Source organism: Bradyrhizobium niftali (assembly GCF_004571025.1).
Taxonomy (GTDB): domain Bacteria; phylum Pseudomonadota; class Alphaproteobacteria; order Rhizobiales; family Xanthobacteraceae; genus Bradyrhizobium; species Bradyrhizobium niftali.
In genome coordinates this window covers 1-42,173 of record NZ_SPQT01000045.1, presented here as the reverse complement: position 1 = coordinate 42,173, position 42,173 = coordinate 1, and the positions used below count along the sequence as shown (strand labels likewise).

The window sequence follows — 42,173 nt, the reverse complement described above, 5'->3', positions numbered from 1 at the left end:
TGTTTCGCCCTCCACCAGGTGAATTCCAAGGTAAATGGCCGGTGGCAGCAAGGCCCACCATAAGCTTTCGAAGCTCAGCAATCCGACCAACACGAAGATGCAGACCCCGAATAGCGGCCCTATAATTGGAATGTAGTTGAGCAGGAAGGCTGTGGTGCCCCACAACAAGGGATCTCCCAGGCCGCAAAGATACATCGCGGCCGCCGTCGCGGCGCCCACCGCGGCATTCATGGCCGTGATCGTCACCAGATAGCCCGATATGTCCTCCTGGATCTGCTGAGAGATATCGACGGCTTGCCGCTTGTTGCTGAACGTCGGCAGGATTTCGACGACGCGTCGAAGGAATATGTTGCCGGCCACCAAAAGAAAATAGAGCACCAAGACGGTCGTAAACAGGCCATCGAGGACGGAGCGCGTCCCTGCGAAAAGTGCGCCCGTTATGCCAAGGTCGCGGCGAACCGAAACGATCGAACCCCGGCCAGGGGGAGCGTCTGCCGCCTGCTCGGCCTGTTGGATTATCTTTTGCAAAGCCTGGATTGGCCCTTTTATAACCTCCAAGTGTGCCTCCAGGCGCGGTATGCCCTCGGGCAGCCGCTCCGCCCAGGTCGCGGCCGGTACCGATAAGGCCGCCACGAGCCCTACAAGTGCTCCAATGACCAGGAAGACGGTCAAGAGCGCTCCGACCGCGCGAGGCACATGCACATGCCCCAACAGACGGACAGCGGGTTGAAGAAGGAGATTCAATACGAGGGCGAGCACGACGGGAAGGATGATCGAGCTCGCCACGTAGAGCGCCGCCAAGGCAGCCAGCGCGAATAAACCACCTAGAAAGAACGTGCGCGGATCGGATGGCAGCGGCATCTCCGTCTCGTCGACGACCTCCGTCACCGCGGCATTTGGCTCTGACGGGTTATCGTCCGGTACGGGCGTCAATGAGGAACGCTCTGGAGGTCGTTTGGCGGCAACCATTGGGGTTATCCTTCCGAACAAGCAACGACCTCGGCGCGCTTCGGGTGCGGCGTGCCCGCATAAATTACGTGGCCGCAAACTTGGCGTGCGTAACCGAAACTTTCGTTCCCAAAGCTCCGCTCAATGTCACCACTTGAGCATCAAGTTGTTTTTGCCAGCGCTTTTACCACTCCAGTACCAAGCCCCGTTTTCGGTTGAGCGAACACGCCATCCGATGTAATCAGAATTATAGATCGGGCCTGAGTGCTGCACCCATATTCATTTTTCCTGAGCGACCGTTCCTTAGTGCAGTTTCAACGCAACTAGAGAACGCCCTTTTTCTGCGGAGGCTGTTTCGCTTGCTCATCCGCCAGCAACTTCAAGAGCACTCCCCGCTCCGCTTCACTGTGCGGTTCAGCAAGACGTTTCTTGAACAGGGCCAGGTTCTCTCGGTGAATGAACTCCTCCATAGCTGACCTCCCTCATTCGCGAAGAACTTGAGTCGGCAGACGCCCGCAATCCATGCGTGCCACACGTCCGACTTCATAGGGTCTTCCGAACTTTCTAAAGTCCGGAGGATGTGCGCCTGCAGACATCCCTTGGGACCGGGGAAATTAAACACGCAGAACTCATGGCTTTAAGGCGAGTCTGCCGCGCTCGTTTGGAAGCAGCACCTCAACTTGACAGGCTGAAGTTGGCTGGGCTGAATTTCGGGCATGATGCCCGCCCCCAAGATCAGGCGTGAGCACAACACTCTCAGTCACCGAAAGATGCCGAGAACCACTAAACTACTATGTCACAGCGCAAGGCGAGCTTATGGTCAAAATTGCTCACGCACGAAACTTTAACGAAACAGGAATTCTGCAAGATCATTCACGACTTATTTCGAACAGAGCGGGAATTAGACCGAGCCGAGCTTAGTTCAAAACGCGATGCGCAACCTCTATGTGTGGAAGACCTCTCTTAACTGTGGATGCGACGAATGACCGACGAGCAAAGCCACAAAGTGCATTTAAGCTAGGAAGACCAAGAGCGATTGCGAGACCTTCGGTCGCAAAAGCCAGCCCGCAATGTCCCCAAGCTCGCACTGACGCCGGGCGCGATGCTTGCCGACCGGGTCGCTGAAACAGTTGGTTCCTGGCGCTTCATCATCATCCAAAGCGTCTTACTCGGCATTTGGATCATTCTGAACATGATTGCATTCATCAACCACTGGGACCCTTATCCCTTTATCTTGCTCAACCTGGTGCTTTCTTTCCAAGCAGCCTACGCAGCACCCATCATCATGATGAGCCAGAACCGGCAATCGGAGATTGACCGCAGGCACGCCGAACACGATTACCGGATAAACGTGAAGGCTGAACTAGAGATCGAATTGCTACACAACAAGATTGACGCCCTGCGTGAGCAAGAAATCCTGCAGTTGCTCAACATCATTCAGCGTTTGTCCGCGCACCTCGCGCCCGAGCTTGTCGCTGCTATCGAGGCCGGACGGGTGCCAGGTAAGACCTAGCTGAGCTTGTTAGTCGCTGACCGGCCAGTTGAGCCACGTTGATGCTTGTCGTCCGGCCAATCGGTGCCTCCGATGCGAACTGTCGCAAAAAACGAAGCCGCCAGACTGGCGGCTTCCACGAGAATCATCATCATTCGCCAGTGATGCTTCACCAACGACGATGGTGGGCCCACCCGTAGTGATGGCCTCGACCCCATCCGTAGTGATGACCTCGGCCTCCGTGATGGCCCCAGCCGTGCACCTGGATGATCGAGGTGTCGGTGCCGACAAGTGCATTCGGATTTGCGCTCGGCATTGCCGATGCAGACAGAATTGGAACGAGCGCAAAACTGCAAGCTGCAACTCCGATTAATAGAAACCGTTTCATGATGGGTTATCCCTCAGATCGCGTTTATCGCGATGATTGATAATGCGGCGGGGCGCGCGTCGTTCCCTTGGCAGGAACCAATATCGTGCAGAGTGACGCCCGCATGGCGGGCGTTTAATTCTTTGGGCTCAGGTATTGGACTCAGGTAGGAAGGCCTTCGCCCGCGATCACTCTCGGCGGGCGCTTTGTCTCGTGTTGGATGTTGCGGACGGCCTCGGCCAGCATCTCTCGCGGCACTCTCGTGCCGCAAATTTCAGGTCATCCTATGAAATGCCGGCGGCAACTCCTCTCGCACGAGTTCACTTAAATTTAACGTCTCGCCGCTTTCCGAAACGTCAGAGAATAGAACCTCGACAAAGGGATGCTGGCGATTGAATGCAGCGCCTCGCTCGTATTTCGCACTCACAATCCGCTGAAGTGCGGCAAGGTTCAGTCTGCCAAGGGCATTGTATTGATCGCGAAACAGACTTTATTGTATTGATCGCGAAACAGACTTTGTCGTCGTCCGCGACGCTCGACAGACTCCGCCCAAACGTCCATCACCTTCCGGCCCATGAACGCCTCGATCTGTTCATTTCCATCCCGAGCAAGAAGCCGTAGCCCGTCCATGGTGTGTTGTCCGTCATCGACTCGAAACTGTGTAAGTGACATGGGAGTTCTCCTGTTATCGGCGTTTATTTACATCGGCAGACCATCGCGGACTGCGCCTCCCTCGTTGTCCCACCGTGACAGAGCCAAAGTGCGCGATCTCGCATCGGTAGGCATGTCTTCTGTTAACGGCAATTTGCCGCGACCGGCATCATCCTTGTGGTTGTGAAGAAATCGGGCGATTTGGCCGCGGAGCGCCGCTGTCTCCAGTAACTTGCCAATCGACCCGGCGGTGTCGAAGATCTCCCGTTGCAGCGTCGTCGGCAGAGCATTCCATTGCATGATGATGGCTGCGCCAAGACACCGCAGAATAAGCTCTTCAAGGGCTACGCCGTGCGATCGGTCCTGTTCCGCCACCTGCACAGCATTGTCATACTCGTCCGCCAGTCCCTGCTCGTTATCGGCGAGCGAGGCAAATCGGTGCTGCAGCTTTTGAAATCTATGGACCTCATCCGGGTCGGTCGAACGCTTAATCAGTTCGTCGTACTCGGCTGCTTTTGCACGATACTGCTGAGATTTAAACATGCCGGGCCCTTTCGTTTGAAAGTCTCGGCCCATCTCCGACCATCCTCGATGGTCGAACTTGCCTAAATATGGGGATCAAAGGTTCGAATAACGAGGCCCCGGCGTACAAATAAGATGGCACAAGAGTGAGCAATATTGACCAGGGGGCTGGGCTGCCGAACCAGCATACTGCCGCATCACCCCACGATCATCGGCATCCGTGAACACCGGAGAGTTCGATCGTGCTTCCGTCTCATCCCGATTCACGACGCAGCGGCTTGAGACCCAAAGTAACAAGGATGACATGACAGAATCACCGCCCAATCATCTCGATCGTAACGATTGGGCTGCCCGGGCATCTGAGGCTTTGGCACAGGCAGAGAAGTTGCCGCCCGGCTTGATGCGATGCAAAGCCATCAGAAGCGCGCCGCAACTTCGCTTCGCCGCAGACATGAAGAAATGGCTGATACCGAAACAGCCAACGGTGCGCCGAAGGCGACAGGCTGACGGCGAGCCACTCCCATAAGACGCGCATTGCCTCGCTCCGCCGATCTGAGGCGAGCATTCTGTCGCCGGCGGCCAGCGAACTGACGCGCTCAAAGAAGTCGGGCTTTTTTCCGTAGAACTGCTGATAATCAGCAGGTAATGTCTGAGAACGGAGCAAGCCCCGCAAGTGATTAGCTGGCTAAAACAGCTCGTGCCCGGGCGCTTGGCAGTTAACCGAGATCGGGCAGGTTTGCGAGTCAAAGGAGGCTTCCGTGGCAAAGCCAATCAAGGACGTCTTTGACCCCCAAAAATTCCTCGCCAAAGTGGGCGCAGGGAAAACGTTTCTCGAGCTTCCGAAAAACCGGCACGTGTTCGAGCAAGGCGACGTCGCAGACTCGGTGTTTTACATTCAAAAAGGCAGGGTCAAGCTAACGGTCGTGTCTGAGCAGGGCAAGGAAGCGGTCGTCGCAATTCTGGAGCCCGGCCAATTCTTTGGCGAAGGATGCATGAATGGTCATCCATTACGCATCGCGACAACAACAGCCATGGAAGATTGCGTTATCACGTCAATCACCAAAGACGCGATGATGGCGGCTATTCGCGACGAACCGAAATTTTCACAGCTCTTCATGTCCTATCTTCTGACCCGGAACGGTCGGATTGAGGAGGACCTGATCGACCAGCTCTTCAATTCGAGCGAGCGGCGGCTTGCTCGACTGTTGTTGCTGCTCGCGAATTTTGGCAAGGAGGGCAGTCCGCAGCCGATCAGCGCGAATATCAGTCAGGAGACATTGGCCGAGATGATCGGGACGACGCGATCCCGCGTGAGCTATTTCATGAACAAGTTTCGCAGGCTGGGCCTCATCAGCTATAATGGGCACATCGAGGTCCACAATTCGCTGTTGAGCGCGGTTTTGCATGAGAAGCCCCTGCTGAGAGAGCGCGATTAGCAGGGCGGTCCCAAGGAACGACCCCAGGGCGTGGGGGCGTGCTGAGGCCGTCATTTCATCGGATGCTTGGGGGGCATATGCATCCGGTCGCCCCTCACCAAGTCGCGCCGACGGTGCTCGTTCCGCCAGGGATGCGAGGTCGAGATCCGGCGCACCAAAAAGGTGCGTGAAATCGTTGGCCGACGTCACTATTCCCCTTCGAGGAAATGCCCCAGCGCCTTTAGTGGGCGCAACCTGTCACAGATGATCTTCAGAATAGCCAGCATCGGCACAGCCAAGATCGCACCAAGCACGCCCCACATCCAGAACCAGAACACCAGCGACAGGATAATCAGCACCGGGTTCAACGTGAAGCGCCGCGCAAGCAACATGGGCGTTAGTGTTTCGCCCTCAACGAGATGAATGCCGAGGTAGAGCACCGGCGGCAGCAAGGACCACCACAAGCTCTCGAAGCTCAGCATTCCGACCAGCACGAAGATGCAGACCCCGAAAAGCGGCCCCAAAATCGGAATATAGTTGAGCAGGAAGGCGGTGGCGCCCCACAACAAAGGGTCTCCCAGGCCGCAAAGATACATCGCAGCCGCCGTCGCGATACCCACAGCCGCGTTCATGGCCGTGATGGTCAGGAGATATCCTGATATGTCCTCTTGGATCTGCTGAGAGATATCGACGGCTTGTCGCTTGTTGCTGAAGGTCGGCAGGATTTCAACGACGCGTCGGAGGAATATGTTGCCCGCGACCAAAAGAAAATAGAGCACCAAGACCGTCGTAAACAGGCCATCGAGTACGGAGCGCGTGCCTGCGAAAAGGACACCCGTTATGCCCAGATCGCGGCGAACCGACACAATTGACCCCCTGCCAGGCGGAGCATCTGCAGCCTGCTCGGCCTGTTGGATGACCTTTTGCAACGCTTGGATCGGCCCGCTGACAAGCCGTAGGTGTGCCTCCAGGCGCGGGATGCCCTCGGGCAGCCGCTCAGCCCAGGTCGTGGCCGGTACCGATAACGCCGCCACCAGTCCTACAAGCGCTCCAATGACCAGAAAGACGGTGAAGAGCGCTCCGACAGCCCGGGGGAGATGCTAACGCCCCAAGAGGCGGACAGCGGGTTGAAGCAGGAGATTCAGCACGAGTGCAAGCATGACTGGAAGGATGATCGAGCTTGCCACGTAGAGCGCCGCAAGGACACCTAATCCGAACAGGCCACCGAGAAAGAACGTCCGCGGATCAGATGGAAGCGGCATCTCCGTCTCATTGGCAGCCTCGATTGCCGCAGCGTGTGGCTCTGGCGGATCGACATCCAGCGGGATGGGAGGACCCTGCGGCGGCGGTACGACGGCAACCATGGTTTTCCCTCTGGAGATGAGCGGATCATCTCCTCGGTGCCAATCACCCCCCTTTCAGCGTCAGGCTTCGCAAGAGCACAGGCGTGAAGCTTTTGCTCCGCTCCTCAGGCAGGCAAACAAGCGGCTTACGAAGCCCGCCTAAATTGCAGCGAGGAGGACTTCGTCGTGACCGCACCTTGCGCATTTAAAGGTGCGCAGATCAAAACCGGACTTGTCCGGTTCGATGCAGACCAACGTCATCGGAGTGCGGCATCGCGAGCAGCTATGAATTCTGAAGTCTGCGGCACTAAGCCTCGGATTGGATTGACTAGACAGCATGATACTCCCCTTGAGAACCAGGCGGGAGCGCGACACTCTCAGTCACCGACTGTTGCCTATGGTAGGGCGGTGATCCAAACAACCTAGCTTTTTGGGTTCCCTCTGCGCTGGTCAATATTGCTCGCTTTCGCAAGAAGACACGCGAGAAAACAGCACCACGCGCAGCGCCCGGTTCAGATGTTGAGGGCGGCTCTTGAGCCGCCCTCTCGCGTTTTGTAGCTGCTTGTCGTGTGGTTGCCGAGCTCGCCTAACCCTCAATGATGTAAACGATCTCATGCGTGCGCGGGCGAAGGATGATGTACTTGCCGTGCACGAGGATGAAGTCGTATCCACGCCATTCCGGATAGATTTCCACGATACGTGACGGCATCGGGTAATACCGGACACCGGCTGGGACAGCCGTTCCGATCGAGAGATTGAAATTCACGTTCGTTACTTCCTCGACCTTCTCTTGCTTGATCGCCGAGGTTATCTGGGTGCGCTTCTCGGCGGGAGGCGATGCCGTCGCCGAGGTTGCCGCATTTCCCGTCGTCCTACTGTCGGAAGTCGAGGGCTTGGTCTCGGCAGTCGGCGTTTTCAAGTCCTTTGAGGTGGCGGTCGAATCAACGGCCTTTGCCTTGCTGTCGGCTTTCTGCTCGCTTGCCGTCTTGCTGTCAGAAAGTGACTTCGATTCAGCGGTCGGATTCTTCATGTCCTTCGAAGTGGCGGTCGGAGCAGTCGAGTCCGATGCCTTCGACTGGCCCTCGGCTTTCATGTCGCCGGTCGTTTTTGCGTCCGGCTTGACCTGCACATGTTGAGGCTTACCCTCTTTTGACGCAGCGCCTGCCGCTGGTGCGTTCATCGGCACCGCAGTATCGCCTTTAGGCGAGGCGGCAGCCGGGGCTTCCTTCGCTGCTCCTTGAGCGGCGCCTTGCGCTGTCGCAAGCCCGGTCGTGGCCAATAGGGCGGCAACGGCCGCAGACGCCATTAAGGACTTCTTCATCTGATATTTTCCAATTCAAATCGAGTCTATGCCGACGAGCGTCGGCCATAGGGTGGAACGGTCTCAACAGACTGTAGTTCCGCTGATGTCTTCGGTTGGAAGATAGGCGCCGTCAATTGACGACGATTACATTCAGCCTTTCGTTCGGGCTCCCGGACGCGCTCTCGCGTCTAGCTGAATTACTGGCGTAAATAACTGCGCTGTGCCATCTAAACCCAAAACGGCTATTGGCTCTCGAACAGGCACTAAGCGCGCTCGCAAAAAACGCCTCTTTTGCTTCTGCGCGGTCGTAAATTCGAGGACGTAGTTTTGAATAGCGTGCTTGGCAAGCACACTTAAGCGGCGCGTGAGTTGCCATGCCTGCAGAGTGGCGACCCAATCCTGGGCTTGACAGAACTTGTCGTAGCACCAAGCGAGAGCAGGAATTGATATAAGTTTCTCGCGGCTAAGTTTGAAAAGCCGCTCAACAAGCAAGAATTTGAGGAGCTCGCCAAAGATGAGGACCATAAGTCCCTCAACGAAGTGGCCTGTCGCCATCAGGTAAGCTGCGATTGGCTTGACAGGCTCCAGCAAAATAACCGGCACAATGAACAATGCCAAGGTCGGATACGGCCGAAGCGACACAATCCACGCCCGCACGCTCTCAAACACCCAGCAATCCGCCAGCCAGCGAAGTGCAGGCTTGGCGAGAGCGAAAAGCACGACATCCACCAAGAAGTAGACGGCGGCCATCAGAAATACAGAGGATCTGAATATGCGGCGCAAGCTGGTTCTCCGACGAACCAAAGCGCGAACCCATCATAAGTTCACCGGCCAAAGCGACGGATTACAAAACCACCACGGAACCTTTGTTCGGCCCGCTGTCGGAGCTTCGCTGCCGCCCGGTGGATCGTTCGGGCCTTTAGGTGCTATGCTGCCGATAGTCGAGCGCGGTCAGTCCATGGATGGCACGCTCGCACAGCTTGTCGGCATCGCGCTCGCCGTCGCCTGCTGCCTGTACAATTCTCCTGGCAATGATTTCCCGATCTACCTCCAGCTGGCCGATGTGTTGAAGCGTTCGACATGCCAGGTCGTACGCCGCGTTCACGGCGGTTACCTGCTCTGGGTCAACGGATGAGCTTTCGAAAATCGGATTGACACTGGCCATAATGCTCCTCACGGCGGCTCGTTTGCCAAGCTTAGTTACGCCTCGCGATGAACCAGAGCCACTTTGCTCCGGCACCGCGGGACAGACATGTTACCGATTTGTCGGGGTCATCCTTGCAACAAGCTCTGCGAATGGCTTGTACGACTGCTTGGCAAGATCGCCGTAAAGCGCGCCGATCTTCTGCGACTCCGCAACGAACGTGTCATAAGTTGCCTTGGCGAAGTCGGCCTGAATTTCAATCGCCTTGTCGAGCGACTTTACGCCCGAGAGCATCTCAACAAACAGTTTCGCGTCCTCAAGCGACTTCTTCGTGTAGTCCCCGTAAGCACTGGCAATCGCAACGAAGCCCCCAGGCAAGGCGCTGGACGAAGCTCCTGTATTGAGTTGATCATTGCCATTCGGTTGGTGCGGCAACTTCTGGTCTGTCCGGATCTGATCTGACATTTATGTTTCCTTGTTCGTTTGGTGGTGGATCAACGTCGCGCGCCACCAATGGTTGCTTCAAGCACCCTCAGTTCTCGCTGGTCTGTTCCGCGGCGTGTGTTCGTACGACGAACGGGCCGCTGCTCGCGCGCAGCGAATTTCTCATCGGCCGGTCGGCTAGCCATCTGCCGGCGGCGCGTCGGCGCAGACAGGCCAGCCAGGGCCGGTAGGACGCCTATCCATGGGAACGATCTGACAGTTGCGTATTCGAAAAATGAGTCGAATCGTGAAAGCGCGTGTATGGGATAACCGACGCTAGTTCGGGAGGTGATCAATATTGGTCAGCGGCGGCAGCATCCATAGTTACACGATGGTGCATCACCGCTCGCAGTGGCATCCACCGGTGACTGGGAGTTTCGCGCTCCCGCCCTGATCAAGGCTAGCTCCATGACCATCCAGCGACCGATGTGTCCCAAATGCCAGATAAGCATGATGCTGGCGCGCATTACGCCCGGTCACGCCGGCTTTTGCATTCATACCTTCGAATGTCCCGCTTGTGATGTCATCCACCAGCTCCTCGACCAGGCAGTCGACCCGATGAAATGCGCAAATACTTTAGCTTGGTTTCGGGGCGAACTGCGGGCGCCGACATAGCACGCGCGCAACCGAAGCGATCAAGCCCTGAAAGCATCGATGTGGGCATTGCGGCGACGAAGCCGAGTGCGACGCTTGGCTTCGCAACGGCCGTGACCTGCACAGCTCCAACGAACATCTGGCTCAGCGCATCGATCCGCGAACTCAGCGCCGCCCTTCGACATATCGAAGGATGGTCTCCGAAAGGCGCACGACCAGCTCTTTCAGCTCTATATCCTCCTTTTCGAGAGAGCCGAAGGGCGCCAATCATTTGCATGTCGTCGTCCGGATTCTGGGGCCAAAAGGTGGGCGGCTTTCCCTCGGCGATTATTCCTTCCTCCCAACAGCCCTACCCCGAGGATACATACACTTAGTGATACCGATTCGCTGGTCGATATTGCTCAGTTTCAACGGCGAGCGCTTAGTTATTATGGCCCTGATCTGCCGCGACGCTCTCCGTTGCGGCTTGCTCTTGCCGCCACCAGCATGACATCATGCTGGGAGAGCCATGCTACCCAACCCGCTCCGCATAGCCGCCCGAGCAGCGGCGAAGCGTTGAGCCAACGATATCGCCGGCAGACGTAGTCACCCGAACATCCGCATCATGATTGCTTTGCCTAGGGGGGCGGCGCGTATTCCGGTGAATGCGGTGACGTAGTCACCGGAATAGAAAGCTCGAATGAGATCAACGCGCGTGTTGAGGGTCGCATCGAACCGGATCCCCAGTGCGCCGCACGACCAGAGCGGCGACAGTTCTCTCCCGAAGAGTGCAATGAACGGCAGCGCCAACAGGTGGGGGATTGTTGCTCACGAAGCGGGCACCCGTGATCGACATGTCTGCCAAGCGGTAGATGCCGGACCGCCCACCGATATTGAAAAGAACCGGCTCAGTTCGCTCGAACCGCTCGGCCTTTCGCCGCCGCGGCTGCTCGATGGACACCAAGCAGACGATCGTCAGGATGACCGCATTGTATAAACTCCAGGCCAGCGCGAGGCCGCCATAGGCGATCATGTCGCCTTGCGCATGAAGCACGAAGGCATAGGCAATTCCGGCGAGCGTGATCGCCAGTGCGGTGCCGTATACTCTGAGCAGTGGCCATTCGATGAAGCGTTGATTGCGATCCCCGCCCTTTGAGGTGACCTCGAATTTGTGCCCCTGCGTCTTGAGCAGCCCCGCCGCCACGGCTTTGAGAACCGCCGGCAGTGCAATGTATTGAGCGACGTCCGACATCACCGCCATGGAGCGTCCGCGGGAAATCCAGGCAATGGTGAGCGAATACCAGACATAAAAAGGCAGGAAATATTCGAGGAGTACGGAAAGATCCGTCTGGACGGCTTTGATGCCGAAGAGAAGATAAAGGCTCGGAACGACAAGACCGAATACCTTGATGACATAGGTCGAGGTCCAGCTCATGAATGCTTCGACGAGGGACAGCCTGTCGACAACATCCAGCTGCGATCTTCGGGAAAAGGGGCCGCTGCGCCCCCGAATGATCTGCATGAAGCCAAGACACCATCGGCTGCGCTGAGTGATGTACTCCTTGAGTCCCTCCGGGGCTAACCCCAAGGTCAGACGTTCGTTCAGGTACACCGTGCGCGCGCCAATTTCCTTCAGCCGCAGCGTCAGCAAGTAATCCTCCGTCACGGAATCGGTCGGAAAGCCGCCGATCTTCACGAGGGATGAGAACCTGATGACCGACGACGTACCGCAGCAAAAAGCCACGCCCCAGGCGTCCTTCGATGGCATCAGAATATCGAAGAAGAAGCGCTGCTCGTCCGGCCAGACCTTGGTCGCGGCCAGATTGGTTTGGATCGGATCCGCATTGATGAAATGCTGAGGCGTTTGCACCACGCCTACGCCAGGATCGCGGAGCAGGCATATCGCGCGAGCGAGAAATTCGGGCATGGGAACAAAATCGGCGTCGAGGATCGAAATGAAGTCGGGGGGATCGGCGAGCCCTGTCACGTGCCGCAGAGCGTGGTTGATGTTGCCGGCCTTGGCGTCCTTGTTGTCGGGCCGTGCCAGATAGCGGCAGCCGAGCTCGCCGGCAAGCTTTTCGAGCCAGTCGCGCCGCCCGTCGTCCAGAACCCAGACACGGTAGTTGGGATAATTCATTCCCGTGGCGCAGATAATTGTGCGCTCCAGGATCGACGTTTCCTCGTTGTAGGTGCAAATGAATACGTCGATCAGCGGAGCTTGCCGTCCGGCAAGCCACCGCCTGTTGGCTTCGACTTGCGGCGTTCGATCGGTCGTGCGGCTTAGAAACAGCAGCGACAGTGCACTCGCCGCGAGTGACGCAGCCTCGACGATGAGGAACAGCGCTCCCACGACGAAATCGGCGGTCCAGCCGACCGGCGGGACCGTGGACGTGATGCGCCATCCCAGATAGCGGATCATAAGCAGCAATAGGATTGCGATCATCAGGGAACGCGCCGCAGAGTTCCCAGGCCGGAGCCAGGGCAGGATGGCAAGGCAGGACCCGAGCGCAATAAGGCCCGGCGTCAGCGCGGGGATCATGGCTTTCTCGCAGTCTCTCCCGAGAAGATGACGCGTCCGGTTCGCCCGACCGGACAATCGTTGGAGCCATCGTTGAGGTCGGGGACCGAAATCGTCGCACGATACGGTTCCTTGCTCAGCGCATCGGGATTGATGGCAAGGTTCGCTGCGACCCCTGCGGAGCCGGTGAGATTGACGACGGTTCCAGCCAATTGGGGGCCGCCGGCGCTCGGCCGGAAATGCGCGAGAGATCCCAGTTGCAGCCCGTTATACACGCTCTCAGTGACGTTCGCCGTTACCACGGCGCCGGAACAATCGAGTAGACGAATGAGCGGTTGTCCGGCCCGGACGTCCTCTCCAGGCGCCGTCATGACCTCCCATATTCGGCCGGCGATGGGGAACTTGATGTCCGCCTCGGAGCGGCTGATGTAACGAGATCGCTCTGATTCAATCTCGCCGATGAGCCACGAGATTTGCGCATCAGCGTGCGCTACGTCCGCGGTGAGCCCTTCAGCCCGCTGCCGCATTTCCTCCTCACGCTGCACCGAGCTCGGACGATCGTTGTAGCTGTCGCCGAGGAAAGTGCCCTCGCGCGCCGCGGTGAGCTCAACCTGGGTTGCATCCAGGCGGCGTCGCGCGCCGATTTCGGTCTGCTGAGCAATGGTTTGATCTCGCGTCAAGCGCCCAAGCTCGACAGACGAAACGCTGCCCGATTTGATAAGCGATGAAGCTCTTTCCACCGCGGCCGCCGCCTCTTCGCGACGCGCTGCGGCCGCTTCGATTGATGTTTGGATTTCTGCGATGCGCGCCTCGAGCTGACGGATGCGCCCCGCCGTGAACAGGGCCGCCTGACGCGCCAGATCCTTCTGCGCTGCGTGGGCCGAAGCTATCTTCGAAATGAGGCTTGGCCTCTCGTTTTCCAGGCGGGACATTTGGCTGCGCAAATCATCGAGCCGCACGCGGTCACCGCGCGGGTTGACGACCTGAAGGATGAAAGTGCCCGCGGCAACGATGCCTGGATCGCCCGACAGAGAGGAGCCGGCTGAAATCTTGCCGTCGATCGGCGACCTCAATGTCACCAGTCTCGAGTTGACGACGGCTTCGACGCTTGACGTCTGGAAAAGCGCTCTCAGCGGGAGCCAGCCGAATACTGCGACGATGGCGATGCCCGCAGCTGCCTTCACAACTCGCAGTGGTATCCGGCTCGGCTTGGATTGCGCCACATTCGCGGTTGGAGCGTCAATCTCCGAGGCCTCCGTCTTGCCGGGATTAAGATGCGCATCCAACTCCAGCTGCAGATCGTACGCTCCTTTTGATACGCCAACCGATCCCGTGGGAGATTCGACGGTGTGTGGACCGCCGCCTTCGGATGCCGAGTCGCAACGCGGTTGATTCTTCATGGTAGACATGATCACCAACGCGCAACCTAGGCGAGAGATGCAGGCCGCGGAAGAAAAATGCGATGTTGGTGAGACAAATGCTACTGAAAGGCGAGAATGCTCTACAGTAGCGGATGGCCGGAACCGCATCGCCCCACTGAGGCGCAGGTTCGTGCTACCGTTCAGCCGTGGCGTTGTCGACGTGCAGCTTGGTCATAGGCGAAGCCGGCGGCATTGCCCTCGCGAAGCCCGCCAGAATGCTGGCGCCAAGCTCCGAGGTCGGGACCGGCCGGCCGAAGAAAACCCCCTGGACCTGATGACCGTCGGCCGTATCGAGAAACGCCGCCTGGCTGGCGGTCTCGACGCCTTCGACCGTTACGCGCATGTGCAGCCTGCGTCCGAGCGCGATGATCGCCTTGACCACCGCTCCGACCTGGCAACCGGCGGCATCTTGCGAGCTCCATCCAGGGCGTTTGCCGCCCTGATGTTCAGTTCAGAAGCTAACAACGATTTGGCTCCCTTAATCGGCCCTAATGAGCCATTGGCTGGAGCTGACGGCGCTAGCCTGCCGGGTGGAACTACCACTGAATAAGCACCACAGCAGCGATCAGCAGCACGAACAAGATCGGCAGCAGTACGGGAGGTACCATCCACTCGCTCAACTTGGAGATATTCGACATTTGACCGCCTCTTGGTCGTGGCGGGAGCACAAGCTCTCAGTCACCGATAACAGCCGACGGGCGCGCGGGGATGACTAGGATATAGTGCCTATTCGCAGAATAACGAGGCCAAGCGCAACTTTCTTGCCGTCGTCAGCATCGAGCGGCATTGTAAGACGCTTCCGGTATAACCACTTGAGTTGGCGCAACTGGATCGCTTCAGCATCCCCCTTCGCGCCAAGCTTCGGCCACGTCCGATGTTGTCAGCCTACCGCCTGCACGCAATGTCGACGTGAGCGTCGCGGGACAGGATAAGCTATGAGCATCCGAAATCTTTCGATGCAAATCGTGCCGGGCACCGGTCTCCTGTACCGGCAACTGATCGGCCTCAACCGTGATTGAGTTCCAAATCACAGTCGTTCTTATGATCGCACGCGGCGCGCCGTGCGATTTTGGGGACACGACAGCGCTATTGAGGCAGCGTTCTGACTCGCGGAACGGTTGCGTGGGAAGCACGCCCCTCACCTGGGAAAGTGGAGATACGCGAGAAGGAAAAGTCCTCCACACGACAGGAAGGTAATCGCGTGCAGTCTCGGTTGGCTCTTCCGGCACACGGGTGTCAGCCCAGCCGCTACTATTCAGGAGGGCGGATCAAAGGGGCGACGTTTATCTATTCGTCGCGCAATTTCGCCCAGCTTGCAAGATCAGCTTGCAAGATCAGCTTGCAAGAGTAGGATCGTCTCAACAATTTCCGCCGCGCGAGTTGCTTGACTATCCGCGCAGCTCCACAGCTTTCTTGCTACCAAGCGATTCGGCACAAGCTTTTGCAACGGCCGAGTTTGGCTCGGTGCTTCCCGGCATCGTGGCCCAACCGCCCTTTTCAACGAACTTGCTCTGGTCCCATGCATAGGTCGCTTTCTTCATTTCAACCAGGTTCGTCGATGCATCCGCGGCTTGTCGAAACTTCTCAACGCAGATGGGTGCGAGAGCTGCGACGACAGCCGTCGCCGCACTATTCCTTGCGAGCGTCTCGGCGGTCCCACCCGTCACCCAGCCGCCCCAGCTGAAACCCACGATTGCCAGAGCAATTGCTCCGGCCACGGCTCCCCACAGTGCCGGCCGCACGGCAGCTTTTGTCTCCCTGGAGATTTCCATCGTTTTCACCTTGACCTAGAGGTAAGTCGACTTCACCCGTTAAGAAGGCTAGACACGTCGAGCGATCGGCGTCTGTACCAAATTGCTCACGCAATCGCGTACGGACAGTCGCGGGATGGCCCGATGCGCCCGTTCGCCGCTGTGCCTACGGCGAGTATCCGCCCCGCGGGGCCCGGAGCGGGGCTCCCGGAAATGCAGCGCCTTTGTGAAATCTCTACCTTTCGTAGTTGAGCGCTGGTGGCGCCAGAATCGGTTCGAGTGTTCCTTTTTGAACAGACGGCGACATCTTTCCCCGATCTCTTCCGTGCATTGCCTGACTTGGAATGTATTACCGATCAGCCCGGCCATCGTGGCCGGGCTTTTCGCTTGAGGACTTCGCGGTCGATGCCGATAGAACAGCAAGTCTCACCTCGGCGTCTCGGCAAGCGAAAAGTAGCTTCCCTGGAAGAGTTTGCCGGACTGCGGTGTGCGCAGGCGATCTCAACTCACGTGCGCTCTCTTTAAGCAGATAGTCGTTCTACCTCTCGGAATCGGTTCATCCGTTTCCTTCTCTGCCATTCTGCGTCATGAGCCGGCTCGCTTAGAAATCCATACCTCCCATGCCCCCCATGCCCCCGCCACCCGCAGGCGCGCCGCTGCCTGCGTTCCTCTTCGGCACTTCGGCGACCATGGCTTCGGTGGTGATCAAGAGAGCCGCAACCGAGGCCGCGTTCTGGATCGCCACCCGAACCACCTTGGTCGGGTCGATGATGCCTTTGGTGACCAGGTTAGCGTATTCGCCGGACTGGGAGTCAAAGCCGTAGCCGTACTGACCCTTCTCCAGGATCTTCCCGACGATCACCGAGCCATCCTCGCCAGCATTGATCGCGATCTGGCGGGCCGGATACGATAGTGCCTTGCGCACGATCTCGACACCCGTCTTCTGGTCATCGTTCTTGGTGCGCAGCCCCTTGAGATGCTCGGAAGCGCGCAGCAGGGCGACGCCGCCGCCCGGGACGATGCCTTCCTCGACGGCCGCGCGGGTGGCATGCATCGCGTCATCAACGCGGTCCTTGCGCTCCTTGACCTCAACCTCGGTCGCGCCGCCGACGCGGATGACCGCGACGCCGCCGGCGAGCTTGGCCAGACGCTCCTGCAGCTTCTCACGGTCGTAGTCCGAGGTGGTCTCCTCGATCTGCGCCTTGATCTGATTGACGCGCGCCTCGATGTCGGCCTTCTTGCCGGCGCCGCTGACGATGGTGGTGTTCTCCTTATCGATCATCACCTTCTTGGCGCGACCGAGCATGTTCAAGGTAACGTTCTCGAGCTTGATGCCAAGATCTTCCGAGATCGCCTGGCCGCCGGTCAGGATCGCGATGTCCTGCAGCATGGCCTTGCGACGATCGCCGAAGCCCGGAGCCTTGACGGCCGCGACCTTCAGACCGCCACGCAGACGGTTCACGACGAGAGTCGCGAGCGCTTCGCCTTCTACGTCTTCCGCGATAATCACAAGCGGCTTGCCGCTCTGCACCACGGCTTCGAGCAGCGGAAGCAATTCATTCAGGTGAGACAGCTTCTTCTCATTGATGAGGACGTAGGCGTCGTCCATCTCAACGCGCATCTTGTCTGCGTTGGTAACAAAGTAAGGCGAGATATAGCCACGGTCGAACTGCATGCCTTCGACGACCTCGAGTTCAGTCTCGAGCGACTTCGCTTCTTCAACCGTGATAACGCCCTCGTTGCCCACCTTCTTCATGGCGTCGGAGAGGAACTTACCAATTTCCGCGTCGCCGTTCGCCGAGATGGTGCCGACCTGGGCGATTTCCTCGTTCGAAGTGACCTTCTTGGAGTTCTTGACGAGGTCCGCGACGACGGCTTCCACGGCGAGGTCGATACCGCGCTTCAGGTCCATCGGGTTCATGCCGGCGGCAACCGCCTTGGCGCCTTCACGGACGATCGCAGCCGCGAGCACGGTGGCGGTAGTGGTGCCGTCGCCGGCGGCATCAGCGGACTTGGAGGCGACTTCGCGCACCATCTGGGCGCCCATGTTCTCGAACTTGTCCTCGAGCTCGATCTCCTTGGCGACGGTGACGCCGTCCTTGGTGATGCGGGGAGCGCCGAACGACTTGTCGAGCACGACGTTGCGGCCCTTCGGACCGAGCGTGACCTTGACCGCGTTGTTGAGAATTTCGACACCGCGCAACATCTTGTCGCGGGCATCTACGCCGAATTTGACTTCTTTGGCCGACATCATGATCTCCGTTTTCGACTGGTCAGATCCCAATGATCGCGCCTGGGCGAGCTCTTAAGGAGCGGGATTTGAACTTGCGGGCCTCATCCTGCGAGACGCCGGCTGCGCCGACGGCTCAGGACGAGGAAAACTGACTGGTGCTTAGGCAACCTTCTTCTTCGCGGCAGGCAGATCGACGAGAACGCCCATAATGTCGCTTTCCTTCATGATCAGCAGTTCCTGACCATCGAGCTTGACCTCAGTACCGGACCACTTGCCGAACAGCACGCGGTCGCCGACCTGGAGGCCTATTGGAATCAGCTTGCCGGCTTCGTCGCGGCCGCCTCGGCCAACCGCCGTGATCTCGCCCTGCGAGGGCTTTTCCTTAGCGCTGTCCGGAATGATGATGCCGCCGGTGCTCTTATCTTCGGCTTCGATACGCTTGACCACGACGCGGTCGTGAAGCGGACGGAATTTCATGCTGTCCTCCTGTTTTCTCGTTGTTGTTGTTGCTTTGGATGAAATAGCAATCGTGGCCAGCGAGTGCTATCAGCACATAAGCCGCCGCTGGGGGCGCACAAGACCGACCCGAAACGATATTCTGAGAGCAGCGCGAATTAGCTGCCAAGGCAACGGCGGCTAGGGAGCCGGGATGCAAAGGTGTGAGTTCTGCAATCTTCTTCTCTGCTTTGAGTTGCAGGTCCTTTTCAGAGATCCGCAGCAAGGCTGTTGCTGAAGTCTTAGATAGAGGGCTCAATGCTCGAGATGGGCTACGTTTGAAAGCTAAGGTAGGCCAAGCGCAAAAAAAGGGCGCGCGGCACGCGTCAGCCTCGACGGGATGACGCCGGTCCGGTCCAATGGCGCAAGCTGGCAAAGCCCTCCCACGAAGCTCACAAGCCCAGCCCGCGCTTTCGTCCGAAGCTCCTGCCGCCGCTATCCAACGCGGTGCCCGCTGATCGTCCATTGCGGAGGCACCGGGCCCGACATATTCAGCGACAACCTGCCAGCCCAGCTCCTCCCGCCTCTGGGAACCGGTCGGCCGACCACAACATTGCCGTCAACGCCGACAAGGGCGACGGCATCTACCGGCCCAGCCGGCATCTCGCCCGCGTCAAGGACAGCTTTGAACGTCAGGGCAAGTACCAAAGCCGCGAGAATGCTAAGCATGTGCTGCGAGCGATGAAGGAGAACGCTCGCCAAGGCTTCTACAACGGCTCTCGCGTGCCGCTCGGTTACGCTGTCGAGGATGTCGAGAAACGTGGCCACCGGACGAAGAAGCGCCTCGTGGTCGACCCGGTTGAAGCAGAGACGGTGCGGCTCATCTTCAAGCTTTACCTGGAAGGCGACGAAGGGAGGGGGCCTTTGGGTATCAAGGAAATCGTCAAGACCTTGAACGCGCGCGGTGTCCGAACGCGGCTCGGCGCGCGCTTCCTGACCAATCCGATCTATATCGGCGAGTGGCGCTTCAACCGGCGCCATGCAAAAACCGGACGCGAGAAACCGGTCACGGAAATCATCGCTGTGGAGGTGGCGCCGATCGTCGAGCGGAGCGCCTTTGAGGAAATTCAGCGCACGCTTGTGGCGCGCAACCCACGAACGACGCCGCCAAGGGTGACCACGGGACCGATTCTACTGATGGGGCTTGCGCACTGCGCCAGTTGCGGCAGCGCCATGACGATGCGTAGCGGAACCTCGAAAACCGGCAGGGTTATCGCTACTATTCCTGCTCAGCAGTTGCACGTATGGGTAAAACCGCCTGCAAGGGTCGGTCAATCCCAATGGACAAGCTAGACCAGTTGGTGACCAGGCATATTGCCGATCGTCTGTTGGTTCCCGATCGCATCACCGCTCTCCTTGCGGAAATCGTTCAGAAGCGGGCGGCAGCCGATGGCGAAGTCCAGGACCGCATCGACCAACTGTCCCGACAGGTAGCTGCCACCGAGGAGAAGCTCCGGCGCCTCTACGCGTTGGTGGAAGACGGGATCACGGATCTCGATGACGTTCTGAAAGCTCGCCTTACTGACCTTAAGGCCGATCGAGATCTGGCGCGGAGCGCCCTCGACCGGATCAATAACCAATCACGAAGAACGCTCATCGACACATCGAAAATCGAGCGCTTCGGCTCGCTGATGCGCGAAAACAGTTCGCGGTTTTGTACGCAAATGGCGCTCCCTAGGGGGCCAAACTACTTTTTTGGTAGAAGATTCGCACATAGTCTCAATATCTTGAAGTTATTGGCCTCGGAGCATGTAGAACGTTTTGTAGAACGTTTCGATGCCATTGTATTCGCTGGTGCGGCGCACGATCTACTCAGTACGGGGGATTGCACTTTCCGGGGCTAGCGCAGCGTCACCAGGCATTCATTCAGCTTGGGGGCATTGTATGATTCAGTGCCCTGTTTTGAAATGGCAAGTTGCCTAGTTCGACTAGTACCGGGCGGGGCACTGGGCCTTTTTTCGACTCGGTGGCCTAGTTTTGAGAATCACGGTGGCCTGATTTGATATGTTCACTTCGGAACAGAACGCGGGACACCTGCGTATTAGTCTCGCGAGAACTCAGAGCCAACGGTTAGGACCCATATCTTGGAGATGGTGCCATGCAGCGGTTCGTCATGGGGCGGGATGGTCGAAACCGGCGGCGCGCGGGACGTTGAGATAGGTCAAAGGTCGGGGCGCGACCACCACCGGCAAGCCGGACATCGCCGCCTAGATTTAGGTTCCCGGAAATCAAAACTGTTCTCTTTTGAACAGACAGCCTCACTAGTCCCATCGGAAAATGGCTGTGTTTCACTCCTCACGCGCCACGCTGCTCAAGCTTTGGGAGGGCGCAATGCAAGGTTACATCAATCACGAAAACATCCTTCGTTACAAGAAGCTGATCGCCGCCAGCGAAGCTGACCCGCATCGTGACGAGGCTCGTCACCGAACGTTGGTCCAGCTTCTCACCGAAGAACAAGCCAAGCGTATAAGACCGGATGACTGGCCTGACACGGTGTAGCGGCCAGCATCGCGCCATTGCGGAACGAACTAGCGGAGTAGCGCGATGAATGCCCAGCAGAACAACATGTTTGTCGTCGGCGCCCGCTTCAAGATGAGCAAGCTTGGGAGGCAACGGCTGCCATATTTCGCTAACAAGACCGGTACGGTTTTCGAAGTGAGCCCTCGCACCACCGGCATCATAATTCTGTTCGATGGTGCCAAGAGGTCAACTGTCCTGCACAGGGACTATATAGCTCCCTTATCGGAATAGCAGAGCGTTCATCAGTGCCCACGCGCGCCCGATCGGCTTGCGGCCCATCCCGTGCGCTAATGAATCACGCCAACCTTCGGCGAGATCCGCGAGATGGACGTGCGCGGGGTGCTGATCTATTGCCGCGACTATCGCTGCGGCCACCACACTAAAGCCAAATGCTGACGGCTGGCCGGATCATGTCCGGCTGAGCGACATCGAGCCGAAATTTGTTTATACCAAATGCGGCCAGCGCGGCGCCGAGATCCGGCCGAATTTCGAGCGGCTGCGATGAGGCCTCGGGCGTGGCCGCGCGGATTCGATGGCCCTTGATCACTGCAGCGGTCGGCCTGCCCCGCGCGCAAAGGCGTCATCGTTGACCACGGGCCAGCCTCGCCGTGCCCCAATAAGCGGACCTCGACGAGGCGCGCCACGCTGATAGGCCATTAAGCGACATGGCAGGTCCGGTATGAAAGAGGCTGCCAAGGGATGAGGCTTTTGATGTTGAGGATGGCCACGGGCTTTTTGATTCATCGGGCTTTGTTTGCGACGACGATATTGCTGCAATCACCAGGGCGGCGACGCTGGCCATCGGCGTTTCACTTGATAAGCCCGAAGATGATCCTGAGCGTCGCATCGCCATAATTAGCGGACGCGAGATTGGCACCGTGCCCGTGTATTCAAGGCCCTCATACGAAACCCCAACGGGATAAGGTGCAGCTGCTACGTCGGCGCTTGCAATTGACCGCGAAGCCAGCCGGTAGTTCGAGGGGATTCCATCGGATCGGCCAGATCGGCCACAAGCTGGTGGACGTCCTTGCACGCGGGGCACTCAAATGTCCGGATATCGAAGCCAAAGTGGCCGGACGTAATCCGAGCCAGCACCGCTTCTGTTCGACACGTTGGACATAGCGTTCGGGGATGATGGAGCATGTTGCACGCCTTGGTCAGGCGGGAGCGTTACAGAACTCTCAGTCACCGGTAGTTGCCGTGGTGGGCGGTGATGGAACCACTGTGGAACCTCCGCTGCGTTCGGCGCTGGTCAGTATTGCTCACATGCCCAAGGAATTTGACGCGTCGTTAGTGAATTAAGTCGCCGCTAGATTCAAATTAGGGCAATTGCCCTCAACCAGGCAGGCAGCGCCGGGTGTCGGCGGTAGCCAGTCAGGTCCGGTCTACCCTCAACTTCGGACATGACCGGGCGCCGCCCAAACCGTCGCGAAGGGCCAACGGCCGACACCACAGACTTGGCTTAATGTGCGGCCCGATGGGTTCAGCTCCGGGATATAGAAACGCACAGAGAAGACCGGAGCAAAGGTCATCAGAACACATCCACCGTCGCGAAACGAGGCTCACCTGTGAGGCAGTCCCAAAGGTAGACGGCTAGGCCAACGTCGCCGGTCCACAGCGAATACCGCTCGCGCGCTATGGATCAACTTCGGATGAAGGGGCAATGCGCACAAAGCGGGAAGAAGCCGTCAGGACGCTCGAACGAACGACGGCCTATGCGGCAATCACACAATTGCGCCCCTCATGTTTTGCGCGATAGAGCCGCCTGTCTGCGACTCTCAAAAATTCGTCAAGGGTGTCTCCATCGCGTCCAACTGATGGTGACGTCGATCGACGGCCGGTTTCCGACATCGAACGCGCTGCTTTGGATGGCCGAGCGAAGACGCTCGCCAACCGCGCAAGCCGCTTCGAGCGTCGCGCCGGGCAATAACACCATGAATTCTTCACCGCCTACCCGTGCAACGGCGTCAAACGGGCGGATCGACTCAAGGCATTTTCGCACGAATCCGCACAAGACCTCATCGCCAACAAGATGACCGCGTGAGTCATTGATTCCCTTGAAATGATCGAGGTCGAGCGACAATAAGGACAATGGAGCGCCGCTTCGTTTGGCCCGCGCGATCTCGGTTTCGATGTGTTCGATGAACTGGCGGCGATTTCCAGCACCGGTCAGCGGGTCGGTGGTGGAAAGGCGCTCCAGCTTTTGATTGCTCCGCTGCACCTCTTCCAGCGCACTCTGGGTGCCGGCCATTGCTTGGGCCAGGCGGGTCATCATTTCTTCCTGGCTATAGATGGTCGAGAATGAGCGAGTCGTTCGAAAAGCCTGAACGACTCCATAGCTCAGCAGGAAGAACCCGCCGGCAAAAATCGCGTGGGCGAGCCACCACATATGATTCCACGGTTGCCCCAGAATGAACGCGAGCGACGATAAGCCGAACCACGTTACCGAGACGCCAAAAATCACCATGAGCGGCGAACGAATCCGGCGCGATAGCATAACCACGACATTTAGCGCGCAGAAGAACAGCGCGCCGCCCTCCAGTGACAAGCGTACCGCCGGGTGACCCGCATAGGCGGAATAGGCGACCCAGGCGACAATCAGATCCACCGTCAGGAAGAGGGCAATCCACATCAGCCACGCTCGCGCATTCGAGCGCTTCTCGACGTCGTCTGGCGGCCGGTTGTAGGAGAGCAGCCCAACCAAGAGCAGGATCGACATCGCAAGTCGCGATGCCGGTCCATAGAGCAGAAACAGCCAAATATTGTGGTGAGCCATCCCGGTGAAAGCGCCATGCAGCGCGTAGATCTGCACGAAGCCGAGAAAACCCACCGTCAACCAACGTAACAGGGGTTCGCCTGAAGACTTGTAGCAACGCCAGGCCACATAAGTGACGAACAACCCTTCGAGGGTGGCGACGGCGATCGCGATTTCGTGGAACAGGTGATCTTCGAATTTTAGCGTGGGGGCCTGGTAGAAATACAGATAGGCAATCAACTGGGCGGGCATCAAGGCGAAGGCAATGAGGAGGAGGCTCGCATAAGCCTGCGTCACCAGCCGGAGCGCGGTAGGCGGCTCCTGCACTTCAATATTGGTGCTCATGTGCATATGCTATCTCCAATGGGTCACGGTGCGTCGCCTCGACTCAGGCGGGAGCGTGACAGAACTCTCAGTCACCGGTAGTTGCCATGCTGGGCGGTGATGGAACCACTGTGGAACCTCCGCTGCGTTCGGCGCTGGTCAGTATTGCTCACATGCCCAAGGAATCTAACGTGTCGTTAGCGAACTAGGTCGCCGCTAGATTCAAATTAGGGCAATTGCCCTCAACCAGGCAGGCAGCGCCGGTGTCGGCGGTAGCCAGTCAGGTCCGGTCTACCCGCAACTTCGGAAATGGCCGGGCGCCGCCCAAACCGCCGCGAAGGGCCAGCAGGCGAACTTCGGAAAAATTTAAAGAGGCCGTGAACTGAGGCGGCCTTACCTCATGGAAAAAACGCCGCTCGCTTAATCTGTGTCGCGGGCAGCGGCTTCCCAGCCCCGGGCGGAGTTGCAAAACCCCGGTGCGGCACGAATTGCATCGTCCTATCGTGGAGTTGAGCAAAATTGCTCACCTTAAGGCAGCTCACCGCTCCAGGTTTGCATCGCGTCAGGTCCAGTTGCGATCGCAGCTGCTGCTCCTTTTCGGCCATCTGCCCACCCCTGTGTTCACAACTTAACAGAGTTACGGGATTCGGAAATGGGATCCCGTCATGGGCCTGAGATCAGTTGAAACCGAGGGGGCATGCTGTCGATCAGCTTCCAGTATCCGAGGGTTCTCCGCGCTTTAGTTTGCAATGTGGTCAAAATTGCTCAGCCGGATGTCCGTAACTCTGGCTCTTAGCTTCGGTGGCCGCTGCCGTGGAGTTGCCGGAAGAACCGTGTCTGATGATATGCGACCGATGCCGCATGCCCATGCAGCATTTGACGGATCTTCGGAGCATCGGCTGCCATCCGGCAGTGAGGATATTCCGCTGCAGTGCCTGCCATACCGTCGTCTCACTGCCCTGGTGAGCTTGTGCCACTTCCGTTTCGATAAATAGAGCGCGGCCGGATCCTCCTGGATCTTCCCGCTAACGTACAGTGTCGGCCGGAAAGACACCTCTCGAACCAAATTCGGGGTTTTTGGTCAATATTGACCAACCGCGCCGGCATGAGTTGAGCCAGACTGGGTCCATCGCCGCCGACAGGCAGTTATCGGCGATGGAGAGATCGGTAATGCCTAACTCGGGGAACGCAGATGTCATCTATCCAGCCAAACCCACTGTACAATAGCGCCGATTTCGGAATTCATCCGTGCTTGAGGTGCGGCAAGCCTATGCGGCTCGTTTGCATTGAACCCGACCAGCCTGGTCACGAAGTCCGCATCTTCGAGTGTTCGGAATGCAAAACGACTGGTAAGTTCAAAGCCGTGATTTAGTTGCCGATGGCGGAGATCGGCCTAGTCCCGACGCTCGCTTCGCCGAGGCGCGAAATGGCGCTCCGAATGAACGTGGCGAAGGGCCTTTCCGTCCGGGGTTTATTGGCGCCGCCTTTAGGCGGCAGGCCGAAGTGGACGTGGATGAGGACTAAAATCGGCATGGCCGGCAGGACCAATACACCGTTTGACCCGAGGGACTTTCTCGCCAACGTGGGCAAGGGAAAGACAATCCTTGAGTTCGGCAAGGGCGACGTCATTTTCTCGCAGGGTGACGAGGCGAACACGATCTTCTACATCCAGAAGGGGCGGGTGAAGGTTGTCGTCATATCTGAGCAAGGCAAGGAAGCTGTTGTCGGTATTTTGGAGCCAGGCCAATTCTTTGGCGAAGGCTGCATGAACGGTCACTCGCTGCGGATTGCGACAACGACGGCGATAGAGTCTTGCATGATCACGGCCATCACGAAAATCGCCATGCTGGCAGCGCTGCGCAACCAGCCTAAGTTCTCCGAATTGTTCATGAGCTACCTGCTAACCCGAAACAGTCGGATCGAAGAGGATTTGATCGACCAGCTCTTCAACTCCAGTGAAAAGCGGCTGGCGCGCCTGCTTCTCCTACTGGCGAATTTCGGGAAGGAGGGGAGCCCTCAACTGATCAGCCCCAACATCAGCCAGGAAACATTGGCCGAGATGATCGGAACGACCCGATCCCGCGTCAGTTTCTTTATGAACAAGTTTCGCAAGCTCGGCTTGATCAACTACAACGGAAAGATCGAGGTCAATAGCTCGCTGCTGAACGCCGTTTTGTACGACAAACCCGAGATCCAACGCGACCCATAAGTCGATCACCATCTAGGTACGGGGAGCCGGGCGGAAGCTCGCCTCAGATCTCCAACAGCCATCCGGAGCGGGATTTTTACGAGAGTCCACCAGCCTGACAGCGCGCTCAACTGCTGAGGCGCGTGTGTCCCTCAGCGGATGGCGCTGGACGGAGCCCCCGTGTGCACCGGGCACCAAATAGATTTGAACCATTAGCCTCGCCAATCGTCTGACTCTGCAGAGGCAAACAAATGATGTCAGATCAACTCGCTCGCCAAGAGCAAATCGCCGTTCGCTTGGAACAATCCAAGCGCTTGTTACGAGGCGCGAACGATCCCGCGACCACGCAGCGGATTGGGAAGCTGATCGGAGAGCTAGAGCGGGAGCAATCGGAAGAGAAAGAGAAGTGAAACGCAGTTCTCCGCCTTGACGCGCTCGCGAGTTCGCGCTGCTGCGTATGTAATCTCAGACAGTGCGAATTCCACTCGCTCCAGAAACACACCTGAGCAAGTCAGCTCTGGGTCATTTTCGGACTTGGGCGCGCTCTGTTGCGAAGTCCACTTTACCCCGATGAGCTGACATCGCGAGTGTCAGCTGCAGCAGAATATCGGGTGCCAAGCTTGCGATCGAAGGTTCGTGCCTCTCGCAAGTGGAACCCGAATTGCGCTCGTTCTGTTAAATATAGGGCGCGGCCCCCAACCAGTAAGATTTCCGAGCGAGCCCTATGCCCAAGATCCGCGTTTCAATCCAGGAATTGCAGCGTCGAGCGTTGTTAGAAGTGAGAAAGCAGCCCGGCTGTCATAACGTCATGGAAATAGCGATCAATCGCGTTGCAAAGCACGCTGAAAATAACTGGTCGCTCTGTGTGATCGTAGCGGGCGAGGCAGATGCCAATACCGCCGCGCGCGCCGCGGTTCACGTCCAAACTGTTTTGCGCCGGGACTATGATCTGCTGACGGATTGATCTGTAGTTCGTCAAGGGAAGGCGGAGATCAAATGGACCGCGAGTGTCCACTTTGCTGCGCATCACGAACGCAATGCGGACATAGCGCGAGGTCCAAAAAAGGTGCCGCTTTCGGACCAAACGACCACCTCGTCGGCATGCGTGGAGAATGCCGCGCATCGTCTGTCTCGGCGGGGCGTGCTGGCGGAATTCCAAGACGCCAGCTTGCAGTAGCTTGTGCACATCATCGTGCAGAACGCGACGATCGCGGTCCGGGGCATAGTTCGCGCTCACGCCGCGGCGTTTGCCGTGCCCCGGAAATTGGAACTCCCTATGATGTTACCCATACGCATTTTGCAATTGTGCCCCGTAGCGCTGGAATCTAAGTGCTCAATGATCCTGCGAGACAAAAATTCGCCTGGCGATCGCGTGTGTTTGCGAGTGTGTTTGGAGTTCAATTTTTGACATTGAGAGCTTCCGCAGCTGAATTGGATTTCGGGGCGCGAAGCGTAGGCGGATTCAAACAAAGTTCGAGGTTGCCGCCCTATGCCGCTCGAAATGCGATGCGGCGGATGGTTCGCGGCGGGCTACAGTGACGCTTCCCAGCGGGATTGGTAACCGACTTTTGGCAGCACTACCGGCGGCGGATCTCGATCTGCTGGCACCCGACCTAGAGATGGTCGCGCTCGATCGGGACGCGGTCGTCTCGCGGGCGGGTGACCAGACCGAGCACGTCCTCTTCCCTCATAGTGGCGCCATTTCTGTGATGATCGACATGGCGAATGGGCAGACGGTCGCCAGCGCCGCAATAGGGCGCGAGGGAGCAGTAGGCACTCTTTCCGTGCTCGGGCCGTCTCCTGCGGCCGTTACCGCCATCGTTCGTGCCGCGGGCACCGCCTCGCGGATCCCCGCATCGCGATTCCACGCCGCTTTTAGCCGGAGCCCCGCGATCCGTCACGCAGTCCAGATTCACTTCAAGGCGATGCTGATACAGCTACAAATCGGCGGGGCCTGCAATGCGCTGCATCCGGTCCAAGCCCGCTTGGCGCGCTGGCTGCTCCATCTTCGCGACCGCGTCGACCACGACGTCCTCCCGCTCACCCAGGAGGCGCTTTCGCAAATACTGGGTGTGCGACGAACGACGGTGACGCTCCTGATGCGGAATCTGCGCGCTTCCGGAGCGATCATATCTGAACGGCGAGGCGAAATCGAGATCGACCCTTCGCGGCTCGCAGCGCTGGCGTGCGAATGCCGCGACACCATGCGTCTCGAAATCGAGGGGATCTTCTCTATGAATGCAACCCAATCTCGCGTTTTGGTTCTGCCGACGCAGTAAATGAAACGGGCGATGTAGCCGCTTCGGCGCGGCCGGGAAGTCGGCGAAGACGGTGCCGGATAGCGGATCCTTCGGGCCGATCAGGCCGCCGCCCCATGCCTTGACAGGGACCTCCCACCTAATGTCGCTAGTGGGTCAAAAGCAGCGGTTCAGCTCGAGCCTTCTCATCGGCCGGTCTGGCTTCAATAGCCGACGTTGCCATGGCCTGACGGCTCTTCGGCTTCCGGCCAGAAGCTGCCCCGTCCGCCGCAGTCAGCTCGTGGCATTTCACCGCGTCCGCCGCACGCCATTCTGAGGTAGGCTGGAGCACCTAGCGCTCTGAGAACGGTGAGTCCGGGAGGAGCCCATGGACATCGCGGTCTGGCTGAGTGGTTTAGGGCTGGGACAGTACGCGCAGGCGTTCCGCGAGAACGACATCGATGCCGACGTGCTCGCCGACCTAACGGCCGACGACCTGACGGAGCTCGGCGTCACCTCGATCGGCCATCGCCGCAAGTTGCTCGCGGCGATTACTGCTCTGCGCGTCGGCTCAGTTCCGGCGACCACCCCTCCCACGACCTCACCGCCCCCCGCGGTCCCCGGGACAGCCCTGCCACCTTCTGAGGCCGAGCGGCGCCAGGTCACGGTGATGTTCGCCGACCTGGTCGGCTCGACTGCGCTGGTGTCGCGGCTCGATCCTGAGGAGATGCGCAAGATTATTCGCGGCTATCAGGACACGGTCGCAGGCGAGATTGCGTGTTACGAGGGGCATGTCGCCAAGTTTATGGGTGACGGGGTCCTGGCCTATTTTGGTTGGCCCAAAGCGCACGAGGACGATGCGGAGCGGGCCGCCCGGGCGGGCCTCGCCGTCACTCAATCCGTAGCTGAGCTCGCATCTCCGGACGGCCAACCATTGGCCGCGCGCGTCGGCATCGCGACCGGTCTCGTCGTTGTCGGTGATTTAGTCGGCTCGGGGGAGGCTCAGGAGCGCGACGTGATCGGCGAGACCCCGAATTTGGCCGCTCGATTGCAGGCGCTGGCCCAACCTGGACAGGTCGTGATTGCCGAACGCACCTGCCGGCTCCTCGGCAGACTGTTCCAGGTTGAAGACCTCGGCGAGCGACAGCTGGCTGGCTTTGGCGAGCCACTGCGCATCTTCCTCCTCGGCCAAAGCGCTGCGGAGGATCGCTTTGAGGCTCTGCACGGGACGGGTCTAGTGCCGCTCGTCGGTCGTGAGCAGGAGTTGGCGCTGCTGCTCGACCGGTGGGCCCGGGTCCGTGATGGCGAGGGACAGGTCGTTCTGTTGTCGGGCGAGCCCGGCATCGGCAAGTCGCGCCTTGTTCGTGCGCTGCGCGAGAGCCTAGCCAGGGACACCTACACGCCGTTAAGTCACTTCTGTTCGCCGTTCCACCAGACCAGTCCGCTCTATCCCGTGATCGATCTGCTCGAACGTGCCGCCGGCTTTGCCCGGGATGACGGCCCGCTGGAGAAACTCGATAAGTTGGAGGCGCTCATCGCCGCGGCGACGCCGGACGTCGCTGCAGCCGTGCCGCTGCTTGCCGCGCTGTTGTCGATTCCGATCGCCGATCGCTATCCGCCGCTCGAGTTGAGCCCAGAGCAGCAGAAGCGGCGCACCTTCGAGGCGCTTGAGGATCAAGTGACGGGACTGGCCGCGCACCGCCCAGTGCTGGCCGTATATGAGGACGTGCATTGGGCTGATCCAACCACGCTCGAATGGCTGGAGTCGGCGATCGAGCGCGTGCAGACCCTGCCCATCCTCGTGCTCATTACCTGCCGTCCCGAGTTTTCCCCGCGCTGGACTGGGCACGCACATCTCACGTTACTGACCCTCAGCCGCCTCGGGCGCCGCCAAGGCGCATCCATGGTCGATCAGCTCACGGGCGGCAAGGCCCTGCCCGCAGAAGTGCTCGCGCAGGTCTTGGCGCGGACCGATGGTGTACCGCTGTTCGTTGAGGAGCTGACGAAGGCGATCCTTGAGTCCGGGATGCTGGCTGAGGAAAGCGACCGCTACATTCTCAGCGGTCCCCTGCCTCCGCTCGCGATCCCGGCCACGCTGCACGACAGCCTCATGGCACGCCTCGACCGGTTCGCTCCCGTCAAGCAAGTGGCGCAAATCGCCGCCTGCATCGGTCGGGAGTTCTCCTACGACTTGGTCTCCATGACCGCCCCGCTGAGTGAGGCCACACTGCAGGATGCACTGAAGGGATTGTGCGCCTCGGAACTCGTGTTCTGCCGTGGCACACCGCCGAACGCGACCTACCGCTTCAAGCACGCGCTCGTGCACGAGGTGGCCTATCGCAGCTTGCTCCGGAGCCGTCGCCAGCAGCTTCATGCGAGGATTGCCACCGTTCTGGAAGAGCATTTTCCAGAATCTGCGGAGACCGAGCCCGAGCTGCTCGGCCATCACTATGCGGAGGCTGGGCTGAAAGAGCAGGCCGTCGTTTACCTCCAGAGGGCGGGCGCACGAGCCCTGGAACGCTCAGCTTACCTTGAGGCGATCAGTCATTTGGCCCGCGGATTGGAGCTGCTCGAGGCTTCTCCAGACACCACCGAACGCGCGCAACGCGAGTTGCAACTGCAATTGGCGCTCGGGTCGGCGCTGATGGCGACCAAGGGCTATGCCGCGCCAGAGGTGGAGCAGGCGTACGTTCGGGCAAGGGCCTTGTGTAGCGACATCGATCTCACACCCCAGCTTTTCCCGGTGCTGCACGGCCTATACAGGATTTATCACGTCCGCGGCGATTTGATTGCGGCGCGGGAGGTTGGGGAGCACCTCACCGAGCTGGGGCAGAGCCTGGGCGATCAGTCCCTCCTCGTGGAGGCCAACCGCGCCCTTGGGGTGCCCTTGCTCTGGCTTGGAGAGGTGGCGCTCGCCCGCGCCAAACTGGAGGCAGGGACAGCACTTTACGATGCGAAGCTGCTGCGATCGCATGCCTATACCTATGGCATTGATCCTGGCGTCGTGTGTCTTTCTTATGCAGCTCTCGCCTGGTGGTTTCTGGGCTTTAACGACCATGCCCTCGACAGAAGCCAGAGAGCGCTCGCTTTGGCTGACGAACTCTCGCATCCTCACAGCCGCGCTTTGGCCTTGGTCTGGGCCGCGTGGCTCCGTCAGTTCCGCCGCGAAGTGCCCAGCACAGAAGAAATGGCGCAGGCAGCCATCCGGCTCTGTAGCGAGCACGGCTATCCTCTCTGGAGGCCGATGGGCGCGATCTTGCATGGTTGGGCGCTGAGCGAGAGCGGACAGAAGCCTGACGATTGTATCGCGCAAATGCGGCAGGGGCTGGCCGATCTCCGAGCGACAGGCGCTGGACTCTGGCAGCCGTGTTTCCTCGCCCTAATTGCCGAAGCATGTAACAAAGCGAACCGCATCGAGGAGGGGCTCACGGTTCTCGACCAGGCACTCGGCATCGTCCAGGAACGGGCGGAACGCTTCTACGAGGCCGAGCTGCATCGCCTTAGGGGCGAGTTGCTACTCCGCTGCAATCCCGCAAACGTTTCGGCCTGTGAGAATTGCTTTCGAACAGCGATCGCGATCGCGCGCAGTCAGCAGGCCAGGTCCCTTGAGCTCCGCGCCGCGACTTCGCTCGCCCGGCTGTGGGCCGAGCGCGGCGAGCGACGCGATGCGCGGGATCTCCTCAGAGGAATCTGCGGCTGGTTCACCGAAGGCTTCGGTACCCTCGACCTCCAGGAGGCCCAAGCGCTGCTGAGCGAGTTGGGCGATCACGGCCTCGACGAGTAAATCGCCCTGGGCGCGGCATCGGCCCATTGACACCACAACGATGTGAACATGTCGAAGCCCCGAAGGTGCGAGTCGGGTCACTTGCGCCCGTCCCATCGATCGAAATGGCGCTAAGTTCGCCTCCAATTGTCCGGAAGCCGACGTGTAGGTATAGGAGGTTTCCCGCCTGAGAATGACCATCCTCATCAACTGAGGAGGTCATCATGACCGATGTCCCAAGCACTAGTGAGAACTTCTCCAAGCGCGTCCCGTGGAACCAGGGCAAGATGTTGGCGCGAAGCCGTCACTCCGACCTAAGCACGTCTGGTCCATCCGGACAAAGCTCCAGGTCGAAGGCCGGACTCGCGATCTAGCGTTGTTCAACATCGCTATCGACAGCAAACTTCGTGGATGCGACGTAGTCGCCCTCAAAGTCGATGACATTGCACCAAGCGGCTATGCAGCCGATAGAGCGAGCGTCCGCCAGAAGAAGACCGGCCGGCCGGTCAAATTCAAACTTACCGAGGCGACCCGCGAGGCCATCGATGACTATCTAAGGACAACCGGCAAGAAGCCAGGAGAGCGTCTGTTCACCGGCCGCAGAGGGCCGGACCGCAGCCTGACGACACGGCAGTATGCACGCCTGCTATCGGACTGGCTGGCCGGTATAGGATTGGACCCTCACCTGTTCGGAACGCATTCACTCCGTCGAACCAAGGCAACCCTGATCTATCGGCGGACAGGCAACTTGAGAGCCGTCCAACTCCTGCTCGGTCATACCAAGATAGAAAGCACCGTCCGGTATCTCGGAATTGAGGTAGATGTCGCCTTGGCTATAGCGGAACAGGTCGATGTCTGAAGTGCCCGGGCAGAGCGGATGTTGCTCTGCCCGTCCTGCCTCCGCTGCTTCGGGCCACTGGCGGACAAGGGCGGCGTCGCTCCTTCAATGGTGCAGTAAAGGTACCAGCGGCAAAATCTGACTGACCAACGCCAATACGCCGAGAATGGTGACGACGACGCGTCCAACGATTTCCATCCAGCGTGGGTATAGCAGGTCCTTAATTTTTCTTTCATCGCTCATTTCCTAAATTAAATTAGGCCAGCGCCAATTCGTAAGGGGATCACTAATAAAAAGTTCGCGTCAGAAAGGGGCCTGCACCCCCGATCCAACCTGCCAGTGACCGCAATGGGTCAGAAACGTCGATTTGGCCGCGAGCGCGTGATGTCCGGTCTGGCCCCGGCTACGGTCGTGCTGATCGTCGCCTCCATCTTCGCCTGCGGGCCAGATTCAGACATACGTTGCGACAGGCGGCTCTTGGCGCGCGCCGGCAACCAGTCAATATTTTAACGAGCACCCTCTTGGCGAGACGCCTCACGGGGGGCGGCATGCGCGTGATTAATAGTTTGGCGTGATCGATTGCCATCTTAACCGCGACAATGGTCCGGCCATTGAGTGTCGTCGCTTCGTAATAGCCGAACAGCTTCATCTCAATGTCGCACCAGTCGAGCTTGTACGGCGCGTCACCTATCGACAAGTCGAAGAATTCAAAACCGTGTTCGATCGCGTAGCGCAGCAAATGCTGAAGGTGCGCGCGTCCTGGCCCGTAGCGCGCGAGCTCGGAATCCTCATAACTCGACAGGATGAGGGAGTAGCAGTTCTTGTGCCGCAGCCCGAGACCGGTCGCGATCTTGCTGTCACCCACGTCCAGCCTGCTGACGTGAACGACGTCCCTTAATCTCGGATCGGTCGTGACGTCGTGGAAGAAGGCGAGATAGCCGGGCCTGTCGAAGATGTCCTCGACCTGCATGCGGGCAAAGAAGCGCCGCTTCTGCTCAATCAACAGGTTTATCGAGCGCTCGATCTCGTCGGATCGTGTGACCTGGACGAAACGGATCTCGCCATGCTCGGCGAGATGCTTGAACTGCCGCCGCTCGCGTTTGCGCGTCGCGGAAGACCGCTTGGACAAGAAGAATTCGTTCCAGTCGAGTCCAAGCGTCGCGGAGTGAGCGCCATATGTCCGCGGGAGGACCGCAAGGTCGAGGAACGGATTTCTTTGTGAGCCGATCCGCTCCGGCATTCGGTCGAGATCGATCATATCAAATCGAAGATCTGGATTTGCCCGGATGAGGCCGATCATCGCTCGCCATAGCCAGCGGAAGTCTTGCGTCCGAAGGCCGTTCGCGAAATTTCGACCCAGGAGCGGCGCGTTATAATCGCACAGCTCAGCTCCGAGCCAGGTGAGCCATCCTGTCGCGCCACGCCTTTCGATCGCCAGCGGTACAATGAACTGGACCTCGCCATTGGGATCGCGCCCCCGCACGATCACCGGCGTCGTGCCTTGATGCCGACCGATGTGATTGTGCCACGCCGCAAGCCACGCAAATCTCTGAAATACGGTGCATTCGGCGTGTCGCTCGAATTCGGTCCACCAGCGCTCCGCCGTGCGAAGCTCAGTGTAGATATCAACCTCAACGGCCGAGACGTTGCCTTGCGGATCCGACATCGCCTTGCGGTTCCGTCGGCGCAGCCTGCCAGCGGCCACGCCACCATTCTGAACATTGAATTCGTTACTGGCTTATAGCCTCGATGATTCCGTGTCAGCCGGCTTGACGATCAGGATGATAAAGGGTTCCTGCCGAGATGGCGCGACAGAACGCCCCGGGTCCGCAACGGTCAAAATGCGAAGGACTCAACCTGAGCAGATCTTGTCCGCCATGCTTCAATAAGCGGACCTCGTGGAGCGACGCCGTCACTTCGCCGAAGAGTCAATAGCGGAACATTTTTGCATTTCAAGATCGATGCCCGCAATCTATACTTGCAAGCGACGGGTAACGCAGGGACGTATTTCGACCATGGCTTGCATCCTCGGCAATGGTCCATGAACGTGCCGCTATTGGCGGCCATTGCCACGTATTGGATGATTGGCACTGCTGCTGCCGAGAATGCAGTCGAGCGCGGCGGTTACTTGGTTACCACTATTATGGCGTGCGGAAAAACCCAGCGCCTAAAGGGTCATCCTGCTAAGGCGCGCATTGGCTGTGTGTTTGGCGTGCGAATGCACTTATCACAGCGAACGTCTACGAGAAACGGCTTGTCTATTCGCGTTTGATCATTGGAGGATCAGAGGCGAATGAAACGAGAGGTGACAAACTCGTCTGCACGGAAAGCGTGACGAATGCGCGCCCCGGTGGAATCGGACCACCGCCTACAATCGTACAGCACCCGAAAGGAATTGGCGCGCTCGAGCTGCGCTGCTCATTGCGGATGGCAACAGATTTTCATGTGCCATGTAGAAAATTGTAACGCAGACCAATCGATCGACTAAATTCAGCCTAACTTCATGATAATAAAAGACTTTTATCGCAACAAATGGTAACTTACGGGAAGCGCCTGCAAAACGTGAAAAAGCCCGCCAAAGGCGGGCTTTTATCGTTTAGCTTGGTTGCGGGGATAAGATTTGAACTTATGACCTTCAGGCTATGAGCCTGACGGGCTGTGCGGGAGCGGTCATGTGTCCCGAGCAACTCAATTTTTTGCTGAATTAAGGACCTCTTCGCCGAGATGAGGGTACGATCAGCAGCTTGTCCGGTGTCACGTTCAGTGCTGTTGCGATTTTCGCTAAGACCACAATTGTCACGTTTCTTTGGCGGCGTTCGACCTGACTAATGTAGGTCCGATCCACCCCCGCCTCATGGGCTAACTCCTCCTGCGAGAGCTTAGCCGCCTTCCTAAGCGCCCTGACATTGTCGGCCACCACCCCAACTATTCCTAAATCGTTCTTCCCGGCCGTCATCGGCCCAAAGAACGTCGCAGCAGACTATCGATCCACGGACTCTGAGTCCCATTTTTAGCCGCAAATGTTGACTATCGTCTACATCGATAGCGTTATCGAAATGCACGTTCCGAGGGATAGAAGCTTGGTCACCTGCGACACTGCGTTCCACCATGACCGTTCGCCCCCCGAGTGTCCAACCACTGATGGGGTGGAAGCGTTTTGGGAGTCCGGCGAGGTGGGCCCCTTGGGCCCCTCGACTTACCGCGCGGGCTACCGCATTCGCGCAACGGGAAGCATTCTTTGCAACGTGGAGTTTCCTGCGGCGATGGCTGAGACGGCGATCGTGGCCAATCTAACGCTTGCGACAACGATTACGCCGGACGGATACATTCGATCTACCCTTAGCGGGGCCGCGGACCTGACGTCTAAAGCCGAGCCAATAGACCAACTCATTGCCCAGTCATTCTCAGTCGAAAATCTGAGGTTGGAGGGGATTAGCGCGGCGGATTTGGGGTCGCTGTTAGAACGGCTTGAGCGTTCCGTAGCTCTTCTGCACGAGGTCATTAGGCAAAGGTCGGATTAGGTCATCAACCAAATGCCTGAGAATGGTGGAAGCAGAGCCATAGCCGGGGGATGAAGCCGCTTCGTGCTGGCGCCTGAGAGCGGCGATAGTCCCCGGTCTAATCGGCCACATGGCTAAATGCACACCACTAGGAGGAGGCGATCGCTCAGCGAGCACTGAAGCGAGCCGCGCTGCATGCCGTGGTCGCTGTGGCCGCCGCCACAGCACGATCGTCGTATACGCCGCCTTCCTACTCCTCGTTGGGGAGCATCGGAGGCGGCCGGAGTAGCGGCGGCGAGTCAGGCAGCAGCGCAAGGCCGAGACGGTCGCGATCCTGTTCATCCGTGGCGTGCTCGTCTGACGAGGTGTCCTGCCGATCCGCCCGCCCCTTGGTTCAGAGCAGAGAGGCACAAAACATGCCCTGGAAGTCAAATACGCTTCTCGAGGCTCGTAGCGAATTCGTGCAACTGGCGCTCGCCCCGAATGCCAACATTCAGAGCATCTGTCGCAGCTTCAATATCAGCCGGCAGACAGGCTATCGAACGCTGGCCCGATATCGGATAGCCGGCGCGAGAGGCCTGGAGAGCCAGTCACACCGTCCGCACCACACGCCCCATCGCTGTCCGGGCCATACCGAAGCGGCCGTTCTAACCGTGCGCGCCGACCACCCAACCTGGGGTGGGCGAAAAATAGCATTCCATCTTCGATCAGTGGGCTGCGCCGGAGTGCCCGCGGCATCAACCATCACGGCGGTCTTGGCCCGCCATAACCAATTGAAAGGCACTCCCGACCCAGACAGGTTTTTGGGTCTGCTCGGGCAGTTGCGCAAGCCGCTAAGTCAACAAGATCTACCGGCTTCTCTTGAAAGTCATCCCGATCTCACGATCCTAGTCGAGAAGCTCGAAAACGGCCGCCCCGCTGAGCGGCGTCGCGCGCTAGCAGTAGTCGCGTCACACAGCGGGCTGCGGACAAGCGTGGCTTGCCGCATTCTCAAGCAGAGCCGGTCAAGCTACGCACGTTCGGTCCGTCTGTTCGAGGAAGGTCGGGCCGAACGGCTGTTCGCGCCTCGCATTAACCCCCATCGCAAGTTCGACAGCGAGCAAGTCAAAGAGGCTCTGTTCAGTATCCTGCACCAGCCGCCAGCCAATTTCGGCATCAACCGTACAACCTGGAAAATGGCCGATCTGGTGCGTGCGCTGCGCGAGAAAGGGAAGCCAGCTTGCGAAGATGTAATCCGCGCGATCGTGAAAGGTGCCGGCTACCGGTGGCGCAAAGCGCGCATCGTTCTGACCTCCAACGATCCCGACTTCTCGCAGAAGCTCCAACGCATCCGTTCCATTCTCGCCGACCTCAAGGGCGGGGAAGCCTTCTTTTCGATCGACGAATTCGGACCCTTTGCGGTCAAGGCGCAACATGGACGCATGCTGATCGGTCCCGGCGAACAACATTTTGTAGCGCAATGGCAGCAATCGAAGGGCTCAATCATCGTCACCGCCGCCATTGAGTTGTCAACCAACCAGGTCACCCATTTCTACAGCCGGAAGAAGAACACCGAAGAAATGATCCGTATGCTGGCGGCACTCGTCGCCGAGTACCGCGATCACACCAAGCTTTATCTTTCTTGGGACGCGGCCTCCTGGCACGTCTCTAAAAGGCTGTTCGAACATATCGATGCCCATAACGCTACTATTGGGAGCAACGGTCCACAGATTCACACGGCACCGCTTCCAGCCCGCGCGCAGTTTCTAAATGTGATCGAGTCGATCTTCAGCGGCTTGGCTCGGGCCATCATTCACAACAGCAACTATGGATCAATTGACGAGGCTAAAGCGGCTATCGACCGATACTTCTGCGAACGCAATGCTCACTTCAAGGGCACGCCACGGCGCGCGGGCGGCAACCTCTGGGGCAAGGAACGGGAGCCAGCCGAGTTCTCACCTTCAAACAACTGCAAAGACCCTCGGTTTGGATAAACGGTGGCGGTGCTCCCTTGGCCAAGGCGCAACCGCAATTTACGAAAGTTCCACCCCGGTGAAACGGAGGCAGTCTCAGTACCGACGACATGACCGCGATTGGACCTTAGCGTGCGCCTCAGTCTTGGCCTTCCGCGATGCATGCGCCCACCGTGTCTAAGGCTCGGGAGATTCATCCTGCGCATCAACGCGCCACAACGACGCCGTGCGACTTCTCCTCGGCCAAACGGACGGACGGGCGGAGCAACTTGGGTTTCTGGCCATCAACGCGTTCGACAGGAAACCATGGCCTGCTTTTGAACCGGCGGCGATGCCTGCAAGCAGCATGAAAATCTCTCGGCAAGGTCTTGACGCCCCTTCCGATGCACTCGCAACGCTTAGAACATGCCGCGATCCGATGCAGACATCATTCTTCAGCGAGACAAGGCGTTTGGCAATTTGTAGCGACACCATACTTACCGCTAGCGCTAAAATCTTGGATGTGCAGACAACGGCTTGGGCGCTCCGTAGCGCCAGTGCTTTTATCTTGCCTTCCTAATCGGGCGTTCAAAGTCAACTCATTCCTACGCTTTTCTTCTCGTCGCACTTTAACCATGACGGACTCCCTGCATCGACAACGCACAAACGTCACCACACCGCGCTTGCGGTCGCATTCACCAGGCGGGGTCCATGCGTTCCTTCGCGTTCAGCACTGAGGCCGTCGCATGCTCTTCATCAGGTTCGTAAACAGGGCTGTCCAAGCAGTTTTGCGCTCTCGTCCCCGAAGGGCGGCAGCAGGCAAGAGATAGCGGACATTCCCCGTTTCGCGGCCCCGCCAGGGGGACGCTCACCGCGCGCGCGGATCTCTAATTTCGCTCCTCCTCAGCATGCTGGCGTACCCCCAGCGCCTTCTCTGCTCGTCTGTGCAGCGGCTACTGGGCTGGCTTTAGACGCAGCCGCTGCGTGATCTTAGCGCCGAATCCGACGTGGAAATCGGTCTCGCTGACCCACATCCGGTGCAGAATGCATGCGAGCTTCCGTGCGACCGCGGCAATCGCACACAGCATGCTCGACCGCCTAGCGATCCGCAGGCCCCAAGCTCGCAGCGCCGACCATTTCCTGACCCGTAGCAGCAGACTTGCAGCTGCTTCGCATAGCGCCTCCCGCACCGAGATATCGCCCTGTTTGCTGATATGACCTTCAAAATCGATCGACGTACCTGACTGGTGACGCTTTGGCGTCAGCCCAAAATGGGCGCCCACTGTGCGTGATCGGGTAAAGCGATGAGGGTCATCAACGCCAACTTTGAATGACAAGGCAACGACCGGGCCGACGCCTGGAACTGTCATCAGACGTCGGCAAACTGGATCATGCTGGACGACCTGCAGGAGCACGCGATGTAGCCGATCATAGCCCTCGAGGAGGGCCCGGCGCACGTCCAGCATGACCTGGATGGACATCACAAAAATCGGGTCGCAGTGCTCAATCAGCTCGCGGACACGGGCCTCAAAGGCACCTCGAGCGACCGCTCCGACGAGCAATCCATAGGCCCGCAGTGCGCCCCGAACATGGTTCTCGAGGTCGACCAATTTGCGTTTGAGCAGCTTCCGGTTGGTCAGCAATGTACGCATCTTTTGCATGTCGATGTTCTTGACATGGACGGCGCGGTACCAGCCCAACCGCATCATCTGCGCGATGCCGCGCGCATCGTTTCGGTCAGTTTTGTTGCGCATCGTCGATAGCGAAACGCGCATATGGCGTGCTTCCACGACAATGATTGGAAGCCCGGCTGCCTGTAGTTCGCGATACAGCCAGATACCCAGCGATGACGCCTCGACCCCCACCCTATCGAGGCGATCCGCGTAGTCCTCCAACGCGGAGCGGATCGCCTCTGGCTCAGTGTTGACCTTCACTTCGCGGATCGTGAGACCCTCGCTATCCACGATGCAAACGCTGGTTTCTTCAAGGCCGACGTCCAATCCAACGTACAGTTTCATCGGAGCTCTCCCTTGTGGCAACGACCTTCCAAGTCGTTGCACCAGGCTCCGGATTCGGCCACGGCCGTCTTACCTCCGTGCACCGGTATCTCGTCGGTCGTCTTGTGCGCTTCATCTGACCCATTGTCGCTTCCTCTCGCTGCTGTGACAAGGTCTTTGCATCGACGCCGTGAGGCGTCAGCCACGTGCAAGAATCCCGGTGCGCCGTGCACTCTTGCGCGCTCATCGACGGCATAATTCCGCTGCAGCAACGCAGGCGGGCGCCATCGCGGCGCATCTTTCCAAGCGTGAAGAGCGCGTCTACGCGGCCTCACAAGCTATCCAGCAACACGCCCAACCGCGCTGTCCAGGCGTTCTGAGCGATGCACGTTGAGGCGATGACATGGTGCGGAATAGGTATGCGGCGCACGCCGGGATGCATGGAATATCGCATCATTACCTAGGACGGCAGCATGACTTGATCGAAGCCAATGGGGTGGAAATCGACTGGCGAGCCCGCCTTCATCCAAGTGCACGCCCGCCAATAAGCACTAGTGCTAGCAGCGCTGCTAAGGAGTCCGGCGTAGAAAGCCGCTTGGCCTGATTGGTCTGGCCTTGCTCACATTGCCAACGTCATCCACCGAAGCTCAATCGGAGCGACGTGAAGTAGAGGCCTTTCGCTCAACAAACTGAAGGCAGTTCGTGCCCTGAGAGCAGGCGTGGACACGTCGCTGCCGCTCGTGAGAACCGATGAAATTCGCACGTCAGGAGATCGAAAATTGCAGCCCGATGCGACGCGAATTTTCGAGAAACGAGCCCAAAAACGCACCCCGGAAACCCATCCTATCGACCGCGTTTCAGCCAGCGTCGAAGCCCATCTTCTGAACTCAAAATGCTCATCTGCTTCCTTCCAAAGCGGCGCAAGAAACGCAAAAGCCCCGCCTCCGAGGAGGCGGGGCCGATGGCTCGGGCGATCAGTCGCCGCTGCGGCGCGACCAGATCAGGCTGAAACCCTCCTCGCCTTCGACCTTGACCAGCGAGGCGTAGATCGGAGCGGGGAAGCTGGGTTCGTCGAGCTTGACCGAGAGATATTCGCGGTCGCTGTCGCGGACGGTCTTCTTCCAGGCGGCGCCGAATTCGGTCTTATGCGGTGCACCGCATAAGGCGGATTATGCGTAGCGCGGGATTATGCGGAGTCGTTGGCTGGCAGCCCGGTTTTCCAGGGCTTTTGCCGCTGTGTCGCTCCGCATAATAACGGGGCCGCTGTCCGCGGCGCCCCGCGTGTTTGCGAGACGCCGCGGTGTTGGTCAGCGCGACCAGATCAGCGCGCACTCGCCATCGTCGCCTTCGAAGAGGTTGGCGTAGATCGGCGCGGTGAAGGACGGATCGTCGAGCTTGACCGAGTGGTAGGTGCGGTTGTCCTTCGAGGTCCGGCGCCAGGCGGCACCGATCTCGACGCCT

General features: G+C 58.9%; 28 protein-coding genes and 4 pseudogenes. 12 read left to right on the top strand and 20 right to left on the bottom strand.

Annotation, left to right across the window (positions count from 1 at the left end; genetic code table 11):
- Positions 1-969: AI-2E family transporter (locus E4K65_RS42870; protein ID WP_135179225.1), on the bottom strand; the 969-nt coding region annotated here is incomplete at its 3' end.
- 302 nt (positions 970-1,271) lie between these two features.
- Complete coding sequence (locus E4K65_RS47945; RefSeq protein WP_167771607.1) at positions 1,272-1,418, bottom strand: hypothetical protein; 147 nt, start codon at positions 1,416-1,418, stop codon at positions 1,272-1,274.
- A 566-nt stretch (positions 1,419-1,984) separates the two neighbouring features.
- Between E4K65_RS47945 and E4K65_RS42865 the strand changes: the two genes are divergently transcribed.
- Positions 1,985-2,461: a DUF1003 domain-containing protein gene (locus E4K65_RS42865; protein ID WP_235885992.1), complete on the top strand. Its 477-nt coding sequence runs from the start codon at positions 1,985-1,987 to the stop codon at positions 2,459-2,461.
- A gap of 796 nt (positions 2,462-3,257) precedes the next feature.
- Here E4K65_RS42865 and E4K65_RS50115 read toward each other — a convergent pair.
- Complete coding sequence (locus tag E4K65_RS50115) at positions 3,258-3,479, bottom strand: hypothetical protein (RefSeq protein ID WP_430649055.1); 222 nt, start codon at positions 3,477-3,479, stop codon at positions 3,258-3,260.
- 27 nt (positions 3,480-3,506) lie between these two features.
- Positions 3,507-4,001: a hypothetical protein gene (locus tag E4K65_RS42850; RefSeq protein ID WP_235885990.1), complete on the bottom strand. Its 495-nt coding sequence runs from the start codon at positions 3,999-4,001 to the stop codon at positions 3,507-3,509.
- A gap of 737 nt (positions 4,002-4,738) precedes the next feature.
- On the opposite strand from E4K65_RS42850, the gene E4K65_RS42845 reads away from it, so the two are divergent.
- Positions 4,739-5,416 (top strand): Crp/Fnr family transcriptional regulator, encoded by a 678-nt coding sequence (locus E4K65_RS42845; RefSeq protein ID WP_135179222.1) that lies wholly within the window; start codon positions 4,739-4,741, stop codon positions 5,414-5,416.
- A gap of 188 nt (positions 5,417-5,604) precedes the next feature.
- On the opposite strand, the pseudogene E4K65_RS42840 reads toward E4K65_RS42845, so the two are convergent.
- The 3 genes and pseudogenes from E4K65_RS42840 to E4K65_RS42830 all read right to left on the bottom strand — a co-directional run bounded on the left by E4K65_RS42840 (position 5,605) and on the right by E4K65_RS42830 (position 8,791).
- Positions 5,605-6,759: pseudogene (locus E4K65_RS42840) on the bottom strand (AI-2E family transporter).
- Positions 6,760-7,324: 565 nt separating this feature from the next.
- Positions 7,325-8,059, bottom strand: coding sequence for a DUF1236 domain-containing protein (locus E4K65_RS42835; protein WP_235885989.1), 735 nt, complete (start codon positions 8,057-8,059; stop codon positions 7,325-7,327).
- A gap of 132 nt (positions 8,060-8,191) precedes the next feature.
- Positions 8,192-8,791: a hypothetical protein gene (locus tag E4K65_RS42830; RefSeq protein ID WP_235885987.1), complete on the bottom strand. Its 600-nt coding sequence runs from the start codon at positions 8,789-8,791 to the stop codon at positions 8,192-8,194.
- A 22-nt stretch (positions 8,792-8,813) separates the two neighbouring features.
- On the opposite strand from E4K65_RS42830, the gene E4K65_RS42825 reads away from it, so the two are divergent.
- Positions 8,814-9,176, top strand: a complete 363-nt coding sequence (locus E4K65_RS42825; RefSeq protein WP_135179221.1) for a hypothetical protein — start codon at positions 8,814-8,816, stop codon at positions 9,174-9,176.
- A 120-nt stretch (positions 9,177-9,296) separates the two neighbouring features.
- On the opposite strand, the gene E4K65_RS42820 is transcribed toward E4K65_RS42825, so the two are convergent.
- From E4K65_RS42820 to E4K65_RS42780, 7 genes and pseudogenes are all read right to left on the bottom strand, one after another.
- Positions 9,297-9,650: a phasin family protein gene (locus E4K65_RS42820; protein WP_135179220.1), complete on the bottom strand. Its 354-nt coding sequence runs from the start codon at positions 9,648-9,650 to the stop codon at positions 9,297-9,299.
- A gap of 1,197 nt (positions 9,651-10,847) precedes the next feature.
- Positions 10,848-12,780: pseudogene (locus E4K65_RS42815) on the bottom strand (glycosyltransferase).
- The gene (locus tag E4K65_RS42810; RefSeq protein WP_135179219.1) at positions 12,777-14,159 is read right to left on the bottom strand and encodes an HlyD family secretion protein; all 1,383 of its coding nucleotides are present in this window, start codon (positions 14,157-14,159) and stop codon (positions 12,777-12,779) included. The pseudogene E4K65_RS42815 and the gene E4K65_RS42810 overlap by 4 nt, the downstream one beginning before the upstream one ends.
- Before the next feature lie 154 nt (positions 14,160-14,313).
- Positions 14,314-14,562 carry an EAL domain-containing protein gene (locus E4K65_RS42805; RefSeq protein ID WP_235885985.1) on the bottom strand — a complete coding sequence of 83 codons (249 nt, stop codon included), beginning with the start codon at positions 14,560-14,562 and terminating at the stop codon, positions 14,314-14,316.
- Between the two features lie 1,006 nt (positions 14,563-15,568).
- Complete coding sequence (locus tag E4K65_RS42790; protein ID WP_135179217.1) at positions 15,569-15,952, bottom strand: hypothetical protein; 384 nt, start codon at positions 15,950-15,952, stop codon at positions 15,569-15,571.
- A gap of 580 nt (positions 15,953-16,532) precedes the next feature.
- Positions 16,533-18,182 carry a chaperonin GroEL gene (gene groL / locus E4K65_RS42785; protein WP_135179216.1) on the bottom strand — a complete coding sequence of 550 codons (1,650 nt, stop codon included), beginning with the start codon at positions 18,180-18,182 and terminating at the stop codon, positions 16,533-16,535.
- Positions 18,183-18,323: 141 nt separating this feature from the next.
- On the bottom strand, positions 18,324-18,641 hold the full coding sequence (locus E4K65_RS42780) for a co-chaperone GroES (protein ID WP_135179215.1): 318 nt from the start codon (positions 18,639-18,641) through the stop codon (positions 18,324-18,326).
- Between the two features lie 483 nt (positions 18,642-19,124).
- Between E4K65_RS42780 and E4K65_RS49165 the strand changes: the two genes are divergently transcribed.
- From E4K65_RS49165 to E4K65_RS47940, 3 genes are all read left to right on the top strand, one after another.
- Positions 19,125-19,952 (top strand): recombinase family protein, encoded by an 828-nt coding sequence (locus E4K65_RS49165; RefSeq protein WP_235885984.1) that lies wholly within the window; start codon positions 19,125-19,127, stop codon positions 19,950-19,952.
- Positions 19,904-20,503: a hypothetical protein gene (locus E4K65_RS49160; protein WP_235885983.1), complete on the top strand. Its 600-nt coding sequence runs from the start codon at positions 19,904-19,906 to the stop codon at positions 20,501-20,503. The genes E4K65_RS49165 and E4K65_RS49160 overlap by 49 nt, the downstream gene beginning before the upstream one ends.
- 487 nt (positions 20,504-20,990) lie before the next feature.
- Entirely contained in the window at positions 20,991-21,158 is a 168-nt protein-coding gene (locus E4K65_RS47940) for a hypothetical protein (RefSeq protein WP_167771606.1), read from the top strand.
- Between the two features lie 1,810 nt (positions 21,159-22,968).
- On the opposite strand, the gene E4K65_RS42765 is transcribed toward E4K65_RS47940, so the two are convergent.
- A complete protein-coding gene (locus E4K65_RS42765; RefSeq protein WP_209312145.1) occupies positions 22,969-24,279 on the bottom strand; it encodes a GGDEF domain-containing protein in 1,311 nt (436 codons plus the stop codon).
- Positions 24,280-25,789: 1,510 nt separating this feature from the next.
- Between E4K65_RS42765 and E4K65_RS42760 the strand changes: the two genes are divergently transcribed.
- The 5 genes and pseudogenes from E4K65_RS42760 to E4K65_RS42740 all read left to right on the top strand — a co-directional run bounded on the left by E4K65_RS42760 (position 25,790) and on the right by E4K65_RS42740 (position 33,305).
- Positions 25,790-26,467 carry a Crp/Fnr family transcriptional regulator gene (locus E4K65_RS42760; RefSeq protein ID WP_135179226.1) on the top strand — a complete coding sequence of 226 codons (678 nt, stop codon included), beginning with the start codon at positions 25,790-25,792 and terminating at the stop codon, positions 26,465-26,467.
- Between the two features lie 703 nt (positions 26,468-27,170).
- Positions 27,171-27,410 (top strand): hypothetical protein, encoded by a 240-nt coding sequence (locus E4K65_RS47935; RefSeq protein ID WP_167771605.1) that lies wholly within the window; start codon positions 27,171-27,173, stop codon positions 27,408-27,410.
- A gap of 571 nt (positions 27,411-27,981) precedes the next feature.
- Positions 27,982-28,725, top strand: coding sequence for a Crp/Fnr family transcriptional regulator (locus E4K65_RS42750; RefSeq protein WP_135179214.1), 744 nt, complete (start codon positions 27,982-27,984; stop codon positions 28,723-28,725).
- A gap of 346 nt (positions 28,726-29,071) precedes the next feature.
- The gene (locus E4K65_RS42745) at positions 29,072-32,467 is read left to right on the top strand and encodes an adenylate/guanylate cyclase domain-containing protein (protein WP_135179213.1); all 3,396 of its coding nucleotides are present in this window, start codon (positions 29,072-29,074) and stop codon (positions 32,465-32,467) included.
- Positions 32,468-32,670: 203 nt separating this feature from the next.
- Positions 32,671-33,305: pseudogene (locus E4K65_RS42740) on the top strand (tyrosine-type recombinase/integrase).
- Between the two features lie 382 nt (positions 33,306-33,687).
- Here E4K65_RS42740 and E4K65_RS42735 read toward each other — a convergent pair.
- Positions 33,688-34,950, bottom strand: a complete 1,263-nt coding sequence (locus E4K65_RS42735; protein WP_135179212.1) for a GNAT family N-acetyltransferase — start codon at positions 34,948-34,950, stop codon at positions 33,688-33,690.
- Between the two features lie 1,038 nt (positions 34,951-35,988).
- A complete protein-coding gene (locus E4K65_RS42730) occupies positions 35,989-36,240 on the bottom strand; it encodes a helix-turn-helix domain-containing protein (RefSeq protein ID WP_135179211.1) in 252 nt (83 codons plus the stop codon).
- Between the two features lie 960 nt (positions 36,241-37,200).
- Between E4K65_RS42730 and E4K65_RS42725 the strand changes: the two genes are divergently transcribed.
- Positions 37,201-38,757, top strand: a complete 1,557-nt coding sequence (locus E4K65_RS42725; protein WP_135179210.1) for an IS630 family transposase — start codon at positions 37,201-37,203, stop codon at positions 38,755-38,757.
- A gap of 911 nt (positions 38,758-39,668) precedes the next feature.
- On the opposite strand, the gene E4K65_RS42720 is transcribed toward E4K65_RS42725, so the two are convergent.
- From E4K65_RS42720 to E4K65_RS42705, 3 genes and pseudogenes are all read right to left on the bottom strand, one after another.
- Positions 39,669-40,733, bottom strand: coding sequence for an IS110 family RNA-guided transposase (locus E4K65_RS42720; protein ID WP_135179209.1), 1,065 nt, complete (start codon positions 40,731-40,733; stop codon positions 39,669-39,671).
- Between the two features lie 953 nt (positions 40,734-41,686).
- A pseudogene (locus E4K65_RS42710) lies at positions 41,687-41,854 on the bottom strand (DUF736 domain-containing protein); the annotation flags it as partial.
- A gap of 165 nt (positions 41,855-42,019) precedes the next feature.
- Positions 42,020-42,173: DUF736 domain-containing protein (locus E4K65_RS42705; protein WP_135178911.1), on the bottom strand; the 154-nt coding region annotated here is incomplete at its 5' end.

Bases quoted from the DNA above. Each gene is read 5' to 3' on its own strand.
- E4K65_RS47945 (WP_167771607.1), bottom strand. From the start codon at position 1,418: ATGGAGGAGTTCATTCACCGAGAGAACCTGGCCCTGTTCAAGAAACGT.
- E4K65_RS50115 (WP_430649055.1), bottom strand. From the start codon at position 3,479: ATGTCACTTACACAGTTTCGAGTCGATGACGGACAACACACCATGGAC.
- E4K65_RS42850 (WP_235885990.1), bottom strand. From the start codon at position 4,001: ATGTTTAAATCTCAGCAGTATCGTGCAAAAGCAGCCGAGTACGACGAA.
- E4K65_RS42835 (WP_235885989.1), bottom strand. From the start codon at position 8,059: ATGAAGAAGTCCTTAATGGCGTCTGCGGCCGTTGCCGCCCTATTGGCC.
- E4K65_RS42830 (WP_235885987.1), bottom strand. From the start codon at position 8,791: ATGGCCGCCGTCTACTTCTTGGTGGATGTCGTGCTTTTCGCTCTCGCC.
- E4K65_RS42825 (WP_135179221.1), top strand. From the start codon at position 8,814: ATGCGGCGCAAGCTGGTTCTCCGACGAACCAAAGCGCGAACCCATCAT.
- E4K65_RS42820 (WP_135179220.1), bottom strand. From the start codon at position 9,650: ATGTCAGATCAGATCCGGACAGACCAGAAGTTGCCGCACCAACCGAAT.
- E4K65_RS42810 (WP_135179219.1), bottom strand. From the start codon at position 14,159: ATGAAGAATCAACCGCGTTGCGACTCGGCATCCGAAGGCGGCGGTCCA.
- E4K65_RS42790 (WP_135179217.1), bottom strand. From the start codon at position 15,952: ATGGAAATCTCCAGGGAGACAAAAGCTGCCGTGCGGCCGGCACTGTGG.
- groL (WP_135179216.1), bottom strand. From the start codon at position 18,182: ATGTCGGCCAAAGAAGTCAAATTCGGCGTAGATGCCCGCGACAAGATG.
- E4K65_RS42780 (WP_135179215.1), bottom strand. From the start codon at position 18,641: ATGAAATTCCGTCCGCTTCACGACCGCGTCGTGGTCAAGCGTATCGAA.
- E4K65_RS49160 (WP_235885983.1), top strand. From the start codon at position 19,904: ATGGGTAAAACCGCCTGCAAGGGTCGGTCAATCCCAATGGACAAGCTA.
- E4K65_RS47940 (WP_167771606.1), top strand. From the start codon at position 20,991: ATGCAAGGTTACATCAATCACGAAAACATCCTTCGTTACAAGAAGCTG.
- E4K65_RS42765 (WP_209312145.1), bottom strand. From the start codon at position 24,279: ATGAGCACCAATATTGAAGTGCAGGAGCCGCCTACCGCGCTCCGGCTG.
- E4K65_RS42760 (WP_135179226.1), top strand. From the start codon at position 25,790: ATGGCCGGCAGGACCAATACACCGTTTGACCCGAGGGACTTTCTCGCC.
- E4K65_RS47935 (WP_167771605.1), top strand. From the start codon at position 27,171: ATGCCCAAGATCCGCGTTTCAATCCAGGAATTGCAGCGTCGAGCGTTG.
- E4K65_RS42745 (WP_135179213.1), top strand. From the start codon at position 29,072: ATGGACATCGCGGTCTGGCTGAGTGGTTTAGGGCTGGGACAGTACGCG.
- E4K65_RS42735 (WP_135179212.1), bottom strand. From the start codon at position 34,950: ATGTCGGATCCGCAAGGCAACGTCTCGGCCGTTGAGGTTGATATCTAC.
- E4K65_RS42730 (WP_135179211.1), bottom strand. From the start codon at position 36,240: ATGACGGCCGGGAAGAACGATTTAGGAATAGTTGGGGTGGTGGCCGAC.
- E4K65_RS42725 (WP_135179210.1), top strand. From the start codon at position 37,201: ATGCCCTGGAAGTCAAATACGCTTCTCGAGGCTCGTAGCGAATTCGTG.
- E4K65_RS42720 (WP_135179209.1), bottom strand. From the start codon at position 40,733: ATGAAACTGTACGTTGGATTGGACGTCGGCCTTGAAGAAACCAGCGTT.